This is a genomic window from Streptomyces sp. NPDC043861, assembly GCF_056435905.1.
This window is the reverse complement of sequence record NZ_JBWKDP010000013.1, coordinates 113,971-171,523: the sequence shown is the minus strand read 5'-3', so window position 1 is coordinate 171,523 and position 57,553 is coordinate 113,971. Positions and strand designations below refer to the sequence as shown.

Sequence of the window (57,553 nt, the reverse complement as noted above, 5' to 3'; positions counted from 1 at the left end):
CGCACCGGGCTCCGGCGAACGCCCGGAGCAGTGTGTGCGTCACCGCCGTCGAGTCGGGCGCGACCTGTGCGGTGGGCCGTGCGGACGGCAACGCACTGCATGTGCCCTCGTATCCGTCGGCCGCGAGCCGGTTCAACTGCTCCCGGTCGATGTCCGAGCCGAAGCCGAGTGGCCAGATCTGCACCTTGTCCGCTCTGGCACGCTCGACGGCCTTGTCCAGCGCCTTGACCGCATTGGCGTTGCGTGCCGCCGGATCGGCGCCGTACCCCGGGCTGTCCGACACGTCCAGGCGACCGTCCGTGAGGAGAAAGATCAGCCGAGGGGTGGTCGTGGGGGTGTCGTCGAGCATGTTCAGCGCCTGGGCGAGGGCGGCCGGATAGTCCGTGCCGTCGCCCTCGGCCGGGGTCCGGCGTTTGAGCCGCTGGACACACGTGCTCAGGTTCTCGCGGCCGGCGTCGTCGACCCGGGTCAGCGGACAGACCGTGTCGACCGGCTGCTGGCCGGGTCCTGTGACGCTGCCGAACCCGACCACACCGGCACGCGACCGCGTCGAGAACTCGCCGAGGGCGAGCACGGACGCTGCCGCGCGCTCTGCGGCAATGTCCTTGTCGGTCAGGCTGCCGGACTCGTCCACCAGCACGACGAAGTCGACGGGGGCCGGATCCATGCCGGTGGCCCGCGCCGCGTGGGACGTCTCCCGTAAGGCAGAGGGGCCGACCGGCTGGGACAACAGCCCGACTCCGCCGGCCAGCAAGGCGATCAGAACCAGCAGCCGCGTCGGTCCCCATGCCTGCAGACCTCTGCCGTTCCGGCGTAACGGGCATCCCGCCACGTCCGTGTCCATCGGACATCCCCCCACTCGCCCAGCCCGATGCGCCGGGACGCAGCCGTGCGTGCGCCCCGCTGCGGGCGGACTCGCCGCGTCCGCAGCGTGCTCTGGACGGCATTTGTAGCATTGGGCCGTGACACCCCGTAAGGAATTGGGGAAATAGCGATCGATGGTGTTACAGGGCAGCCGTATGTGCCTGTTGAGACACCGCCGCCGTCGCGCCGGAACCGGCGGAACCGGGCTGGAACGGCTGTGCTGCCTCGGCGATGTACGCCTTCACCACCGGTGCTCCCGACCGGAGGTCACCCGTCCGGGTGGCTCCCCGACGCCCCCGCCCGAGCGGGTCCGTGCGCACCTCCCGGGCCATGGGTGACCGGCGCCGGGATCCGGATCCGGGGTGGCCGGGCCCATACGTCGGCGGCTGCCGTCCCGCAATACTCCGGGCGCGGCGGGGACACGTCGAAAGACGCCGGTTCGGTCACTCGGACACGGCCACGACTTGCTTGCCCATCACACCGCCTCGTTCGAACGCCTGGTGCGCCGAGGCGATGTCCGCCAGCGGATACACGCTGTCGATCACGGGCCGCAGTTCGCCGGAGGTCACGTAGTCGGCCAGGGCACGCAGCACGACGGTGTCGGGGTTGGCGCTCAACGTGCGGATGCGGCGGCCGCCGTACACACTCGACGCGGCGATCGCGGCCAGGGAGGACGCCGACAGTGCGATGGTGGCCATCCTGCCTTCGCGGGTCAGTCGACGCCGGTAGCCGTTCAGTTCCGAGCCGACGGTGTCCAGGACGACATCGAACGGCCCGACCCGGTCCGGCGTGGTGGTGCCGTAGTCGAAGACCTCGTCGGCTCCCAGGTCACGCAGTGCTGCGGCATGGCGACCGCGGGACAGCGCGGTGACGTGCCCACCCATCGCGTGGGCGAGTTGCACGGCAGCCGTGCCGACGCCACCGGCGGCGCCGCGCACCAGGACGCGTTCACCCTTTGTGAGATGCAGCGTGTCCCGCAGCGCCATCAGCGCTGTCGTGCCTGCGACGACCAGGGAAGCTGCCTCCACCGGCGAGATGTCCGCCGGTGCGGGCGCGATACGGTCTGCGGGAACCACGACGTGTTCCGCAGCTCCACCGACGGTGTGCCGCTTGAGCGGCTGCACGGTGCCCCACACACGGTCCCCGACCTGGTAGTGAGGGACGTCGGCGCCGGTCGCGGCGACGACACCGGCGAAATCCAGTCCCACACCGATCGGGACCCGGCGGCCGGTGACGATCCGCAGTCCTCCTGCGCGAACGATCGTGTCGAGTCCGTTCACGCTTGACGCCTCGACCGATATCAGGACCTCACCCGCACCGGGGTCGGGGCGGTCGACGTCGTTGATGTGCAGGACATCCGGTGCGCCGAAACCGGTGATCTGAGCGGCCTTCATGTCATGTTCCTTTCGGTGGTTTGCCAGTCAGGGCAGTGGAGGTTGCGGGAGTGCCTCAGGCAACTGCTTTGATCAGCGCCTGCAGCCGTGGAGCGCACCCGTAAGGAAGCTCCGCGATGGCTGCCGCACCGTCCGAGGCCCCCGCCGGACGACCCGTGGAGGCCGGAGGCGGGACCGCCCGGCACAGCACGGGGCTGCTTTTCGGGGGCGCCGGATTGCCGACCGGGTCGGAGTCGCCCGCGAGGGTGTGGTGGACGCGGCGCCGCGTACGCCTGCCCGATGGACCTGGGCGCGGTGGACCAGGTCGGGGAAGGGGGACGCCCTGCCCTCGTTGCGGCGGAGTTCGTGGCCGGCGTGGGCCCGGGCGGCCCGCGCTCGCGGGTTGACGGTGGTCGTTTGCGCGTGGATGCGGACCCGACCCGGGCCCGGTTGGGGGGTGGCGACCCGGGCCGGGTGAGGCCCTCGGCCCGCCGTACTCGGAGAGGTCGATTGCAGTGGACATCAGGCACTTCCTGGAGGGGGAACCGCACACACCATGAATCATCCAGAGTGTGTGATTTCTTTGTATCACACACAGCGTATGATTCGCGGTTGTGGTTTCAATCACACGACCCGTATGATTGATGGGTAGGGTGGGTCCATGCAGCAGCCCCTCCATCGCCGTCGGCCGAGTCCTGGCAACCCGCGCGTCCAGCGCACCCGCAGCCGCGTCCTGACCGTCGCGCGCGAACTGCTGCCCCAGGTCGGACCGACCGGGCTGACGTACGCACTGCTGGCCGAGCACGCCGACGTCACCCGTCAGACCCTCTACCGCCACTGGCCCAACCGGGCCGCGCTGCTCTTCGACCTGATCCTGGAAGGACCCGACCTCGGCAACTACCCCGAGCCGGGCAGCGATGTACGCACCGTTGCCACCGATTGGCTGAAGAGCCTGCGCGCCGGCATCGGCGAACCGGCCATCCGCACCGCAGTACTGGCCGTCACCGCCCAGGCCGACCACGACCCCGAAAGCGCCCAGGCTCTGCTGCGCATCGGCCAGGACCGGCGCGCGGCCCTGAACAAACTGCTGGAACCCTCGGGCGTCCAGATCGACGAAGCCGAGTACACCCTGCTCTACGGTCCGGTCCTCGCCCGGCTCTTCCTCGACCGCAGCCAGGTGTCCGACGAGTTCATCGACGCCGCCGTCACGCAGTGGCTCACCACACTCGACAACCCGCGGCGGCCGGGAACTCGACGAGCACGAAAGGCACCGGGACCAACGGCGTGAGCGGAATCGGCGGCGGAGGCGGAGACGGCTCCGCGAACCGGGCAGGAGTCCGCCGTCCGGCCCGGTGCCGGCAGCGGTGGTCCGCCGCAGGGACCGCGCGGTGCAGGGCGTGCGCAGCCGGTTCAGCCGGGAGTCCTGCATACGTGGGTCGAGGTGGAGCTGCAGGTGCAGGCAGACGTCGTTGACGTCCCGCAGGTCCGGCCGGAAGTCCTCCCGGTAGGCTCGGTCGCTCCGGTACGGCCGGTACGGCCGGTGGTTGGTACGGCCGGTGGTTGGTACGGCCGGTGGTTGGTACGGCCGGTGGTTGGTACGGCCGGTGGTTGGTACGGCCGGCGTGGACCGCGCTCCAGAAGTCGCCGTCGTGGTCGAGCAGTTCGAGCCCGGTCTCGTGCATGCCGACCGCCTCGGTGAGCGCCTTCCCGCCGTGGACTCGGCGGTGGAGCGGCAGGCGCTCCCGAAGGCGACCAGTCGCCGCACCGGGTCCTTGACGAACGCGGCGACGACCGTGACGTCGAACGCCGACGGGATGCGCAGGAAGGCCACCTGGAGACCGGCGGTCCGGGCCTCGGCCACGGCAGCACGACGGGGCCGCCCGGTTCGGGGGCGAGGGCACTCGCCGGTGCACCGCTCAGCCACCACAGAGAGACGGCGTCACGCTCCAGCACCTCTGCCAGAGCAGCGCGTTGTGCCTGCTCGGGACTTGAGCCGGCGGCAGTGCCCGCAAGGATCGGGTAGTTGGTGGGCGGCTCGTCGCGGTGCGCACCGCGGAAGTAGTTGACGTAGGCCAACGACGCGGGAACGAGGACGTCCTCCCCGTCGACGAGATCCGTGCCCGGCACCCAGGCGATCTCCAGGTTGCCGCACCGCGCATGACGAGAAAAGCTCACCCGCCTCACCGCAGGCGGGATCCATGGCGTCGCGGCCGGATCGCCGCCGCATACGGATGGTCCTGGATCACCTCATTCCGAGAGGATCGCCGGGGATCACGGTGATGTGCGGTACCCCGGTACGGGGATGCGGTACGACTTCCGCATCGACGCGGTAGACCTCGGCGAGGAGCTCTGACGTGAGGACCTCCCCGGGGGACCCGGTGGCCACCACACGACCGCCGTCCATCACGCAGATGCGGTCGCAGAACGCCGCGGCCAGGTTGAGGTCGTGCAGGGCGACGACCGCCGTCACGCCGAGCCGGCGGACGAGGCGCAGCGTGTCGAGCTGGTGCCGCAGGTCCAGGTGGTTGGTCGGCTCGTCCAGCACCATCGTCCCGGCGCGCTGGGCCAGCGCACGGGCAATGAGCACCCGCTGCTTCTCGCCGCCCGAAAGCCGGCTGAAAGGGGCGTGCGCCAGCCCGGCGGCGTCGAGTTCGCCCAGCGCGCCCATGACGATGGCGCGGTCGTCGGCGTCGTCGCCCTCGAAGGCACGTTTGTGCGGAGTGCGGCCCATGGCCACGACGTCGTACACCGAGAGCTCGAAGTCCCCGGCCGACTCCTGCAGGACTGCCGCCAGCCGGCGTGCGAGGTTCTTCCCGGACATCCGCCGGACGTCCTCGCCGTCCAGCACCACCCGCCCCGAAGTGGGGCGCAGCGCCCGGTACACCGTGCGCAACAGGGTCGACTTGCCTGCGCCGTTGGGGCCGACGAGCCCCACCATCTCGGTGGGAGCCACCTGAAGTGTCACCCGGTCCACCAGCGTCCGCCCGTCCACGACGACCGAAACGCTCTCTGCGGCCAGCATGCCCGGCGCCGTGGTGGCCGTGGTCGTCCGCGTCATGCGGACCTCCGTCGCATCAGCCACAGGAAGAAGGGCCCGCCGACCAAGGCGGTGAGGATGCCCACGGGTATCTCCTCCGGGCTCACGACGGTGCGCGCCGCCAGATCCGCGGCGATGAGGAACGCGGCACCGAGCAGTGCTGCGGCGGGCAGCGCACGGCGGTGGTCGGCCCCGACGACCAGCCGCACCACGTGCGGCATGATCAGGCCGACGAAACCGATCTGGCCGCTGACGGCGACGATCGTGCCGATCATGACGGCGACCAGGGTGAACAGTGCGGCACGGAAGCGGTGCACGTCCAGGCCGAGGGCCACGGCGGCCTCCTCCCCCGCGAGCAGGAGGTTGAGCGGGCGGCAGACCCCGAGCAGGACGGCCGTACCGAGGAGGACGGCACCGGCGGGAATCCACACCACCGTCCAGGTAGTGCCGGCCAGTCCGCCGAGCATCCAGCGCAGCGCCGACTGCGTCTTGTGCGGGTCGTTGGACGTGACGACCAGGAGGCTGGCGAGCGCGGACAGCACCTCGGCCGTCGCCACGCCTGCCAGGACAAGCCGCACGGTCGTCATCCGCCCGCCGGACCGGGCCAGGAAGTAAACGGCGACCAGAGCTGCGAGAGCGCCGAGGAACGCGGCCACCGGCAGGGAGAACACACCGAACAGGGTGACGTTGAAGACGAGGACCAGCACCGCACCGACCGATGCGCCCGACGAAACGCCGAGCAGCATCGGGTCCGCGAGGGGGTTGCGCACAAGTGCTTGCAGCGCCATTCCCGACACCGCCAGGCCCGCGCCCACCACGCCCGACAGCAGCACCCGGGGCAACCGGACGTCGATGACGATCGTCTCGCGGACCGGTGTCCAGGTCGGTTCGGCGAGCGAAGGGTGCAGCCGGTGCAGCAGGATGCCCCAGACCTGGTCGGCCGGGACACTGATGGACCCGGCCGCGATCCCGAAGGTGGCCGCGACGGCCAGCAGCGCGGCGAGCAGTACGAGGACGAGCGGGTAGGGGATCCCCGGGCGGCGAACGGCGGCGGCACCCGCCGCCGTTCGCCCGCTCGTCGGGCCACGCGCCCCGGTCGTCCCTTGCGTATCCGTCGCCTCCGCCACACCCGTGGCGTCGGTCACTTGAACCGGTCCGGGTGAACCTGGCGGGCCAAGGACTCCACACCGGACGGCACCCGGACGCCCAGCACCGTGGACGAGAGCGGCAGCACCGCGAACCGCCTGTTCTTGACGGCGGGTACGTCCTTCAGCGCCGGGTTCGCGAGGAGGAACTTCTTCTTGTCCTCGACGGGTTGGTCGCCGTAGTCGTAGATGACGATCACCTCGGGCGCGCGCTCGGCCACCTGCTCGAACGACACGTCACCGAACGCCTTGTCCAGGTCGGCGAAGAGGTTCACCCCACCGGCCTGCTTGATCATCTCGTTGCCGATGCCCGCACCGCCCGCGGTGAAGGCGGTCTTGTCACCGCTGTCGTACACGAAGGTCTTCACCGGGGTGACTCCGGCGAGCTTGTCCTCGACCGTGTCCAGCGTGACGTGGAGCTCCTTGAGCTGCCGCTCCGCCCGGTCCGGCACGCCGAAGATCTTCGCCACGTTCCGGATCTCCTGGTCCATCGTGGCCATCGTCACCGGCCCGGACGGGCACTCCTCGATGTTCAGATAGGAGTTGACCCCCGCCTTGGAGAGGGCGTCGCGGCTGCGTCCTTCCTTCTCGTCGAATGTGCTGGCGAAACCGCCGTAGGCCACGTCCGGTTCGGCGGCGAGCAGCGTCTCGAACGAGGGGTACTCCTTCGCCAGGACCTTGATCCCGTCGTAGGCGTCCCGGTACTTCGGGAGGATCTTGTCATCGAGATAGGCGGTGCCCACCATCGAGTCCTGCAGCCCCAGTGCCAGCATGACCTCGGTCGCGTGCTGGTTCAGCGACACCGCGCGCTGCGGGGGACGCTGATAGGTCGTCTTCACACCGCAGTTGGACACGGTGACCGGGAAACCCTTGGCAGCGGAGTCCGCCGACGGGGCGTCGTCCCGGGTCACGGTGCCGCCGCAGCCGGATATCAGTACGGCAGCGGCCATGGCCGACAGCAGGGATGTCGGGCGCTTGCCCATCAAGGATCCTCTCACCGCAGGGTGGTCCTGAACGGTCCGGACGGTGGTCCGGTGGCTGGTCGGAATCGGGACTCGTCGGAGGACGCCCGGTCCGGCGTGGGAATGTGCGGGGCGTGTTCGGGTCAGCCGGCGTCGGGGAGTGCCCTGGACCGGACGCGCCGTGGCGGGGTGAAGGCGTAGAGCTCGAGGATGTCCGGCAGCGCGGCGAGGCCCGGTCCGCCGGCCCGTACCCAGGCGGCGATGTCCTCGGTCGCCGCCGCGTCGTTGACGAGACCGAACCAGGCCGGCCTGCCGCCCGCGGCGCGGCCCTCGGACGAGGGCTGCACGACGATCACGTTCGCCTGGTCGCACACGTCGAGACAGTCGGAGACACGAACCGGCGCGTCCATGGCGAGACGCGCGGTCTGCTCCCGATGATCGACGCCGGTCACCTTGGGGCTGCCGCAGCAGCAGTCCCTGCACACCACGATCCGGCACGGAACGGAACCGGCAGGTGACGGTCTCCTGGGCATTCCGACAAACGCTCCTCTCCGGGGAAATCCGCCCCAGTCACTTCGAGGAGGCGACCGCGTGAGTCTCCTGGCTCTCGGGTCAGTGCTCGTCCCGGCCTTCCCACCCGCATGGGGGCAGTGGTCTGTTCGGGATCCGCTCGCCGATCACAGTGGCGGGACCGCGCCGGATTCACACCGGCTTCCTCGTTCCGCCGTCGCCTATTCGCGGGACATCATGACAGAAAGACTCTCCACGTCATAAGTCCGCGGTCGGACCGCCCGGGGGGAACGGCGGCACGCGGCCCCCGGGAGCGAGCGACGTGCGCCTCCGTGGGGCTCACGCGCGCCCTGTACAAACAGGCCGGTCCGTGGTCACATCGAGCGGCCCGCCCCCTGCTCAGCCTGTCGGCCCGGCCCTGGTCGGTGGACCAACCCCGGCAGCTCCCTCGCCTGGCTGCCGGGCGCGCCCTTCACCGAACCATGGCAGCGCGGCATCGCCTTCGACTTCGCGACGTCACTGGGCCGGGGACACCGGGGCGGGCCATCACCGGCTTCATCCGCGTCACCTTCGCCGGGCCGGCTGTCCTGACGACCTTCCGCCGCACGGTCCGCAAGGCCCGCCTACAAGGAAGCGACCGAGCGCGGGTGGGTGCGCACACGGCCGGGACAACGGAGCGGCCGGGCGCGGGTGATGCGCCGTCGGCGCATCCCTGGCGCGGCGCCCCCTCCTGAGCCGTCGGCAGCGAGAGCCCGGTCCGGTCACCGGCACCTGAGCATGCATCAGTCCAGTCCGCGTCCGATCGGGGGAATGCGGACCCGCACCCGCGCTCCTCCAGCGCAGTAAGGGGAGCAATCCGACCATGACTGTTACCGCGAACATCGACACCACCCGCCGGGTGGCGACACTCATCAACGTCTTCACTGTCGCACCCGACCGCCAGGCCGAGCTCATCGCGCTGCTGGCGCGCGCCACCGAGGAAACGATGAAGCACCAACCCGGCTTCGTCTGTGCCAACTTTCATGCCTCCCAGGACGGCGAGCGCGTCATCAACTACGCCCAATGGGAGTCCGAGGCGCACTACCATGCGATGCTCACCGACCCGGAGGCCCGCGCCCACATGGACCAGGCAGCGACGATCGCGACGGACGCACAGCCGCGGCTGTACCGGGTCGAGTCAGTGCACGCCAAGTGAGGTGCGAGCACGGCATTCAGATCCCGTCCGGGAAGAGCAACCCAGCCGGTCGACGCTCACGCATGACCCTCAACGACCGTGCCACCGCCGAGCGTGGGGCCCGGAACATCACCGCATGACTGCGTGAGCACCGCCGATGGTGCCGCACCGCAGGAACTCGCCGCTGCCACCGGTGCCGGCGTCCCGTGAGTGACGGACCGGATCGTGCCCGCTGAGGCTCGCCTCGGCCCGACGCCGGGCCGATGGGCCGGGAGCCGACGGGGGCCGACGGGGCGGGGCATCGAGCGCGGTCAAGGCATCGACCGGAACTTGGCACGGCACGCCGCGAGCGAAGCAGGCGCAGGAAGGTCCGTGACACACGGGTGCTCCCCTCCCATGGAGTCGGCCACCAGCTGTCCCGAGTTCCCGGAAAGCCGTGACGGGCCGGGGCATTGAGGGCGGTGGAGGGAGCACGCAAGCACACCCGCCATGCCTCGTGCCCCGGTGGGCCGTGCCTGTGCGCATCGCCCCTCCGCGCACGGGGTATCCCGCAAGCAGTCCCTGCGGTCGCCGGCAAGCCGGTGCTCCGCACCCCTGGAGGTGGAAAGCATGACCGACATCAGCGGGCTGGAGCCTGTGGCGACGTTCTGCGGAAAGTGCGACTGCGGCTGTCCGCAGCTGTTCGTGGACCCCCGCGCCCCCATCGAGCGCCGGATCGTCCTGACCGACGATTTCGGACAGCGTGTGCAGATGAGCGCCGACCAGTTCTCCTCGCTGGTCGACGATGCGAAGAACGGCAAACTCGACGGCATCGCCCTGGCCTGACAACGGCGGGACTTACGAGACCGGAGGCCAGGACGTATGGGCCCGCCCTGGCCTCCACGCATGCCCCGGGGCAGGCTCGGTTCGACTCGAGCTCCGTTCGAGGCTCACGGCAGTGGCCCCGAGCAGCCGGCCGACGGTGACGGCGCCTGCTCGAGTACGGCCCCATGAGCACCGCCCCGTCCCGCGTCGGGCCGTCCCTCATGCCGTCGGCAGCCGCCTGCCGACGGTGTGGGCCACAGCCCTGGCGCGGGCCACCGGACGCGCGGTCGCCCCGCCGATCGCACGGCGCGCGGAACGATGTCCCCTGACCGCCGCATGACGCGAACGGTGGGCCAAGGACGGCTTGCCGTGCGTGTCGGCAACGGCGATCAGCAGGCCTCCCAGCATGGACAGGTCCGTGCAGAGGTGGCTCCGCAGCCGCGCACGTTCCTCCGGGTCCTCCGGCGTGCGGTACCGGTCCTCGGCCGACATGGTCGCGGCCAGGGTGAGGGCGAGAGCCGACGCGGACAGACGGGGGAAACGGCCCAGGGCCATCAGCACACCCGCGCCGACCTGCACGGCGCCGTTGATACGTGCCCATTGCCCGGGGTCCTGGGGAAGCGCCGGGATCCGTGCCGCGAGCGGCAGGGCCACCGGCACGAACGCCGGGGCCGCGGAGTCCGGGTGACGCAGCAGCTGAAAACCGCCCGTGATGAAAGCGGATGCCAGCAGCGGACGGGCCAACTTTCGGAGAATCGCCATACGGTGCGGATGCCCGGGAGGACTCTGGGCATGCACGGCCGGCACGTCCGCCCGCGTGTGCGTGCGGAGGGGCAGCCGGACGAAACGCGCCGGACGAGCGACCATGACTCGTGCACTGATCGCATGAACGATGTGGAGGACTGGACGGATGCTGAACGAGCGCGCGGGACAGCCGGCCCGACCGGAGGATCTCATTGATGTGGCTCGGCTGGTGACCGCGTACTACGCCCTGCACCCCGATCCGGCCGAACCCGACCAGCGTGTCGCCTTCGGCACGTCGGGCCACCGGGGGTCCTCCCTCGCCACCGCGTTCAACGAGGATCACATCGCCGCCACCAGCCAGGCGATCTGTGAGTACCGGGCCCAGCAGGGCACCGACGGGCCGCTGTTCCTCGGTGCCGACACCCATGCGCTCTCCGAGCCCGCCCGGGTGACCGCACTGGAGGTCTTCGCGGCGAACGGTGTCTCCGTACTCATCGACACCGAGGACGGCTACACCCCCACCCCCGCGGTGTCCCACGCCGTAATCACGCACAATCGCGAACATGCCTCCGGCCGCGCCGACGGTGTGGTGGTCACGCCCTCGCACAATCCGCCGGCCGACGGGGGCTTCAAGTACAACCCGCCGAACGGCGGCCCCGCCGGTTCGGAGGCGACCGGATGGATCCAGGATCGCGCCAACGAGATCATCGCAGGCGGGCTGAAGGACGTACGCCGGCTGCCGTACACCAGGGCCCTGGCCGCCGAGACCACCGGACGGTACGACTTCCTGGGCACCTACGTCCGGGACCTGCCGTCCGTACTCGACCTGGACGCCGTGCGCGCGGCGGGGGTGCGTATCGGCGCCGACCCCCTGGGAGGCGCATCCGTGGCCTACTGGGGACGTATCGCCGAGGAGCACCGCCTCGATCTGACCGTCGTCAACCCGGGCACCGACCCCACCTGGCGGTTCATGACGCTGGACTGGGACGGCAAGATCCGGATGGACTGCTCGTCCCGGTACGCCATGGCGTCACTGATCGAGGAGCGCGACCGGTTCGGGATCGCCACGGGCAACGATGCCGACGCCGACCGGCACGGCATCGTCACGCCGGACGGCGGGCTGATGAATCCCAACCACTATCTCGCCACGGCCATCGCCTATCTCTACACCCATCGCGACCAGTGGCCGGCCGGTGCCGCCGTGGGCAAGACACTGGTGTCGTCCGGAATGATCGACCGGGTGGCGGCCGACATCGGCCGCGAGCTGATCGAAGTACCCGTCGGCTTCAAGTGGTTCGTGGACGGGCTGGTCGACGGCACCCTCGGCTTCGGAGGTGAGGAGTCCGCAGGGGCCTCCTTCCTCCGTCGGGACGGGTCGGTGTGGACCACCGACAAGGACGGCATCATCCTCGCCCTGCTCGCGTCCGAGATCCTGGCCGTGACGGAGCGGACGCCGAGCGAGCACTACGCGTCGCTCACCTCCCGCTTCGGCGAACCGGCCTACGCCCGTGTCGACGCCCCCGCGACCCGTGAGGAGAAGGCGGTACTGAGCCGTCTGTCTCCCGAGCAGGTGACGGCCGACACCCTGGCCGGGGAACCGATCACCTCCGTGCTCACCCGGGCTCCCGGCAACGGGGCGGCCATCGGCGGCATCAAGGTGACCACTGCCAATGCCTGGTTCGCCGCACGCCCTTCGGGTACCGAGGACGTCTACAAGGTGTACGCCGAGTCGTTCCTCGGCACCGACCACCTGACGCGCGTGCAGGAGGAGGCCCGGTCCGTCGTGTCGGCGGCGCTGGCCGGCTGACCCCCGGCATCAGTGGGGGCGGCGGTCGCCCTGCCGGTCCTCGCAGCGGACCGGCAGGACGGCCGCCCGTCCCGAGCCGCAGGGCACACGCTGCGGTCCGGGACGGGCGGACGATGCCGGCGCGGGGCAGCGGCACCCGGGGGCGGACTCCCCTGCTACGGCGCCATCTCGTAGGCCCCGGACAGTGCCTCGACGCGCTCCCAGACGCGGGCCGAGCGGGCGTCGTCGACCACCGGACGGCGCACCGCGTCCAGCGCCCAGCGCTGTTGCTGCGCGGTGGCGGAGTCCTTGCCGTGCAGCTCGACGGCGTACGCGGAGAAGTCGCGCACGAGGACGGCGAAGAGTTCGTCGAGCACATCCTCCTCGAGCCCGGTCAGGCGTGCCTGCTCCAGGATCAACTGACCGTGCACCACCAGCGCGAACAGCTGACCGACGGCGAGGAGGAGATCGAGATCGCGGCTCTGCTTCTCGTCGGGGGCGGCGGTGGTGACGAACTCGCACAGGGCGTCGGCCTGTTCACGGAAGCGGCCGACGTTGGGCACGTGGGCATATGCGTCGTAGGCGGTGCGCCAGTCGTGGAAGCGTATGGAGCTCAGACCGCGGGCCGGTCCCTGACGGAAGAGGAACGCATCGTCGGCGTCGTCCAGACGCGTCGGTACCGGCGCGTACTCGGCCGGCTGCAGCAGATGGTTGCCCATGAACTTGAGGATCAGCGCCAGGTTGACGTGGACCGTGCCCTCGAGCTTGGGCAGTCCCCGGATCTCCGTGGCGGCCTGGGCGAAGTAGGTGTCCTTCTCGAAGCCCTTGGCGGCGATGACGTCCCACATCAGGTCGATGACCTTCTCGCCCTCCGTGGTCACCTTCATCTTCGTCATCGGGTTGAACAGCAGATACCTGCGGTCGTCGGGGCCTGCAGAGCGGAAGTAGTCGACGGCCCGGTCGCTGAACAGCTTCATCCCGACGAGGCGGACGTATGCGTCGGTCAGCTCCCGGCGCACGTGCGGGAAGGCGGTGACGGGGCGGCCGTAGAGGATCCGGTTGTGCGCATGGGTGACGGCTTCGTACATCGCGTGCTCGCAGATGCCGATGGAGGCGGTGCACAGGTTGAACTTGCCGACGTTCACGGTGTTGAGGGCGGCGTCGAACGCGGCGCGGCCGGTGTGCAGGATGTCGTCAGGACCGACCGGGTAGCCGTCGAGACGGAACTCACTGACGTACTTGGAGGAGTCGACGACGTTCTTCACGAGGTGGTACGCCGGGTGACGGCTGTCGGCGGCGAAGAAGACATAGCCGTCGGGGCCCTCGATGTCGGTGCGGCGGCCGAAGACGGAGACGAGTCCGGCGGCGTTGCCGTTGCCGATGTAGTACTTGGATCCACTGGCCCTGAAGTGACCGTCGCCGTCGGGCTCCAGCAGCATGTCGGTGGAGTAGATGTCGGCGCCGTGGGCCTTCTCGGACAGGCCGAACGCGAACACCTCGCCCTCGGAGAGGAGCCGCGCCGCGCGGGCGCGCGCTTCGGCGTTGTCGCTCTGCCAGACCGGGCCCAGGCCGAGGATGGTGACCTGCCAGGCGTACCAGTAGTCGAGCCCGTAGAACCCGAAGATCTCGTTGAGAGCTGCGATCCGGGCGGTGTCCCACCGCTTGTCCTGGTGCCCGTCGGCCGCGGACTCGGGGGTGAGGAAGGTGGCGAACAGCCCTTCCTTGGCGGAGAACGCGAGGAAGTCCGCCAGCCAGGCCCGGGAGCGGTAGTCCTCGATCAGCCTGCGCTTGCCGCGGTCCTCGAACCAGTCGACGGTGGCACGCAGCAGTCTGCGGGTCTCGGGGTCGAAGTGCGCCGGGTCGTAGGTGCGCGGGTTGAACAGCAGTGGGTCGGCCATGGAGGTTCGCCTTTCCGGATTGGAGTGCACGGTGCGGGATACGGGCCGGTGAGCCTCGACGAGTGGCTCGCCGGGGCGGTTCAGTGCTCGGGAGAGAGCCGGCGCAGAGTGGCGATCACATCGTCGAGCCAGGCCAGCGTCATCCGCTCGTACGCGATGCCACCGCGGAGCACGACGTGCTGAAGCTCCTGCCCGGCGTCGGGCGTTCCGGGTGCTTCGGAGCCGGTGAAGTCACGCTTCTCCCCTGCGAGATAGTGCGCGAGCCGGGCGGTGTGCACCTGATGGTGCCGCTCGACCTCGCGGATCAGCGCGGCCGGATCGTCGAAGGCCGCGCCACGGATCTTGACGGCGAGGTCGTGCCGCACGCTCTCGGGTTCGATCGGCTCGTGCAGCCACTGGGAGAGGGCTGCACGGCCGAGTGCGGCGACGGAGTACTCCTTCTTGTCCGGCCTGGCCTGCTGCGGCACATCGCGGACGTCGATCCAGCCGTCGCTCTCCATGCGCTTGAGGACGCGGTAGATCTGCTGATGCGTGGCGGTCCAGAAATAGCCGATCGACCGGTCGAACCGCCGGGCCAGCTCATAGCCGGAGCCCGGCTTCTCCAGCAGAGAGACGAGGATCGCGTGCTCGAGCGCCATGCCCCCGATCCTTCTATGCAACAAGTTGCATAGACAAGCGGTCGGGCACGGATGAGACGCGGCTCACCCGACGGCCGGGGCGGCTGCACGGGCGCGCCCGGGGCATGGTGCCCCGTGCATCCCGGCGCGGCGGGCCTTGCAGAGGCACGGGACTCCCGTCGTCCTCGGTCCCGACCGGCTGGTGGGCCGTCGTACACAGATGCGCACCGAAGCGGTCGACGTCTCCGGAACCCGGCGTCGACGGCTTTCGGCGACGGGGCCGACCCGACCGCGGCGACTGCCCGGGTCCCGGTGGGCGGCCTCGGCATCTGCCCCGCCTCCTCCGTACCTGCGAACGGGACGTCCCCGTGCGCCAGTGTCCGGTGGTCGTTCGCTGCGGCGAGCGGTGACGACTTCCGGCCGGAGGCGCGACTCGCATGCGAACAGTCACTCGGGAACCGTGCCGGTGAGTCGTCCGACTACTGGACCATGACGGGAATGCATCGTAGGAACCTGCTGGGCGCCACCATCTCGACGGGCGCGGCTGTCGCCGCCGGATGGGCAGCGAGCGGACCGGCGACAGCAGCGGACAGGCAGAGCGCAACCAGCCGGGACCCGGTGCCGGGCGGCGCCCCGGCTTCGCCGCGAGAGTTCCGCGTTCACCTGGTCGCATTCGACGGAGTCGAAGAACTGGATCTCTTCGGTCCGCTGGAGGTCTTCGCCCTGGCGGCAGCCCTCGGCCACCCTGTGACACCCACGGTCGTGAGCACCGGAAGGCCCGGGAGCATCACTGCGTCCTTCGGCACTCGCGTCACCGTGCCGGGCTCGTGGAGCCCGCGTACGGCGGATGCGATCGTGGTCCTCGGCGGCGGCTATCGCAAGCGCGACGGAGCAGGCGTCTGGGCCGAGATCAAGAAGGGGGACCTGGGCCGGGAGCTGCACCGCGCGGTACGGCCCGGCCTCACCATGGTGGGCGTGTGCACGGGCGTGTTCATCCTGCACGCCGCGGGTCTGATCGGGGACCGGCCCTGCACCACGCACCAGCGCGCACGGCAGGATCTGCGCGACCTCGGGGCCGATGTCCGCGATGCCAGGATCGTGGACGACGGCGACCTCGTGTGTGCCGCAGGTGTCAGCTCGGGCATCGACGCGGCGCTGTGGCTGCTGGAGCGGGAGATCGGCTCCAAGGCTGCGGCCGATGTCGAGGCGGTGCTGGAATTCGAGCGGCGGGGCACCGTGCTTCGCACCACCTAGTTGCCGCATCGGGCAAGGTTGGCCCTGTTGCGACGCGCCGTCTGGAGCAATCCGGTGAGGCGGTGGGCCGACCGACGAGAGGTGGAGGCTGTCGGCGAGCGCCGTGGTCGTGCGGTGCACCGCCTCGCGCCTGACCCACAACACCCGGCCCCTACCGCAAGAGCCTCCCCTGGCAACAGTCCCCGGCCGACCTCGGCGCGGCCGCCGAGCTCACCTGCGCCTACCGGTCCCGGACCAACGGCAGGGTCGAACGCTTCACAACGAGTGGGCCCACCTCCGGCCCTGCACCGGCAACACCGAACGCACCCAAGCCCTGCCCAACTCCTGCACGCCTACAACCACCACCGCTGCCGCACGGCCGGCCGGCCGGCCACCGATCAGCCGCGTGAACAACCCTCCAGGTCAATACAGCTAGTGCGCACGGGTGCCGGTGTGGGTGGTGAGGCGGTATTCGACAGTGAACGGGAGAGTGTCGAGGTCAAGTGCCTGACGGAGCCGGGGCAGACCGTGGGTGCTGAGGTGATGGTTGATCGTGGTCAGATCGCCGCGCTGTTCGGTGCTGATCACCATTGCGAGGGTGGGATTCTCGCGGGTTCCGGCGAGCGTGGCGCGGGCGTGGTGGACGCCGGGGTAGGTGGTGACGTCACTGAGGAAGGGGGCGGTGGCAGTGTTCGCGGCGAGTTCGGTGCTGCCCTGCTCGGGGTCCTGCTCGAGATGCCACGTGTGGGTTTTGGGGCGGCGGGCAAGTTGGGCAGCGAGCCAGCGCAGGATGAGCAGTCCCAGAATGATGGCGGTGACGGCAGTGACCCACAGCATCCAGGTGGGCGGGTCGGGGGCGGCAGGAATGAGCGTGGCGCTCGAGTCGACGAGGGTGAGTCGGCCGTAGTGAGCAGCCAGGGCGAAGGAGCCTGAGCCGAGCAGGAGGACGCCGACGAAGGCGAGCAGGACGCGGTTGAGGCGGGCTGGGCGATTGAGGCTGGTCATGACGCGTTCCGAGTGGCATGGAGCTGGATCTTCGTGGCCGGACGGGTGAGCGGGGTGATCTGGTCGAGGCGCTGATCGAGCGCGCCGCGGACGGCCTCGGTGAGTCCCGCGGTGTTGGTCCGGTCGGTACGGATGCGGGCGACGATCGTGCGGCGGCCCAGTTTCAGCTTCGCTCTGGTGACTCCGTCGACGCTCGCGGCGGCGTTCTGCAGGGCGTGGCGCAGGCTGCGCCTGGTGACGCCGGCGTTCACGTCACCCGTCAGCGGCAGGACGGTCGGTTTCCCCGGCAGGAATGCCGCAAGCAGCAGGACCAAGCCGAGGAGGACGGCAGCGACACCTGCGCCCAGGATGACGGTGTCGTTCCAATGGATGCTGTGCAGGGTGTCCGTGACGGATCGGTAGCTGATGAGCGGGCTCTGGCCGATGATCAGCTGGATGGCGACGACGGCGGTCAGGACGCACACGGCGAGGAGGACCAGCGCGGTGAAAGTGGCTGGGATGGTTCGGCGGGGCCGGCGTTTCATCGGACTCTCCTGGTCGGGGAGTCGGACGGGCGCAGCGCGGTGACGGTGATGTTCACGCGGGTCACGGTCAGACCGGTGAGGTCCGCAACGCGGCGGACCAAGCATGCGCGGGCGTCCTGGGTGGTGTGGGCGACGGATTCCGGATAAGCGACGGACAGGCGGACATCGAGCGCCGCGGCTGAGCCGCCACTGACCTTTGCGGTGACCCGGACCGGGTCTTCGGCGTGTTCCCCGGGGACCGTTACGCCGAGCACCCGGCCGGCGGTCCCGCCGATGTGCTCGACTTCCGTCAGCACCCGGGCGGCGATGTGTTCCACGGTGCGGTCGGAGATGGTCGTGCTGCCGCGCTGCGCCGCGCCGGTCTCGGCCTCAACGGACGTGGTGGTCGCGGTGTCCATGGAAGTTGTTCCTGTCACGGCCGGTGAGCTGGTCGAGGTCGAGTTTGCCGTCTAGGTAGCGCCCTACCAGCAGCCCGACCGTCCCCAGGACGAGGAGGATGAGGAAGGCGTCGAAACCTCCGAACGCGGCGGCGAGGCCGAGTACGAGACCTGTCAGCAGCCCCATCTGAGTGGACGTCATGTCATTTTCTCCATTGGTGCCATGTATGGACCGGACGGTGGCGTGCGGCGCTGATTCGGGCGTGCGAGGTCGCGCAGATGGGCCCTTTCGGTGCCTGGGGCCCGTGACGGGCGGCCTGCGCGTTTGTGCCCTTCGGGTGATGCTCCGCGTCGTGGGGAGTGCCGGTGGCTACTGGACGCGGTCGCCTGTGCCTCGGTCGCCGCTGTCACTGTCGTCGCTGGGGATATGGACATCATTGACATTGATGTTGACCTCGACGACCTCCAGGCCTGTCATCTGCTCCACTGCGTCGATGACGTTGTTGCGGACGTCCTGGGCGAGATCGGGTATGGACACGCCGTACTCGACCAGCATCTCCAGGTCTACGGCCGTCTGCTTCTGACCGACCTCGACGGAGACCCCCTGACCGGCGCTGGCGGAGGCTCCGGGGATGCGCCCCTTGACTGCGCCGAACGCACGCGCCGCTCCCCCACCCAGCTCGTATACGCCCGGCACCTCGCGGGCGGCGATCCCTGAGATCTTCTGGACAACGACGTCGGCGATGGCTGTGGTGCCCTGCCCGGACCCTTGTGCGGGGGAAGCTGCCGGCGTGCTGGTGGCGCTCTTGCCCGCGTCGCCGGCAGCGGAAGTGGACTGCTCGGCAGTCCTCGTGGGGGACGGGTTCGTCATGATGCTCTCCTCGGGTTCCTGGCCTGGACGAGCAGCTTCGCGCTCGTCACACCTGAAGGACCCGTGTCAGGAGAGAACGTCATGGCCCTTTGGCATCGGCGTCACGTGCATGATTGAGAGGCGTGAGGGCGGCAGCATCGATGTCGGTGACGACCAGGCGCAGCCGGGCGTCCTTCCACCGGGTTCCCCTGAGGGCCGCACGCACGTCGGCCTCGGCTTCGCGAAGGACCGGAGGCAGTGGGAGGGCGAGGGCGACGACGCGGATCTCGATGAGTTCGTCGTAGATGCCGACGGCCATGTAGTCGAGATTCGGCACGCGTGAGCCGATGTGGGTGGTCGAGGGGGTTGCTGGGCGCAAGCCCTGGATCCTGCCCAGGACGGCCAGGAGTGAGTGGGTGAGCTCTGTTCGCGGCGTCATCACGCGGTCCTGTACATGTCGATATCGATGATCGACACCACGGCGGCCTGCGGGGTGACACCGATGGCATCGGCGACCGCGCGCGTGACCTCACGCTGAACGGCCTGTCCCACCGCCGCCGCCTGGTCCTGCCCGGAGGTGATCAAGTCGACGGACACGCGCAGTATCGCGGGCACGGCTGAGCGATCGGCCGTGACTCTCACACCTTCGGTCGGGGCCGGGGCAAGACCGTTGATCTTCTGGCGTGCTGATCGGGTCACCTGGGAAACGAGCCCGGTCAGGCCGGGTTCGAGGCGCACAACACCAGGGACGCCGACAGCGGCCCGGGCGGAAATGGCCGCGATCACAGGCTCGGTTATAACCCACTGGGAGCGGGGAATCCTGGCTTTGCCGTCCGGCACGACCGTTGTCATGGCGAGCACCGTGTCCTGTGCTGCAGTCTCTCTCAACGGTCTGCTGCCCGATCCGGGGGTTGTCATGCGTCGTAGAGGTCATCCACGGTCAGGTCCACACGCACCAGGGTTATCCCGACCCGCGCTGCAGCTGCGGCATGGACCCGCTCACGCACCTCGTCGACAGCGTTGACGGAGAACCTGCGATAGGCGACCGCGAGGCTCATGGCCACTTCCATCGCGCCGCCTGTCTCCGAGACGGCGATCCTGCAGCGACGCGCGCGCACACCGTCGACGGAATCGGCGGCCCGGCGCAGCACCGCAGCGACCGCTTGCTCGCTGATTTGCACCCCGCCCGGCTCCGCGCTGGGCAGGGCGAGCATGTGGTGACGGCGGACCTCCGCACGTACCGCGGACATGATCCGTCCGGTCAAGCCCAGCGAAGGCCCGGTCTCCTCCGAGGCCAGCTCGCCCGTCACCTCCCGCAGCACCACCAGGCTCTCCCGTGCCGCAGAGCAGTACTCGCAGGTGAGCTCATGGGCGTCTGCCACGCCGGTATCCATCGGATCGAGCCGCTCCCACACCGTCTCGACATCGCGGCCGCACGGCAGCACGTAGCCCTGGGCGTCGCTCATTTCCATGGGGACATCGCCTCCGCCAACTGCGCTCGAGCGCGCGCTATGCGTCCACGCACTGCCGTCTGGGTCGTGCCCATCGCCCTCGCGGTCTCCTCGTAGGAGAGCCCGTGAACCTCCCGCAACAGCCAGCAGGCCCGCTGCTCGGACGTCAGCCGGGTCAGAGCCGCTGCGAGCGCGATCAACTGCTCGCTGACCTGTGCCGCCCGCTCAGGCGACCCCGCTGCATCGGCGGATTCGCGACTGTCCAGGTCGGCTTCCACGACCGGTCTGCGTGCCCGGATGACGTTCAGGCACCTGTTGGTCGTCGCCCGGTAGAGCCAGCCCAGGAACGCTGCGTCGTCCCGCAACTGTCCCAGCCGCCGCCATGCGGTCAGGAATACCTCCTGCACCACGTCCTCGGCGTCGCCACGGCTCGCAAGCATGTGCAGTGCAAAGCGGTACAACGGCCCCTGATAACGACGCACCAGCACCTCGAAGGCACCCATGTCGCCGTCGCGGGCACGGACCACCAAGGTGGCATCATCCAGTGCCACCTCCGGGGCGGGCGAGGCGGGCTGTGAACCAACACCGGCAGGCGATGTCATCGGCACAACCTTCCTGGCGCCCGGCATACTCGCAGGCCCCCTTCCCGGGCCTGCTGGAACGCCGGCCGAACCGCGGCGGGCAGTAGTAAGGACACAACGGCCGCGCCATCGTCACGGCACACATCAAGTATCTGCCGTCCACCGAGCCGCTGCAGCAGTCGGCGTTGTGACGTCCAGCGGCTGGAAGCTCTCTCCGGTCGAAGCGGGCCGCCTCCGCGGCAGGAGGCAAGCTTCTCGAGATGCGACCGACACGATCCGGGCGAGACTGGTGAGTACAGGACCGGCACCGAGTGAGGGGCGCCGAGGCGGTCGCCCGTCGGGGCGGGAATGGCCGGGCTCTGGATGGCCGGCCATTCCCGCCCGAAGTGAGCAGGAGCGGTCTCCACTTCGTTGCGCTCGCGGAATGTGCCGAGGCCACTGGCACCAGCAGTTCGCTGCGGCACAGGCGGGTCCCCGAGGGAACGATGAAGGTGACATACGCATGGACGATCAGACCAAGATGGCGCTCGCCGCGGCCATAGCCGGCGGTTACCTGCTGGGGCGTACGAAGAAGGGCAAGCTGGCGCTGAGCGTGGGGACGTACCTGGCGGGCAGGCGGTTCGGTCTCGAGCCGCGCCAGCTCGCTGTCGAGGGAATGCGCAGGCTGGGCGAGATCCCTCAGGTCGCCGATCTGCAGGACCAGCTGAAAGGGGAGTTCCTCGACGCGGGCCGCAAGGCGGTGACGGCTGCCGCCACTCGCGGTATGGGGACTCTCGCTGACACGCTGCGTGACCGCACGGCCAGCCTCGGCAAGGAGGAAGAGGAAGAGCCGGAGGAGGAGTACGAGGAAGAAGAGGAAGAGCCGGAGGAGGAAGAGGAACCTGAACCCGAGCGCCCGCAGCGTCGGAAAGGATCCCGGAGCCCGGCTCGGCACGGCAGGGGTACCGCGTCCAGGCATCACCGGGCCCCCTCGGCCCGGAGCTCTTCCACGGCATCGGCGAAGGAGCCCTCCCGGAGGAAGAAGGCCTCCGCGTCGAAGTCGGCCGCGAAGAAGACAGCCCCAGCCAAGAAGGCCGCCACGAGAAAGCAGGCTCCCGCAAAGAAGGCGGCGTCCTCAGGGCGGACGGCGAAAAGGACATCCAAGCGCACCGATCGCCGGAGGTAGCCCCCATGGCCCGGAAGGAGACGAAGCAGCCGGAGCAGTCGGGGATGGGCGGGCTGAGTGAGGCACTGTCGGGTTTCGTCGGTTCACAGGTCGAACGGCTTGCGGAGAAAGCCAGTGACAAGCTCACCGATGTCACTGATCAGCTCACCGATGTCGCCGACAACGGCGGGTCGCTGCTCAAGGTCGGCACGCGCATCCTCGGGGGCGAGTCCCCCGTGAAGGCGTTCCTGTCCGAGAAAGCCAAGGGCCTGAAGGACAGCGTCGTGGACAAGGCCAAGGAAGCGTTCGGCGGGGGAAAGGGCAAGTCCGGTAGCAGTAGTAAGAGCATGAACATCATTGAGGTCCTCGACGTCGGGGTGCCCCTTCGCACGGCCTATGACTACTGGACCCAGTACGAGGAGTTCAGCAGCTTCACCAAGGGCGTTCACAGCGTCTCGAAGAGCGACGAGATGACCAGTGACTGGAAGGTCAAGGTCGGCCCCTCCTCGCGCAGCTTCAAGGCGACTGTTCAGGAACAGATCCCGGACGACCGGATCGTCTGGACCTCCGAAGGTGCCAAGGGGTCGACCAAGGGTGCGGTCAGTTTTCACGAACTCGCGCCGACACTGACTCGGATCGTCCTGGTCGTGGAGTACTACCCGTCCGGGTTCTTCGAGAAGACCGGCAATCTGTGGCGGGCTCAGGGCCGCCGGATGCGGCTGGATTTCAAGCACTTCCAGCGGTACGTCACTCTCACCGATGAAGAGCCGGAGGGCTGGCGCGGCGAGATCCGGGACGGCGAAGTCGTCGTGTCACACGAAGAAGCCCTGGAAGAGGAAGAAGCGGAAGAGGCCGAGGGCTCGGAGTACGAAGCCGAGGACGACGAAGAGGGCGAGTACGAAGCCGAGGACGACGAAGACGGCGAGTACGAAGCCGAGGACGACGAAGACGGCGATACCCAGGGCGAAGAAGAGGACGTCGAGGAAGACGAATGGGAGGACGAGGCCGCCGACGAAGACCGGGAGGCTGGAACGACACCCGATACCCGGCGTCGGCGGACCGCCGGGAGTCGGCGGGGACGAGGATCTGCCCGCTGACCAACGGGAGTCCGGCCGCCCGAAGTGGGATGCCCTCGCAGGCACCGGTCTCCGCTGGTCGGAGACGTTTGAGCAAGCCGGCTCAGGGACGGTGGCGCCCGTCGCGAATCGGGGCGGCCGCTTGGCGGAGGCTCCTGAGGGCTTGCTGGTAGGAGGCGATGAGGCGGGTCCTGCTACTCCGTCGGTGACGACCGGATGTGGGGAATCAATCGGCGCCGCAAGGGCATCGACCACACGTGGGCGGCCTTGCGATCGATCCGCGCCGCCCGCCCGGACGGCGCCCCGATCTACGTGATCCTCGACAACCTCTCCGCCCACCTCAACCGGAAGAACCGCAGGTGGGCGACGAAGAGCGAGGTTGAACTGCGCTTCACACCCACCTACGCGTCCTGGGCCAACCCCATCGAGGCCCACTTCGGACCGCTGCGGCAGTTCACCCTGGCCAACTCCAACCATCCGAACCACACGGTCCAGACCCGGGGCCTGCACGCCTACCTGCGCTGGCGCAACCACAACGCCCGCCATCCCGACGTCCTGGCCGCCCAACGACGCGAACGCGCCCGCGTGCGCAGTGAGAAAGGCGTTCGCTGGGGCGGCAGACCCTACAGACCGCGGCCTGACCGACCCGTGCCGTCGAAGCCTGATCGTTGCCGCCGAAGATTGATCACCAGTAGGTTCGTGCCAGCGAAGTCTGAGCTATCTGAGTTAGTGGGGGATGCTGGGGGTGCTTACGCTGACGGAGGTCGCCGACGATCCGTTGACCCTGACACGCCGCCTGGCGCTGAATGACGCTTCGGACGTGGTATTCCGCCCTCTCGTCCGCGCCGACGCGGACCGTCTGGCAGGTTTTCTCGCGGGCTTGTCGCCTGAATCGAGGCGGCTGAGTACGTTCGATGGGTACGATCTCGCAACTGCGCAGGAGCTGTGTGACGCGATCGCGCGGTACGACAAGCTGAGGCTTGTGCTCGAGGAAGTGCCGTCCGGCAGGATCGTCGGCCTACTTGAGTTCAGTCTCGATCTCCACCCTGAGGACATAGCGCGCTATCGCGAGGCCGGCATCCACCTTGCACCGACCGATTGCCGGTTCGGCCCCACCCTGGCTGACGACTACCAGGGGAGAGGGGTGGGAACGCAGGTCTTCCCGCTCGTCACGGACGTCGCACGACGCTTTGGCAGGAAGAGGATCCTCCTCTGGGGCGGCGTTCTCGCCGACAACCCACGCGCCATTCGCTACTACGAGAAGAACGGCTTCCACTCTGCCGGCTCCTTCACCGGGGCGGATGGTGTGCGGTCGCTCGACATGATCCTGGACCTCGATTCGCTGCACGGGTAGTGCCGGTCCGGCAGTGGCCGGCCGACCGCGACGACCAGGCGGGTGTCGGCGTCGATGACGACCTGGTGATTGGTCGAACAGCGGTAGTTCTTCGACTGCTCGGCGACCTGGTGGTCGCGGGTGGGGACCAGAGTGCGGTCCACGATCAGCACGGCGGCGGCTGGACGCTGGTCTTCGGTGACAGCTCCCAGGACGCCCACCGCATCGAAGGCGCGGACGACCGCGACAAGGTCCTGGCGGACGTGGTGCGCGAGAGGTGCACGGACCTCAGCGGCAGGTTCGGAGCTGCTCAGTGGTACGGGATGAGCTGCGGTGACGACTGGACCGCCTGGTGCATCGCGGAGGGCGGCGAGGTGGTGCGCCACTACGACGCGTACGACGACGAGGAGAACGGTCACGAAGGGCCGTCGCACCCGGCCGAGTCCGGCTATCTCCTGCCGCACCAGAACGGTTTCCCCGAGGACGCCTTCGACGGCGTGAACCCTTCGGATCTCGCGGCCTTCGCGGCGCACCATCGCCGTGTGAAGGACGAGCTCGGCATCCCCGACACCTGCTACGCCAACGACATCGCAGCGCGGCTGTCGGTCGATCCCGGGGCGCTGGGGGCGGACACCAGGATGTCGGGGCACGGAGTCATGGCCCTCACCACGTGTGGCCGGGAACACGGTCACCCCGCGGGTGCGCTGCCCGTGTGATGTGCGCCGTCGGCCGGGAGCGGTGGCGGTGGAGCCGATGTTCGGCGGGTCGTGCCCCGGCCAGTTGGCGAACCGCAGAGGGCGCGACGGCCCACGGTGGCCGGCAGCCCGTCGCCGACCGAGGCCCGTGCGGCTATCGCCATGCGGTCGGACGATGCTTCGCCCGCCTCGCGCGGTTCCGTGCACCGCCACTCGGTTCGAGAGGACTGCCGCCGGCCCCCGTGCCCTGCGTGTTCCGGAAGCGGCATGCAAGGCGCCTGACGGGCCGATGCCCGTCAGGCGCCTCGGTCACGACCACACACCGGCTCCGGCCGGAGCCGGTGTCACACCGTCGGACGGTTCGTCGCTCGCCTCTGTGCTACGACGCGTCCCGCACCGTCCCGGTCGCCACGGGGCCCGGCTGCGGTTCCCAGTTCGCGTCATAGGTGTACAGCCGGCCGAGCAGCGATTCCCGCGGTTCCCTCACCCGGTCCGTGATGGTGGGCACGATCACGTCGGTGCTCAGCTTGCCGGCGGGAACGGTGGCCGACAGAGTAGTTCCTTCCGCCATCTTGGACAGGGGCCGGGCAGGGCTCGGAGACTGACCGAAGTTGTCCATGAGCCATCGCCGGTCGACGTCCTTGGTGGACAGCTCCGAGCCGTTGCTGACCGGCAGGAATCTGAACTCGCCCATGATGTCCGAGTCGCTGGCCGCTGAGAGCGACACCCGCCAGCGCAGGCGCTTGCCCTCGGCGACGTCGTTCGCGACCGGTGTGATCCTGACCTTGGGCATCTCGTCGTCGTTCTGCGCGGTCACTCCGCCTCGGTACGAGCCGACCACCGCACCGCGAACGGCCTTGACGAAGAACTCGTGCGAGACGTCGTTGCCGTAGCGGGTGTTGCCCTTCACCACGACGGGCACGTCGATGTCGTTTCCGCCGGGGCGCACGGTCACCGTTCGGTGTGTGAATCCGTCCGCGCCCTGCTTCGGGACGGACACCCGGACCTGCCCGCTGCCCTGCCCGGAGACTTGTACCGGAACACGGTACGTCCGCGCCCCGGAGTCACCCTCCTTGACCGTCAGCTGGCCGATGTCGACGCGCGGAAGCTCAGCCGGGCGTACCGCAGGAGTGCCGGGGCGCCAGCCCCATGCGTCCATCAGCCAGGCCCGTCCGGAGCGGTTGCGCGGGGTCAGTTCCAGAGCGCTCACATGCTTCAGATCCAGCCCGGCCCGCACTGCGGCAGACAGCGGTACGCGGACCTCGCGTCCCCAGTAGGAGGCGGTCCGCTCGCTTCCCGGCAGCCCGTCGACGCGCGCCCGGCCGAGGGTTGCACGGCGGCCCGCCGCGTCGACGAGGGCGACGTCGAGTTGAGTGCCGACGCTGTTCGGCGGGACGATCACGCGCAGCGCCAGTGCGCCGGTGCCCGCCAGGGAGACCGGCCGTTCGGTGCGCACCGTGGCCTTGGTGCCAGGGCTCGACCAGCGCATCGCAACGGCGTCGCGGCCGGGTTCCGGCAACACCTCCCAGGAGGCGAAGTGCGGCGACGCACCGGTCGTGTCCGGCGGAAGGCAGGCACGGGCCGGGTCGTTGCCGACCTGTGCGCACAGCCGGCCGCCGCTGACGGACACCGAGGACCCGGGCAGGAAGGCCGCCGTCCGGTGGGCGCCGACGGCATGGGTGAGCACTCGGGCGGGGTCCGCGGAGGGGGCGCGGCGGCCCGAGCCGTCCAGCAGCGGGCGAACCCGGTCGTCACCCGCGACGAACAACCTGGCCGCCGCGGCGATGTAGGTGGCGCCCGCGGACTGTTGCCGGCTGACGGTCAGGCGGGTGTTCCGGCCCGGCGAGCAGACCGGGTCCGTCGTCTCACCGTCCCCGAAGTCGTCGAAGGCCGGTGCCTTCGCCTGTCCCGGGGTCCACTCGCTGTTGAAGAAGTTGTGGTTGGCGCCGACCATGTACACGGCGCTGTGCAGAGCGGTGCCGCTGCTGACGCCGCGCGTGCCGTCGACGTAGATCTGGCCCTGGAGGTCGGAGACGTCGCCGTCGCAGCCCGGCAGGATGGTCATGGAGGGCACGTCGGGTGCCGGGTTCTGTCCGAACAGAGTAGGACCTATCAGGACGTTGCCGCGAACCTTCCAGCGCACCGGTCCCCCGTACCCGCCCTGGTCGGCGGGCGGCCGGTGGATGCTGTCGAGTGCGGCCAGGTTGACACCCTCACCGCCTCGGGAGTGACCGACCAGCAGTACCTGCGACAGGTCTGCCGCCGATGCGGCGCGCACGGCGGCGGGTGCACCGGTCCGGTCGCCGGCCCAGTCGGCCCAGCGGGCCAGATGCATGCGTACCAGGGACGAACGGGCCTGTGCGCCGCCGTCCGCCGCGAGGTAGTCCTGCGCGTTGATGCCGTTGGCGGAGATGGACACCGTGACATAGCCCTGTGAGGCCAGGAGCTTCTGGGCACGGAGATAGCCCTGGTGGCTGGGCACCGGCTGGGCACCGGGCTTGCAGGGCCAGTCACCGTTCACCTCGTCCCCGGCGCCGAAGCACGTGGAGTGCCGGCCGTGCAGGAACAGTGCCAGGGGGCGCTTTCCCGGCGCGTCGGCCGGCCCCACCACCGTGGCGCGCATCTCCACCTCGGCGGGGAATCCGGGCAGTCGAACCGAGTTCAGCTCGTACTCGCCGCGGACGGTGCGATAGGAGCCGGGAGTTCCGGGGTCGACCTGGTTCGCGGGAGCGGCGGCTCCCTGCTGAGACGGGACGGGACGGGGCCGGGAGCGCGGGGCCGCCCCGGCCGCGGCAGCATCCAGACGGCGGCCGCCGGCAAGCACCTGCAGCTTCGCCGACGGCTCGATGCGAGCGCCGTCGAGCCTCAAGTGGAAGGAGCGTCCGTCCCGGGCGGCCACCGGTCGGCCGAGCAGCCGGTTCCCGGCGTAGAACTCGACACGTGCATCGCCCATGGGCACCGGCTCCTGCGCGGTCCAGACCAGCTGTCTTCCGGCCCCCGTGCCGGTGAACTGCCAACCGGGCGGCAGGCCCCCGTCCACTCTTCCCGGCGGCGCGGCCGCCGGAGAGCCGGCAGGCATCTGCACAGCCTGCGCCGCCTGCGGCGATCCCGCTGCCAGCGCGAGTACCGCCATGGAGGCGGTCACCACGCGTATGACCCGTATCACAGTGGCTTCCTCATCATCGGTTCCGTGGGGCGCCTCAGGAGTCCTGGGAGCCTCCCTCGTTCCCGGAGGACGGCAACTGATCACGGTGGGTTGCCCCTTGCCGTGTCAGGTGTCTCAAACATGTGTCTGGAACGGCGAGTTGTACGGCCATGGCGCTCGGAGGCGGCGAGGGAAGGGAACACCGGGGAGGACTGGGCCCGCAGGCCGGGACACCAGCCCTCGGCCCCGGGGTCACCCGGGGCCGAACGGCGCTGTTTCGCGTGAGGGACGAGGTCAGTGCATCCGGTCCACGTTCCACACCGGCAGGGTCCGGAAGAAGTCGACCGCCTCGGCGCGCCAGTGCCGCGGCCAGTCGGCGGTCTCGGCTGCGGCCTCCTGGGCGAAGCGGCGCATGTCCGCCCGTAGACGCTCGTCCACACCATGCCGACGGGCCATGTCCCTGATCCGCTCGATCGTCCCGTCCGTGCAGCGGCGGTCGCCCAGTGCGCCCTCCAGCAGGGCGGTCTCGGCCTCCGTGGCCACGGTCAGGATCGCGCTGACCGTGTAACTGCGGCGTCCGGCGCGGATGTCGGAGCCGGTGGACTTGTCCAGGGTGCCCTCGTCCCCGAAGAGGTCGAGGTAGTCGTCCCGCAGCTGCCCGCTGATGCCGACCAGGCGTGCGTACCGGTGCAGCCCGGCGTCGTACGGTGCCGGATCCTCGCCGGCGGCGAGCAGCCCGAGGCGCAGGGGCGCCAGGATCGAGTACCGGGCGCTCTTGTACTCGGTCACCGAGTGCAGCAGGTCCTCGCCGGGTACGGCATGGAAGTCACGCTCGAGGTCGACGATCTGTCCGGAGATCGTCTCGGTGGCAGCACGCATCTGCACGTCCATCAGGGACTGGCGCAGTTCGACGGGCAGTTCCGCCTCCAGCAGGACGCGCAGTGACAGAAATGCGGCGAGGTCGCCGGCCAGCACGGCGAGTCCGAGTGCGGTCTGTTCGCGTCCCGGGAATTCCCGCCGGTAGGCGTAGTAGGTCGAAGGGCCGCCGCGCCGGACGGGTGCGTCGTCGATGATGTCGTCGTGGATGAGGCCGTGCGTCTGGAGCAGTTCGACGCTGAGCGCAGCCGCCTCGAGGGCGGGCAGTTCGTCGACGGTGATCAGCCGGGCCGCCTCGTGGAGCAGTGCGACCCTCAGGCGTCCGCCCCCGCGCAGGGACAGGTCCCGCACGAGTTCCAGGCAGCGGGGCGTGAAGCTGCTCAGCGGCGGTGTGTCGAGGCGTCCGGCCAGAGTGTCGAAGTACGCCTCGAAGCGGACGTCGAAATGTCGGCGGTGGCGATCGGCGCGTCGGATCGCGGCGGCTGTGTCGTTCATGAGGAGAGGTCGTTCCCGGGTGTGGTGTGGGAGGGGTCGAGGAGGTCGGCGCGTGGGTTCCGTGCGTTTCGTGCGCGGTCAACCGCTCGGTGGCAGGGAACTCCTCATGCACCTTGCAAGGGTTGAGCTCGCCATTCAACCGCAAGGGAACAACTTCACCCCCATGCGGCCGGGGCCGGAGAGCAGCCGACGCGAGGTCGGCGGGTGACCACGGCCGGCACCCGGGCTCAGCCGCGCATCGCCGACCGGCGCCCCGTTGCTCCGTTGCCCCACTGCTCCGTCGCCCCGTTGCCCCGTTGCCCCGTTGCCCCGTCGCTCCGTCGCTCCGTCGCCCCGTTGCTCCGTTGCCCCGTTGCCCCGTTGCCCCGTTGCCCCGTCGCTCCGTCGCCCCGTTGCTCCGTCGCTCCGTCGCTCCGTTGCCCCGTTGCCCCGTCGCTCCGGCGCTCCGGCGCTCCGGCGCTCCGGCGCTCCGGCGGAGGCCTGACCCGACGAGCGACGGCGAACAACTCACCACTTTTCCGCGCGGGATCGCCGAAATTCGGCCATCACATTCAGCAACTCCCCATGAACGGCGAGTGGTGATCGTCACAGCCTTCCGGCGTGAGACCTCGCTGAACCGTGCGCTAACGTCGTCGAACAGCGCACCCGTGCCCGGGGCTCCCGCAAGCGGAACCGGGCCCTCGGCGGTGAAACACGAATGTATCGAGGACTTCACCGCAAAAGAACGCGACGCAGATAGAAGTTTCCTGACACCTGTTCACTTCGCCTGCGTCAGTGCGCCGCGTGGACGAGAAGCAATCGGGAGAGGTTTGTGCACAGCAGTCGCTTAGAGTCCATCGGGGCCTACCTCCCCTCTGCGGTCATGAGTACCCCGGAACTCCTCGGCCGTATGGAGAAGACACCGGAATTCGACCTCTACAAGATTACGGGAATGGCCGAGCGCCGGGTCGCGGACGACACCGGGGACACCCCCGAGGACTGTCTCACCATGGCGGTCTCGGCAGCCCGCGACTGTCTGGAGCGCTCGCGCTACCTTCCGGACGAGATCGACATCGTGATCTCGTGCTCCATCAGCCGCACCACGGATGGCCGGCGCCACCAGTTCGAGCCGTCGTTCGCCCATCGCATCGCCCAGGAGCTGGGTGCGACCGGCGCCATTCACTTCGACGTCTCCAACGCCTGCGCCGGCATGATGACCGGCGTCTATCTGCTGGACCGGATGATCCGGTCCGGTGAGGTCCGCAATGGCCTGGTGCTCAGCGGGGAGCACATCACCCCGATCGCCTTCACCGCCGCGCGCGAGATGGAGGACAGCCGGGACCCTCAGTTCGCCTCGCTCTCCGTCGGTGACTCGGCGGTGGCAGTGGTCGTCGACCGCGCCACCGACGACGCGGATGTCATCCATGACATCGAGCTGATGACCTGCTCGGAGTATTCGCATCTCTGCCTGGGCATGCCCAGCGACGACACCGGCGACCTCGCCATGTATACGAACAACAAAGAGATGCACGCGGAGGACCGGCTCTCGCTGTGGCCGACATTCCACGGCGACAAACTGGCCGACGACGGCCGTCGATTCGCCGACGAAGGATACGACTTCGTCGTCCAGCACCAGGTCGGCAGCCGATTCGTCGACTACATGAACCATGTGGGTCAGACCATCTTCGGGACGCCGATGCCGCAGTCGCTGTCGGTCGTCGAAAAATTCGCCAACACCGCGACGACCTCGCACTATCTGGTTCTGCACCAGGCACTCGCGGAACGCCGAATACCCAAGGGTTCCAAAATCCTCCTGGTCCCCGCCGCCTCCGGCGTGGTGACCGGCTTCCTGTCCGCGACCGTGTCCTCGCTGGAGGTATGACATGGCAACCGTCATCACTTCCACCGCGCTCAGCCCGGCGGACGACGCCGGCAGTGCCATCGGCTACGCGGCCTCGGCCGGCAGCGCCTGTCTCGAGCAGGCAGGACTGACCCCCACGGACGTCGACGTCCTGATCAACGTCGGTGTCTACCGCGACTCCAACATCTCCGAGCCGTCCGTCGCCGCGCTCGTCCAGAAGCGCATCGGCATCAACCTGGACTATCTACACGCCACCGACAGGCGGGCGGCCTTCTCGTTCGACCTGATGAACGGTGCCTGCGGCATGCTCAACGCCGTACAGGCCGGCAGTGCGCTGCTGGCAGCCGGCAGCGCCCGCCATGTGCTCGTGGTCTCGGCAGACACACATCCGTCGATGGACCCCGCCAGGGCCGGCACCGTCGAGTTCCCGTACGCGAGCACGGGCGCGGCGCTGCTTCTGGAACGCCGGGACGACGCAACCGGCTTCGGTCGGGTACACCACCGTTCGGTGCCCGGCCCCCACGGCGTCAACGGCTATCTCCCCCTGTACGAGGTCGGCTCCGAGGGCCGCAACAGCATCGTCGTCGACCGCGACCCCGATGCAGTGGAGCGGATGCTCGATCTGGCCGTCGACTCGGTGCACGACTGTCTGGTGTCGGAGTACGGCACGGACAACGTCAAGGTGTCAACGGCCCTCGACCGCACGCTCCTGATCACCTCGCAGCCCACGCCCGACTTCCCCTCCCGCCTCGCCAAGAGCCTCGGTCTGGCGTCCGACGCCGCGGTGACCGTCGAAGGGCTGGTGGGCGACCCGCACACCTCGGCGCTCGCCCATGGGTTCCGGCAGGCGCAGGACACGGGCAGGTTCGCCGGCCACGACCGGATCCTCTTCGTCGCCGTCGGCGCGGGGCTGAGCTCGGCAGCCGCCTTCTACAGGCTGGCGGACGACACCGAGGGAGCCGCGCGCTGATGGCGGCCAGCACGACCGGCCTGCGCCAGGACGCGTTCCTGGCCGAACTGCTCGCCTGGCACGCGCAACGTACGCCCGACAGAACGGCCGTCGTCCATCCGGACGACCAGGGGCCGAAGGGCCGGCCCGCCTACACCTCCGTCGGCTACGGCGAGTTGGCCACCAGGGTCGCCGCATGCGCAGCCGGACTCGAGGAGCGCGGCGTCGGACGTGGTACCCGTACGGCTCTTCTGGTCACTCCCGGAGCGGATCTGCTGACACTGGTCTTCGCCTTGATGCACATCGGCGCGGTTCCGGTGGTGGTCGACCCGGGCATGGGGCTGAACCGCATGCTGGACTGCATCCGGCGGGTGGGTGTCCAGGCCTTCATCGGCGTGCCGTCCGCGCACATCCTCCTGCGTCTGCGGCCTCGCGCCTTCGCAGGGGTGCGCAGTGTGATCAAGATGGGCCGCGGGAGCGGCACCGGCCTCGATGAGCTGATCGAGCGCGGTGCGGAACTGCCGCAGTCGCCTCCGTTGGAGTCCGGCGCGGACGACCTCGCACTGATCGGCTACACCACCGGCAGCACCGGCCCGGCCAAACCGGTTGAGATCACGGTGGGGATGCTGCGGGGAATGGCGCACGGAGTGGAAAGCGGCCATTTCACGGCCGACATGACCAGCACCCTGGTCACCCTGCCTCTGATGGGCGTGTTCGACCTGGCAGCGGGCCGCACGGTCGTGGTGCCGAAGATGAACATGGGCCGGGTCGGCGCCGCGGACCCCGCGCTGCTGACCGATGCGATCCGGCGCTTCGATGTGAATGCCATGTTCGCCTCGCCCGCGTTGCTGGGCCCGCTGGCGGCCCATCTCGCAAGGGCCGGATCCGGTGTGCCGTCGCTGCGCCTGATCGTCTCGGGCGGCGCTCCGGTGAGTCCCGGGCTGATGAGTGCGCTTCGGGCCGTGCTGCCCGAGGAGGCACGGGTGTTCAGCACCTACGGGTCGACCGAGGCACTGCCGATGGCACTCGTCGAGAGCAGGGAGGCACTGGCGGGACCTGCCGACGGCCCTGCTGCCGGTCTCGGTGTCTGTGTGGGCCGCCCCGCACCCGGCACTTCGGTCCGCATCATCGGGATCAGCGACGAGCCGGTTCCTCACTGGACACCCGAGCTGGCTTTGCCGGACGGCGAGATCGGGGAGATCGTGGTCAGTGGCGAGGCCGTCAGTCCACGCTACTTCCAGTCGCCCCGGGCCGATGCCGAGCACAAGATCCAGGACGGCGAACGTCGTTGGCACCGCACCGGTGATGCCGGCTGGGTCGACCGCGAAGGACGCATCTGGTTCTGCGGACGCAAGAGCCACCGCGTCCGCACGGTGAACGGCGATTTGCACACGGTCCGATGCGAAGGCGTTTTCAACGCCCATCCGCAGGTGCAGCGCACCGCGCTGGTGGGCTTCGGCCCGGACGGCGAGCAGCGGCCCGTGCTGTGCGTGGAACTCGCTCCGGACGCGGAGCGGACCCAATGGCCCCGGATCGAGGAAGAGTTGCGTGCGCTCGGCGCGGACAACCCGGTGACCAAGACGATCGAGGACTTCCTGCCGCATCCCGCTTTTCCCGTGGACATCCGCCACAACGCCAAGATCCGCAGGGAACTGCTGGCCGGCTGGGCCGAGGACCGGCTGACCGGAAGCCGTCGGCCGACCGTCGGCGACATGGCGCTGCGTGCCGTTCCGCTGGTCGGCTGGGCCTACCTGGCGGCCTGGCCGTTGCTGCCCTGGGACCATGTGGCGCTGACGGCCCTCTGGTGGATCGACGCCTTCCTGAGCGTCGTCGTCCATGCCGCCCAGATACCCTCCGCGCTGCGCGTGGAGCAGGAGCTGGCCACCGGGCGGGCGCCGCGGGCGACCGCGGCGCTCACCATGCTCTACGGAGCCACTTGGTGGCGTCGTCGCAGCGTCAGGGCGAAGGGTGGTGCCGCGTGAAGGTGCTCGTGACCGGTGCGTCCGGCTTTCTGGGCAGCCACATCGTCGACGCCTGTGCACGGTCCGGCGACCAGGTGCGGGTGCTGGTGCGCGAGACGAGCGACCTGAGCCATCTGCGCACTGTTCCCGGAGTCGAGTTCGCCTACGGCGACCTGCGCGACCCCGCATCGGTGCGCCGGGCGATGGACGGGGTGGACGTCGTGCACCACAGCGCGGCCCGGGTCACCGACCGGGGCACCCGCGCACAGTTCCGGGAGGAGAACGTCGCGGGCACCGAGCGGCTCATGTCGGCGGCCCGGGCGGCCGGGGCACGGCGCTTCGTGTTCATCAGCAGTCCCAGCGCGCTGATGGCCGTCCGCGGCGGCGACCGGATCGACATCGACGAGAGCGAACCGTTCCCCGCGCGCCATCTCAATCTCTACTCGGAGACCAAGGCAGCAGCGGAGCGCCTCGTCCTGGCGGCGAACCGCAGCGACTTCACCACGGTGGCGCTGCGCCCGCGTGCGGTGTGGGGGCCGCGTGACCACTCGGGTTTCATGCCCCGGCTGATCGCGAAGATGATGACGGGCAGCCTGCCCGACCTCTCCGGTGGCAGGAAGGTCTACGCCTCGCTGTGTTACTGCGAGAACGCCGCCGATGCCTGTGTGCGTGCGGCGCGCGCCGACGGGGTGGGCGGCCGGTCGTACTTCATCGCCGACCGGCAGCCGGTGGAGATATGGAGCATGCTTGCGCTCCTCGCCGAGCGTTTCGGCGGCAGGCCCCCGACCAAGCAGGTCTCCCACGGTGTGTTGCGTGCGCTGGCCTTCACGGCAGACATGATCTGGAAGCTGCCGCCCCTGGCCAAACACACGTCACCGCCGCTCTCGCGCTACACGCTTGCCCTGCTGACCCGTTCGGCGACGTACGACACATCGGCGGCGTGCCGGGACCTGTCCCCGGCACTGGTGGATCACGACACGGGGATGAGCCGGCTGGAGGCCTGGATCGACAGCATCGGCGGCGTCGACGAGTTCATCAGGAAGGTGAAGTAGGCATGACCGCTCAGCTTGGTGCCACGGGCAGCGGTGCCGCAGACGGCCCTCGCCGCCGGACTCTCTTCCACCGGCCCGTCTCCCCGACCGAGTGGTCCTATCTGGGCGCCACGCGGCTGGGTGAACTTCTGGTGCTCCAGCTGGTGATCGAAGGTGCTGGGGCCGTCGATGCCCTGGCACTGGGCAGGGCCGTGGCTGCTGCATCGGCGTCCTGCCCTGGCTCCCGGCTGGTGCGCCGCGGCAGAATGTGGGTCGACAGCGGACGTCCGGCGAGGATCGTCGTCGCCGACGGAACGGGCTTCGACCGCGCGGCGCTCACCGGAGTGCCGGAACTCATGGGCGCGCTGGCCGAGTCGGAGGGCCGGCCCGCCTGCGAAGTGCTGCTGCTCACCGGCGAACCGGGCAGGGTGGTCTTCCGCGTCTCCCACGCCGTGATGGATCTCAAAGGCGCGACGATGTGGGCGTCCGAGGTCTTCCGCGCGCTGCGCGGCGAACCGCTGCTCGGCGCCGCCGACCCACTGGCCGACCACTCGCTGCTGAACACGGTGGGCCGGGCCGGCCGGCGTCCTCGTCTCGGGCTCGACCAGCGCTCACCACTGGGCGGAAGGGCGGGTAACAGCTCGGTGTGGCTGCGGCGCACGATTCCGGGACGGCACGCCGCACTGGCCGCGAAGGTGGCGGTCGCGGTCGCCGGCGCCGTCGCGGCGCCCGCTGCCCGCATCATGGTCCCGGTGGATCTGCGGCGCCATGCCCCCGCCGTGTCGTCGACGGCCAACCTGGCCCTGCCGTTGTTCCTCGACATCCCGGCCGGCCAGGGCACGGACGCCGTCCATCGGCGGTTGCTCGAAGCACTGGCCGCCCGGCAGGAGCTGGCGGCCGGGGTGGAGGCGTCACTGGCCCGACTGCCGCTGCCTGCGGCCGCGGCCCTGCTCGGCGCCTCGCGGGCGGCGGCTGCGGCACGGCACCGGTATCTGGCGTCGGCCATCGTGTCCAACGCCGGCCGGGTCGAGCCTGCGGACTTCAGTACCGAGCAGTTCACCGCTGCGACCGTGTACGCACTGCCGGTGCACGCGCCGCTGGTTCCGGTGAGCATCGCGCTGATGGAACTGCCCGAGCACACCGAACTGGTGGTCTCCGCCCGCGGGGCGGAGGATGTCGGCGAGCGCTGCGCGACACTGCTGGACCGTGTCGAGTCCGCACTGGGCTCGGCCGTCCCCGTCTCGTACCCGCCGCCCTTCGCACCACCACGGCCCCGAAGCGCCGCCGAACTCCTGCTGGCGCCCGGCCCCGGAGGGCTTCCGTCGCTGGACACGACGGTGGTGCAACTGTTCCGTGCGCAGACCGCGCGCCGTCCGGACGCACCCGCTGTGCTGGGCGACGGTCCACCGTGGTCGTACGCGGAACTGAACCGCCGTTCCGACTCCGTGGCTGCGGCCCTGCTGGCCCATGGAGTGGGGCGGGGCGATGTCGTCGGCGTCCTGGCGGACCGCTCGGCGCTCGGCCTCGCAGGAGTCTGGGGGGTCCTCAAGGCGGGCGCGGCCTTTCTGCCCATCGACGTACGCAATCCCGCCCGCAGGGTCGCGGAGTTGCTGCACGATGCTCGCGCCCGTTTCTGTCTGACCGAGCCGGCCTGGCGCACCGGCGCCGAAGGTGGCGACTGCGGCATTCTCCGCCTCGAGGACATCGCAGGCGACGACACGGGATTCGACGAGGACCAGCGGGCGGCACTCGCCGCTGCCGCCCCGGGGCCCGACGATCTGGCCTACGTCATCTACACATCGGGGTCGACCGGCAAGCCCAAGGGCGTACAGATCGAGCACCGCAGCCTGACGAACGTGGTCGGCTGGATCTCCCCCTTCATGCGGTGCGACGAGGAGACCCGCGTCGCGTACTCGTTCTCCCCCGGCTTCGACCTCTCCGTCATGCAGATCTTCCCGCCCCTGCTGCACGGGGGCGCCGTCGTACCCGTGCCCGGCGAACTGGACCACCTGAAACTGCGCGAGATGTTCTCCGGACGCCTGGCCAACACCCTCGGACTCACGCCGACCCATCTCGACCTCGCGGCGCGGCTCGGCATCCGGCCCACCGGTATCCGGGCCCTGCAGGTCGGTGGTGAGAACCTCACTGCGGCCAGCAGCAGCCGTGCACGCGCATCCTTCGGACCCGACTGCCTGTTCGTGAACGTCTACGGCCCCACCGAGGCCACCGTGGCGTGCACTGTCGCCGTCGTGGACGACGGCGCACACGATCGCGCGTCCGCGCCGATCGGCGTCCCCGTCCACCGCACTTCCGTGGCCGTCCTGGACGACCGCGGGGACGAGGTGGCGGACGGCGAGCCGGGCGAGCTCCATATGACCGGTGTTCAGCTGGCCCGCGGATATCTCGGCCGCCCCGACCTGACTGCCGAGCGCTTCATCCATCTTCCGGACGGCCGACGCGCCTATCGCACCGGTGACCTCGTGCTCCGCCTGCCCGACGGGCAGCTGGAGTACGCGGGCCGGATCGACTCCCAGGTGAAGATCCGCGGTCATCGGGTCGAGCCGGGCGAGGTGGAGGCGGCACTCACCGCCCTGCCCGGCATCGCCCAGGCCGCGGTGGTCGCACGCCGCAGGAACGACACGGGCGCGCAGGCGCTGTGCGCGTTCGTGGTTCCCGCCGAGGGTGGGGGGGCCTTCGACGAAGTGGCCCTGCGATCGGAGTTGGAGCAGTTCCTGCCCTCGCATCTGGTGCCCACCGTGATGCGACCGGTCACCGGGCTTCCGGAGACGGCGAGCGGCAAGACGGACCGCAACGCACTGCCGAATCCCTTCGAGCACGGTACCGCCGAGCCGGAGGTGCCGGAGCCGCACCCGGCGGGAGCGCCGCTTCCGGAGGCCGGCGTCGTTCCGGTGCCCGGCGTCGCAGCTGTGACGGCGGATATCTGGGCCCGTATCCTGCACTGCGAAGCCGGCGACCTGGATGCCTCGTCCGACTTCCATGCACTGGGCGGGGACTCGCTCGCCGTCCTGGAGATGCTGGCGGCACTCGGCGACGAACTGCTGGGACGGTCGGCTGAGCAGCAATTCCTCGACCGGCTTGGCTCCCTGAGCGGGAATCTCACGTTCGGCCGGGTCGTCGAGACCGTCGAGGCCCTGCGGAGCAGGTCGTGATCTTTGTCGGAGAGGGCGCGCTGCTCTGGCGTGCCGTACAGCACACACTCGAGAACGACTGGCCCGTGGACCTCGTCTGCGGCCCTGCCCCCGCCGCGGACACCACCCGGCCCGACGTGCCCTACCGTGTCGTCGCGGACATCAACTCCGTCGCCGGCGAGTTGGTCTCCGCCGGGACGGACGGCATCGTCTGGTCGCTCAACAACCGGATGATCTTCCGGGCTCCTGTGCTGTCGTCCGGGCTGCGCATCCTCAACATCCATCACGGTCCGCTGCCCACCTACCGGGGGCTTCCCGAAGTGGCTCTGGTGTATGCGATGCTGCGCGGCGAGCGGGAGTTCGCTGCGACACTCCACGAGGTGGACGAGGGCATCGACACCGGTGCCACGCTGGCTGCCGACCGCTATCCGATCGGTCCGGACGAGCCGTTCCACGTGGTGTTGCGCCGTGGCCTGCAGGTGTGCCAGCAGCTGTTCGAACGCTGTGTGCCGCTCGTTGCGGCCGATCCGGCCTGGGCCGGCGAGCCCACCGTGCCCACCGATGGCGGGGGCGGCGGCTACTTCGGGGCCGAGGCGCTGGCCCGACTGCCCCGGCACCGCGCTCATCCGCACTTCGGCCGCGCCACCGATCTGGGCTTCCTGGCGGGCTATCTCCCCGAACTCGCGGCGGCCCTGAGATGAAGCGTACGGTCGGCGGATTGCTCCGTGAGCCCGTCGCATGCCGTGCCGCCCATGGCCCCTGCGCATAGGCGGGAGGCACGCACGAGCCGCGCACAGGGCCCACCGGCGCGTGGACGCGCGGCGGGCACCGGGCGGATGCCGGTGGGCGCGGTGGCGTCCCCCGGGTCATCGGGGAGGGTCGTGTCGAGTCGCCCGGCCTGCAGGTGCACGAGGGCACGAGGACACACGGACGGGGCCGGACGCCGCGAAGGCTCCGGCCCCGTTCCGTGGTTCCGGTCCCGGACGATCAGTCCTCGGTCTCAGCCCTCGGTCCAGCCGTGCTTCCTGCCGAGCTGCACCATCGCACGCCGGATCTGCAGAATCTGCTCTCCCGTGAGGGACGGCGCGGCCTCCAGCAGGAGTTCGGTGATCTCTCGCGTGAATTCCGTGACGTCGTGCACATCACCGCCGACCGCGGGCGGCAACTGGGCTCCTTCGGGGAGCCTGACCGAAGACGCCTTCGGTCCGCGGTCGCCGTCCTCGATCTCGAATTCGACGACAAGTCCCGGCCGGATCGAGGCTTCAGGAATCAACAGGTCATTCGCATGCAGAAAGACATCCTCCTGGCCACTGTCAGGAGTGATGAACCCGTAACCCCGAGCAACGTCGAACCGCACCACACGACCAACAACCACGTCAACCCCCACACCACAACGGCTCGGGCCCCTCGCCCGAGAATTCCCCGATGAAACGATCATCTCATACCCCCACGGCCGGACGAGGGGTGGACAGCGCCTACGGGTCCGGTGTCCCGGCCGCATTCAGCCGGATCGCGGCACAGTGCATCGCGGGGTTCACCCGTCCACGGCAATCGCCCCTCGGATGCCGAACCCGCTCCGCGCCCGTACGCGGGGCACCGGCGTTCCGCCCACGGCGTCGACGATCACCGTCCGTCCACGGGACGACGATCGCCAGGGGCGTGGGCCCCTGGCGATCGTGAGTCGATACCGTTCCCCGCTTCGCCGGGTGCGAGACGATCGCTCACGGCGAGAACGCATCGGTGATACGACCCCTCCCTCATGAGGACGCGCCCGGTGGCGACGAAGCCACCGGGTGCGGTGTCCCCTCGAGTCGGAGCTCGCCAAGGGAGTTCGCCCGGTCAGTCGTCGATCATCTCGGCCAGGACCGAGCGGCGGTCCTCTCCCGGCAGTGCACGCAAGGGCGCCGCGAGACGTCCGCAGTCGTAGTGCCAGTGGTGGTCCAGGTCCTGGTGGACCCGGTCCGTCTCGTGGATCACGCCGTCACCCGAGAGCAGTGCGGTCAGGTCGGTGACGAGGTCCCGCCAGGAGACATGACCGCTCACCGCGTTGGCGACCCCGTGCACCGGCGTGTCCAGGCAGGCGGTCACGGCCCGGGCCAGGGCGGCGGCGTGCACCCACGCCGCCCCGTACCAGGCATGCCCGCCGGTGCCGGGCCGGGGCAGCTCGATCGGCCTGCTCTCCCGGACCGCCTGGTAGAGCAGGCCGGTGGCTCCCCAGCGCAGTTGGTCGCGCAGCCGGTCGTGCGGGCCCCACACGATCGGCGAGCGCACAGCGCTGGCACCGCCCCGGCCCCCGGTCCCGGCCGCGCGCAGCAGGAGTGCCTCGCAGTCGAGCTTGGCCCTGCCATAGGAACTGAGGGGTTCCCGGGAAGCCGACTCCTCCGCGACCTGGTCCTGGGCAGGATGCCCGTAGGCATCGACGCTGCTGACGAAGACGAACGGGCCACGGCTCCAGGCGGCGGTCATGGCCTCCATGGCCGCCACGTCCACCTCGGGCCGGGTGAAGGTACAGGCCGCATGGACGACCGCGTCCGCGCCGGCGACGGCATCGCTCAGTCCGGCCAGGTCCACGAGGTCGCCCTCGATGACTTCGACGCCTTCCGCGGCGACCAGATGCGCCGACTCGGGGCGGGCCAGGGCCCGTACCGGACGTCCCTGCGCGGCCAGTTCCCGCAGGATGAACGCTCCGACCCCACCGGTTCCACCGGTGACCAGGACCGTGCCCTGCCGGGTGCGGCGCGGTCGTGCGGGCGTGGCCGCGGCCTCGGCGGTGGCCTTGGCGGCGGCTCGTTCCGCCTCGCGGGCGTCCAGCAGCGCGGTGACGGCCCGGGGGGTACGGGCCTGGAGGATGTCTAGCCCGGTCAGCGGCAGCTTCACCGCCGCCCGCAGCCGCTCGGCGAGTTGGACGGCCACCAGTGAGTGCCCGCCGAGGGCGAAGAAGTCGTCGTCCGGTGCCGGGACCCGCCCCAGGAGCGCCGTGAAGCCGTCGACGACGGCCTCTGCACGGGGTCCTTCGAGGGCGGAGGCGACCGGCATGCCGGGCAGTCGGGCCGGATCGAGTGCGCCGTCGGCGGTGCGTGGCAGTCGGTCGAGGAGGACGACGGCGGCCGGCACCGAGCGGGGCGCCAGGGTTGCCCGCAGTCCGGAGCGGAGTTCGACGGGGGTGGGGCCGACGCTGCTGCGCAGAACCGCATACGCCAGCAGCGGCCCGCCGGGCGGCTGGACCACGGTGGCGTCGGCGACCGAGGGGTGGGTTCGCAGTGCCGCCTCGGCCGGATGCACGCCTGCCGGTTCCCCGTTGCCCCCGGGCTCCGGGGCCACGCGGTGGCCGTCGCCCTGGGCGTCGTCATTGCCCCGGGGCATTCGGCTGCCCTTGCGACCCCGGTCGGGTGCCGTCGTCGTTTCCGGCAGTTGTGGCAGCTGCGACAGCCTCAGGTGCGGATCCGACGCCACGGCTTCGAGCAGTGCCGCGTAGAGCCGGCCGAGTCCGGCAGTGGTGTCGCCGTCCATCGCGGTCGTGCCGCCCTGGACGAGCGCTGCCGGTTCCCCGGTGTCGACCAGGCCGAATGAGAGGTCGAACTTGGCTTCGCCGACGCCGACTTCCACGTACTCCCCCACCAGGCCCGGCAGACGCAGCGTCGTCGGTTCGCCGAGGACGTCGGCGGTCACCCGTACCAGCGCCGTGCCGTCGGTGTCGCGCGCCCCGGCGCCGAGCCGTTCCAGGACGAGGTCGAAGGGCACGTCCCGGTACTGCTGGGCCTCCAGCAGCGCGTCCCGCACCCGCACGAGGAGAGCCGCGAACGAAGGGTCGCCGGAGGTGTCCACCCGTATCGGCAGGGTGTTGACGCACAGCCCGACCAGGTCACGCATGGCCGTGCCCCGGCGGTGGGTACTCGCGACACCGATGACCAGGTCGTCGTCTCCGGTGATACGGCGCAGGGCGGCGAACGCAGCTGCGAGGACGACCGTGAACAGGGTCGCCCTGTGCTCGCCGCCCAGGGCGCGCAGCGCATGCGGCACCTGCCGGCCCAGCGGTCCGGTGTGCACGACGGCGGGTCGGGCGCCGGTGGGGGCGGTGGCGTCCGCGGACCTGTTGACGGTGCCGGGCAGGCGTGGGGGCGCGGCGCCCGCGAGGCGTCCGGTCCAGTGGCGCAGTCCCTCGTCGAGGCGTTCGGCCTCTGCCAGTTCGCGCCGTGCGAAGTCGGCGTACTGCGGCGGTGCGGTCTCCGGCCCGGGTACGGTCCCGGTCCCGTGGGCTGCCGCGGAGTAGAGATCCGCGAGCTCCCGGGCGACCGTTTCCAGCGATCCCCCGTCGATGGCGATGTGGTGGAAGGTCAGCAGAACCGTGTGGTCCTGCTCCCCGTGGCGCAGCACCAGGGCGCGTACCACGTGCCCTGCGGCGAGGTCGAAGGGGCGGCGTGCCTCCTCGGCCAGCAGGGCGGGGGCGCCGAGCTCGTCGGTGTCCACCACGGGCACGGGGATGGTCCCCGGCGCCGGAAGCATCTCCTGGTACGGCTCACCGTCCCGCTGTCCGTACCGGGTGCGGAGGATCTCGTGGCGGCGCACCAGCGTGGTGAGTGCGGTGGCGAGCGCGGTCACATCGAGCGGGCCGCGCAGCCGGGTGGCGAAAGGCACGCTGTAGGTGGCACCACCGTGGCCGAGCCGGTCCATCAGCCACATACGGCGCTGGGCGCGTGAGAGCGGAGCGGGCTCCCCGTGGGCCGTGGCCGGGCCGGGCGCGGGCGCGTCGGTGGGGGATGCCTCGCGTCCGGCGGCGCGGGCACGCGCCCGGCGCAACAGCTCTTCCTGTCGGGCGAGCGCCGTGCGTGCGTCAGTGGACATCGGTGTGCTCCGGGACGTCGGGGTGCAGCTCGTCGTGCGCGTCGAGGAGAGCACGTTCGAGCAGGGCGGCCTGTCCGGCCACCGTGGGGACACGGAAGAAGTCGGCGAGGGCGATCTCCGCACCGAGGTCCTCGCGGAGGTCGTCGGTGACGACGAGGGCGAGCAGGGAGTGGCCGCCGAGGGCGATGAAGTCGGCGTCGGGCCGGGTGACCTCGCTGCCCAGGGCGCGGCTCCAGGTGTCGGCGACGGCCTGCTCGAGCGGTGTCATCGGCTGGGCGGTCGCCCGGGTGCCGGTCATGTCGACGAGGCCCGGCAGTGCGCGGCGGTCCACCTTCCCGGTGGGGGTGAGCGGCAGCCGCTCGACGACGACCACGCTGTCCGGGACCAGATGGGCGGGCAGGACTGCGGCGAGCCGGTCGCGCAGGGTCTCGGAACGGGGCAGTGGCCCGGGTGCGGCCACGACGAGGGCCATCAACCGGGTGTCGTCGTCGGTGGGGCGGTGGACGGTGACGGCCGCGTCGTCGATCTCGGGCTGTTCGCGCAGGGCGTGCTCGATCTCGCCCGGTTCGATGCGGAAGCCGCGGACCTTCACCTGGTCGTCGGTGCGTCCGTGGAAGTCGAGGACACCGTCCGGCCTGCTGGACACCAGGTCGCCGGTGCGGTAGAGCCGCCCCAGCTCGGCGTGGTCGATGAAGCGTTCGGCGGTGAGCTCCGGCTGCCCGGTGTATCCGTGGGCCAGTCGGCTGCCGCCGATCCACAGCTCGCCGCGCTGTCCGGCGTCCACGGGGACGCCGTCGTCGTCGAGTACGTGAACGCTCGCGCCGGCGATCGGCCGGCCGATCGGGACCTGTCCGTCGCAGTCGGTGTCCGTGACGCGGTGGGCGGTGGCGAACGTGGTCGTCTCCGTCGGCCCGTAGCCGTTGACGAGTTCAAGCCAGGGAAATGCGCGCAGGACGTGGCGGGCGTGATGGGCGGCGAGCGCTTCGCCGCCCACGACGACGGTGCGCAGGAGCGAGAAGACGCGGGAGCGGCGCGCTGCCAGCTGGTGGAAGAGCGCGGTGGTGAAGAAGGCGACGGTCGCGCCGTGCCGTTCCACGTGCTGGGCCAGGTCCTCGAACGAGGGCCGTTCGACGCTGCACACGACCACGGCGGCGCCGTTGGCGAGGGGCCCCCACACCTCGAAGGTCGATGCGTCGAAGGTCATGGGTGAGTGGAACAGGACCCGGTCGCGGGGGGTGAGGGTCACATAGTCCGGATCGGAGACCAGCTCGGCGATCGCGCCGTGCGCAACGGCAACGCCCTTGGGGCGGCCGGTGGAGCCGGAGGTGAACATGATGAACGCCGCGGCGTCCGGGTCGGTTGCGGTTACGGCCCCGGTCACCGGGGCGCCGGTGAGCAGCGTTTCCCCCGGCAGCGACAGTGTGGGGCCGCTGAGGGCGGCCGATTCGAGCAGTTTGCGGTCGCCGACGACCAGGGTCACGCCTGCCTGGGCGGCCATGGCCTCCATGCGCGGCCGCGGATGGGCGGCGTCGAGCGGCACACACACGGCGCCCGTCCACCACAGCGCGAGCTGGACGACGACCGTACGGGCCGAGCGGGGCATCAGTACCGCCACCGGGTCGCTGCGGTGTACGCCCTGGTCGCGCAGATGGGCGGCGAGGGCGCGGGCCTCGGAGACGAGCTGTGCATAGGTGAGGGTGGTGTCGCCGTCGGCGACGGCGAGGGCGTTCGGGGTGCGTTCCGCGTGCCGGGCCACGAGCTCGGGCAGCCCGGTACGCAGCGCGGTCGGGATGGGGCCGGCGGGCACGGAGCCGTCCTTCCGGGTGTCGAGCATGTGCGGGTTGAGGAGGGCCATGTCAGGCTCCTGCCGGGCGCGCGGCGGCACGGCGCTCGTCGACGACGACGGCGATGCCTCGCAGGTCGGGCTGGCGAAGCAGTTCGGGAGCGCGCAGCCGGATCCCGGTCTCCTTCTCGAGCAGGGTCAGCAGCCGGGCGGCGTCCACGGAGGTGCCTCCGGCGTGGGTGAAGTTGTCGGTGAGCGCGGTCCCGGGGCGACGAAGGAGGTCGCGTACCGCATGGAGTACGAGCAGCTCGGTCGGTGTGGCGTCGGCAGGACGCTCCTCAGCAGGGGGGTGCTCGAGGTCGGTCGCCCGGCGGGTGAGTTCGGCGCGGTCCACCTTGCCGTTGGCGTCAAGGGGGTAGGCGTCGACGATCCGGACGGCCGAGGGAACGGCCTGCTCCGGGAGCCAGGCCCGTACTGCCGCCAGGACGGCGTCGACATCCGGCGCAGCGCCGTTGGCCGGCCGTATGTGTGCGACGAGGCGGGCATGGCCGTCGGGGTCGCGGGGCGCGGTGACCACCGCGCTGCGCACTGCGGGGTCCTGTTCGAACGCGGCTTCCACTTCGGCCGGTTCGATGCGGACGCCGCTGATCTTCACCTGGTCGTCGAGGCGGCCGAGGAATTCCAGTTGTCCGTCGGCCGTCATCCGTACCCGGTCACCGGTGCGGTAGAGCCGGTCGATGCCGGGGAGGGAAAGACCCTCGGGCGGGGCCGTGAAGCGACGGGCGGTGAGTTCGGGATCGAGGTAGCCGAGCGCCAGACAGGTCCCGCCGATCCGGAGCTCGCCTTCGTCGCCGCGGGGAACGGGGCGGCCGTCGTCGCCGGTGACGACGACGGTGGCGCCCGGTACGGGGACACCGATCGGCGGCGCGGTCCGCTCGTCCGCGGGCCGGTCCGGGCCGTGCATCGCATGGGTGGTGGTGATGACGGTGGCCTCGGCCGGACCGTAGGCGTTGTGGACGGTGGTGGTGACGTCGCCACCGGGCCTGCGGCGCATCCGGTCACCGCCGACGACCAGATGACGCAGTTTCAGGTCCTGCGGCCAGGGCCGGTCCAGCATCGGCTCGATCATCGGGGTGGCGGCCACTGAGACCGTCACCGCCGCATCCCGCCACCAGTCGGTGAGCACGGCGGGGTCCCAGCGGACCTCGTCGGGGGCGGGGGCGAGCGCGGCGCCCGAGGAGAGTCCGGCCCACAGCTCCAGCAGGTGCGGGTCGAATGCGACACCGATGAGCAGGGACTGCCGGTCGCCTGGGGCGAGTCCGGTCTCGGCGCGGTACCAGTCGAGCAGTGCACCGAGGGAGGACTCGGCAACGGCGAGCGCCTTGGGGCGGCCGGTGGATCCGGACGTCAGCACGGCGTAGAACGCATCGGCGGGTGCGCGGCGGGCATCGGGGCCCGAAGCGGCGAAAGCCGCCACCACCGTGCCGGTGGCGTTGGCGCCCTCACCGGGCAACGTCAGGGGGATCCGTTCGGACGTCCGGTGCCGGGGCGGCAGGACCTCCGGGTCGCCGATGAGGCAGACGACGTCCAGGTCCTCGGTGACGGCATCGGTGCGACGCTCCCCGGGGCGGGGACCGAGCGGCAGATACACGGCGCCGATGCGGGCGAGTGCCACGGCGGTCACCACGAGGGCGGTGGAGCGGTCGAGGCAGACCCCGACGAGGTCCCCGGGGTGCACCCGGTCGCCCAGTTCGGCGGCGAGCCGGGTGGCGGCGGTGTCGAGGTCCCGATAGGTCCAGCTGTGCGTGCCGTCGACGACGGCGGGAGCGAGCGGCGTGCGGCGCACCCATTCCTCGAAGCGGGCGAGCACCGCACCCGGGGCGGCGACCGGCCCGTGCGCGACGCTGAGCGCTGCGTCGGTGGAGAGGTCGGCCCGGGAGGAGGTGGCGGTCCCGGAGGCGTGGGTGGCTGTCAGGGGCTGGGTCATCATGACTCCGTCGAAGTGGTGGCGGTGGCCGCGAGGGCACCGGCCTGGTCTGCGAGTACCGGGTTCCGGAAGAGCAGGCTCAGCGGCGGGCGCTCCCCGAGCCGCGGTTCCAGCCAGGCGGCGAGATGGGCGGCGAGGAGAGAGTGGCCACCGGCCCTGAAGAAGTGGGAGGACTCGTCGAAGCGGTTGTGTCCCAGCACTTCGCGCCATCCCTCCGCGACCAGTGCCGTCATCGGGTCGGCGGAGGTGACCGTCTGACGGTCCGGCTCCGCCACGACGGCGGCCGGCTCCAGCGCAGCGGCCCTGCGGGTGAGCGCACCCCGGTCGGGTTTGCCTCCGGGGAGGACCGGCATCGCGTCGAGCCGTGACCAGCGGGCCGGCACGAGAGCGCCCGGCAGCCGTCGGCTCAGTTCCGTGTGAAGGGCCTGCTCGTCCCACGACCCGTGCTCGTCCATGCCCTCGACGAAGCCGACGAGCCGGGGTCCGCCGGCTGCTTCCCGGTCCAGCACGACGGCGCAGGACCGTCCGCCGAGCGCGGCGGACGCCGCGGCCTCCACCTCCTCCGGCTCGATGCGGTGGCCTCGGAGCTTGATCTGGTTGTCGCGTCGGCCCAGGAAGTACAGCAGCCCGTCGAGGCCCCGGTAGCCGAGGTCCCCGGTGAGATAGACCCGCTCGCCGCCCAGTGCGTCGAGGGAGACGAAGCGGGCGGCCGTGACCTCCGGGTTGCCCGGGTATCCCTCGGCCAGACCGGGTCCGGCGATGGCCAGTTCACCGACCGCGCCGGGCGGCAGCGGCCGGTGGTGTGCGTCCAGGACGTGGACCCGTTCGCCGGGCAGTTCGGTGCCGAGGGGGATCTCGCCGCCGCCGGCGAGTTCGTCGCGGGTGATCTCATGAACGGTGGAGCTGATCGCCGCTTCGGTGACGCCGTACACATTGAGCGCCGTGGCGTCGGTTTCGGACAGGAAGTCCCGCATCACATCGGCGGGCAGGCGCTCGCCGCCGAGCACCAGCAGGCGCGGCGCCCAGCGGCCGTCGCGCAGCAGCGGCCGCATGTCCTCGCGGGTGGCGAGGAAGTAGCTGGTGGGCAGGTTGGCGACACTGACGCGGGCGGCGGCGAGCAGAGCGCTCAGCTCGGCACCGGTGGGCACCTCGTGCTCGGGGACGACGAGACAGGCCCCGGCGTGCAGCGATGGCAGCACCTCTTCGAGGGCCACGTCGAACGACGGCTGGGCGAAAAGCAGGACCCGGTCGCCCGGGGCCAGGCCGAAGCGGTCGGCGGCTGCGGTCATGTGGTGCTCCAGCGCCGCGCGGCCGACGGCGACCGGCTTGGGGACTCCCGTGGAGCCGGAGGTGTGGATGATGTACGCGGTTGCGGGCACCACGTCGGCCGCACGCGCCCGGGGCAGCACCGGGGTGTCGACCGTTGCGGCGGGCAGGCCGTCGGGGACGGTCACTGAGCCGCCTGCGGAGGTGAGGACCAGTGCCGGGCTCAGCCGGTTCAGCAGCAGTTCCAGCCGGGCCGGCGGGTCGGAGGGCGAGAGCGGGCAGTAGACCGCACCGGTCCGCAGACAGGCCAGCAGCGTGACGACCGAGTCGACGCCGCGCGGCAGTACCGCGGCGACGGGCTGTCCGGCCGTCACTCCGGCGGCGGCCAGGCGCTCGGCGAGCGAGTCGGCCTGGGCGTCCAGATCGCCGTAGGTGATGCGCCGTGCGCCGGACAGCAGGGCGGGAAGCGTCGGGTCGTGGGCGGCAACCGGATCGAGTGGCCGGTGCTCCGGCCTCTCCGGCGCGGCCTGGTGGTCGGCACGCTCCTGCGCGGCCGCACCTCCCGGGAGGTCGTCGGTGCGCGCGGCGGCCAGGTCGGCCAGGGCCGCCGACGGGGTGTCCAGATAGGCACGCAGCAGTTCCAGGAACCGCCCGGCGAGCAGCTCGGCCACATCTTCGCCGAACAGGTCCGCGTCGTAGTCCCAGACGAGCGTCATGCCGGCGGCGCCGTGGCGCGGGGTGACGCCGCGCCGGTCGTCCGGCAGCAGCACCACGTCGAGGTCGAAGCGGGTCGTGCCGGTGTTGAAGCCCTCGAAGAGCGTGATGTCCAGACCCGGCACGTCGATCTCGGGCAGCTGTGCGTCGTGCGCGCTGAACATGACGCTGAACAGCGGGTTGTCGGCACCCGAGGTGTGCATGCCGAGCGCACGGGTCAGTTCCTGGACCGGCACCTCCTGGTGCGGGAGGGCGCGGATGAGGGTGTCGGTCACCTCGTCCATGGCGTCCTCGGCCGGGGTGGTGGCGTCCAGCCGGAGCGGGATCGGGATGGTGTTCACGAACATGCCGACGGCGTCCTCGAAACCACGGGGCCGGTTGCCGACGGCGGTGCCGATGACCATCTGCGGCCGCCCGCTGTGCCGGCGCAGCAATTCGGCGAAGAGTCCGAGGAGAGTCGCGAAGGGCGTGAGTCCGCGTGAGCGCGCGTGCTCGCGCAGACGCCCGGCGAGGTCGGCGCCGATCGACTGGCGCAGCTGCCCGCCGTGGTGCCTGCGCCGTGCGCCGGGCCGGGTCAGTCCGGGCAGGGGCATGTCGTGGGCGACGTCCCGCAGTTGGGCCGTCCAGAAGTCCAGGCTCTCCGACGGGACCGGGGACCCGGCCCTGGCGCGCACGTGGTCGGCGTACGAGGAGGCGGGAGGCAACACCGCCGGTTCGCCCAGGACATGGCCGCGGTAGACGCTGAACACGTCGTTCAGCAGGATCGCGAACGAGTGCCCGTCGTGGATGAGGTGGTGCTCGACATGGATGAGTCGGTGGCGGTCGTTCCCGAGCCGGACCAGTGTCCAGCGCAGCAGCGGCGCATCGAACGTGTCGAGCGGTGTCTCCGCCTCGGCGCGCAGCAGTTCCTGGAAGGCGGCGTCGGGATCCTCCCGGTCGGAGAGGTCGACCGTACGCAGGCGCGGCGCGCAGCCCGCTGCGACCCGCTGTCCGGGTATCGCTCCCTCGACGGGGACGAGTTCGAGGCGCAGACCGGGGTGCCGGTCGAGGGCGGCCGCGAGCCCGTGGCGCAGGGCGTCGGTGTCGAGGGTGCCCCACAGGTCGAGTGCGGCGGTGAAGTTGTAGGCGCGGCTGCCCGGTTGCACCTGTTCGTGCAGCCAGACGATCTCCTGCGAGGAGGAGAGGGGAAGCATGGGCGATCCCTGAGGTTGTCGGGTCGGTGTTTCTGGAACCGGGCACGGTTGTGTCCGGCGGTGGTCGCACGGGCGGCCCACGGATCGCGCGGCGTGGCCCGGCTGTTGGTTCGGTAGGGGCATGTGTCGGCCGGGAGGTGCACGGACGGAACCACCGGCTGCCGGGCGCGGGGCGTCGGTCACCGGTACCGGTTCAGCCCGCTGCGCCGGCCGGTGGTCCGACCGCGTCGGCCAGGGCGGTGAAGGCGTGTTCGGCAGTGTGGTCGTCGAGGACCGCGCGGTCCCACACCATGCGCAGGTGAAGATCGGTGCCTTGGGTGACGGAGACGGCGAAGGGGCCTCGTACCGCCCGGCCGTCGATGTGGACCTCCCGCCCCGTCACACCGCCCAGGTGGAGCGGGGGCCGTCTGCGGGCGTCGTCCACGGTGAGCAGGCCGTCGAGCCGGCCGGTCCAGCCGGATCCGCCGGCCCGGGCGGCATGCACCACCACGTCGAACGGGGTGTCGGCCCGGTCCAGGTCGTCCCACCAGGCGTCGGCCGTCGCCTCCCCTTCGGGGCTGTGCCCGGTGCCGGCCGGGAAGACCACGGTGTTGAGGAAGCATCCGAGGACGGGTGCGGCGCCGGGCGGGCGACCGCCCCACGGGTAACCGAGGGGCACCACATGGCCCGGTCCGTACAGCGCCCGCGCGGCCGCCCGGCAGGCGTCCAGCAGGTCGGGGAACGGCACTCCGGCGGCGGAGGAGGGCAGTCGCAGTTCGGCCGAGCCGCTCGGCAGTGCCCCGGGCGCGGGCAGGCCCGGCCGGGACGCGGGTGACTGTTCCCTCACGGTGCGGAGCCGTTCGCCCCAGTAGGCCAGGGCGTCGGGCGAGCCCGCGCGGTCCTCGGCCTCGAGCTGGAGCAGGACGGCCTCGCGGTATGCGGTCAGCTCGGCGGCGACCTCGTCGGGGGACGGTCCTTCGGCGTCGGTGCCCGCGGCGTAGGCGGCGCCGAGCTCCTCGACGATGCGGGCCAGCGACTGGCCGTCGCAGGCGGTGTGGTCCAGGACGACGGCGAGCACCTCCTCGTCGCTGTGCGGATCGTCCCGGGTGAGGAACATGCGCATCGGCGAGCCCTGCGGGGCCCACTCGCCGAGCTCCCGGCGCAGCGCCGCGGCCGCGTCCTCTCCCGGGGCCACCGGCACCCGGGTGAGCGGGACATCGGGCCGTTCCGGGCGGAGCACCGGCGTACCGCGAACGACGGCCGTCCGGGCGCGCAGGACGGGGTGCCGGGCGGCAAGACGGTTCGCCGCCGCTGTGAGGCGCACCACGTCGACGGTGCCCTGCGGGAAGGCGAAGAACATCGGCACCAGGTCCGGCCGCCCGGCGGCGTCCAGGGAACGCACCAGTACGAAACGGCGCTGGGCACCGGTGACGGGGAGTGGAGCGTCGGGCCCGTTCCCTGTCACGAGTTGCCGGTAACGGGCCAGGTACTGGCTCGTGATGCTGAGCACGTGGTCCTTTCTGTCATGGGCCGGGACGGCGGCAGGGCAGGGGCCCCGCAGCGGTTCCCGCGAACGAGGCGGGTTCGCTGCACCGTCTTGAGGGTGAGGTGATCAGTCACCGCCGATCGCGAGGCGGAGCGCTCGGTCGTGGCGGAGGGCTGGGCATCGGCACGTGGACGAGGGAGAGCGCGGGAGAAGGCGTCAGCCGACGGCCGTGGCCTTGTCCTCGACATCTTCGGCAACGGTGTCCGAATCCTTTTCGGGAACCGGGAGTTCGCGCATCCGGCGCAATGGGGACAGCAGCAGGGGCAGCGGTACGATCAGGAATCCCGCTGCGCACCAGGCCAGCGCCGTGCGCGGTCCGGAGGCGTCGGCCAAGAGACCGCCCAGCAGGGCGCCCAGCGGAAGGGTGCCCCACATGAGGAAACGCAGCGTGGCGTTCATCCGGCCGAGCAGCCGGGGCGGGCACAGGGCCTGTCGGAAGCTCACCTGGGCCACGTTGTAGACGACTGCTCCGAAGAACACGACGCCGGAGCCGGCCGCGAACAGGGCGGCGCCGACCGTCCCCTGCCCGGACAGTGGCCACAGCAGCGCGAACGGGCCGGTGGCCAGCGCGGACAGCCAGATGATGCGTGCCTGGCCGAGCCGTGCGGCAAGGGTGCCCGCACAGAGCGCACCGGCGAGCCCGCCCACGGCCGAGGCGGAGAGCACGAGGCCGACGGCGCCGGGCTCGAGCCCGAGCACCCTGACCAGAAATACGGTCTGAGTAGCCATCAGAACGGCGGCGAAGAGGTTTCCCAGCCCCGTCGAGAGGGCGATGACGCGCAGCAGTGGGTGCCCGAGGACGAAGCGCACGCCCTCGCCGATGTCCTTGCGCAAGGAGGCACCCGGAACCGGCTCGGGGCGGCTCTCCGGCTGCTTGATCCCGATGAGGAACAGAGCGGACAGGGCGTAACCGACGGCGTCGGCCACGATCGCCAGGTGGGCACCGAGCAACTGGACGAGACCGCCGCCGATGCCTGGGCCGGTCACCTGCGCCGAGGAACGAACCGTTTCCAGGGCACCGTTGCCCGCGACGAGCTGCTCCTTGGGCAGAAGCTGGGGCAGGAAGCTCTGGTGGGCCACGTCGAAGAAGACGGTGCAGACGCCGGTGATCAGAGCGACGGCATACAGCTGAATCATCGTCAGGAAGCCGGTGACGGCGGCAATGGGGATGCTCGCCATGGCCACGGCGCGCACGACGTCGGCCCTGATCATCAGGGGCCGCTTGCGCAGACGGTCGGTCCAGGCCCCGGCCGGCAGTCCTATGAGCAGGAACGCAGCGGTCTCGGCAGCCGTCAGCAGTCCCACCTGAAGGGCGGATGCTTCGAGTTCGAGAACGGCCACGAGAGGGAGGGCCACGAGGGTGACGTGGGCCCCGAGCTGTCCGGCGGCTGCTCCGGCGAGCAGAAGACGGAAGTCGGGCATGCGCAGCGGACCGCTTGTGGCGGCTCGGGGTGTTACGGGCATGTGAACGACATTCATGGGCGGCCGTCCAGCAGTCAAAAGCCAATGGACACTTTCGGTCGATTCTTTCTGCGTTCTGACGTCAGATCAGTAAATATTCCGCCAGGATCGCGCTACGGCCGGATGAATGCCATGAGCGCCACCCGCGCCAGGACGGCCCCGCTCGCCAGAACCACGCGACGCAGCCAATCGATTACGCACCGGAAACCACCGGTCGCACTATGGCCGAAAACAGTCACTTCCGTTCACCTATTGTCGGAATCGCTCATTCCGGCAGCTATGGGTGCCGGAGAGGCAACCGTGCGTCACCACCACGGCCGCAGGACGCTCGACCCGGCCGCTTCCTCCGGCGCCGTGCAGTCACTGTGTTCCTCGTCCCGCCTCCGCCGACGGGAAATCCGACCCGGGACTCTGGCTGCGCGCCACGGAGCGGCGGTGTCCTGGACCCCGGATTCCGGCCTCGTGCAACCGCGTTGCAACGTGGGAACAGGTGGGCTGGGGCGCTGCCCCCGGCACGGACGGGCGCCCGGGCCCCAGCAGGTGTCGGGTCTGCTCGCCATCGGCCGGGGAGGGGGCCGTCCCACCTGCCCGATCGAGAGAGGAGCGGCACATGAAGCAGCCGGATTCGAGCGCGTCGGTGAGTCGATCGCCGCGGAAGCCGGGCGCGTTCTGATGGGCGCGGCACGGGCCCCGCTCGTCGAGCTCACCGACGCTGCCGCCGAACTGATACGACGACTGCGGTCGGTGCACGGTCCCCTGATGTTCCATCAGTCGGGCGGCTGCTGCGACGGAAGCGCGCCGATGTGCTACCCGGAGGGTGAGTTCCGGACCGGCGGTTCGGACGTACTGCTGGCGGAGCTGTCCGTCGACGGGGTGGCCGAGCCGGTGTCGTTCTGGATGTCGGCGAGCCAGTACGAGGCATGGCGGCACACACGTCTCATCGTCGACGTCGTCGAGGGCCGCGGCAGCGGGTTCTCGCTGGAGGCGCCGGAAGGAGTGCGTTTCCTGATACGTTCCCGGCTGGTCGGTTCCTCGTGCTGTGACCGGCAATGAACCCGTGGCAAGACCTGCGCCCGAGCCTTCCTCCGCCTCGCCCGCCAACGCATCGGCGTCCCGTTCGCATGAGAGACGCAGGAGGCGTCGACGTGTTCAACCCGGACGGCGGCTTTCGTCTCGACGCTGGTCGCGCGGCTGCGGGAGGGAGCACAGTGACCATGCGTAACCGCCCGAGCGCCGGAGCCGAACGTCCGGCTCCCCATGGCATCGACGTGTCCTCCCGCAACCCTCACGACTCCGAGGGCTGATTCGCGGTGTCGTCGCGCGCCTCGGCCGTGCCCTGACTAGCGTGGTTCCCGGGCTCCACCGGTCCGTACCGTCCACGGGCCCGGCGGCCACACCCCGGCAGAGCACACCGGACCGCAGACAGCAGAGAGAGTCAGTCATGGCTGCAGAACCTGAAGGCAAGCCGATCTGGGCCGACGCGATGTTCTCCGATGTGGAGGGCGCGAAGAGCTTCTACGCCGAAGTCCTGGGCTGGACGTTCGGCGAGGAGTCGTCGGAGTACGGCAATTACACACAGGCATACGCGGACGGCAAGGCCGTTGCCGCGGTCGTGCCCCCCATGCCGGGCCAGGAGGGCCAGTCGCAGTGGTGTCTGTATCTGGCGTCGCCGGATGCCGCCGCGACCGCCGAGAAGATCCGCCGGAACGGTGGCACCGTTCTCATGGAGCCGATGCAGGTCGGCGAGTTCGGCACCATGTGCCTGGCCCAGGACCCGGGCGGTGTCACGTTCGGAGTCTGGCAGGGCGGCACTCACACGGGGTTCGAGGCCACGGGTGTGCCGGGAGCCTACTGCTGGGCCGAGGTGTTCACGCGCGAGCCCGGCAAGGCCGACGCGTTCTTCCCCGCCGTCTTCGGCTACACCACGAAGACGATGGAGGACGAGAACATCGACTTCAAGATCTTCGAGCTCGGGGACGGGCCGGTCCTGGGCCGTATGGCGATGCGTTCCGAGGACTTCCCCCCGGAGGTCCCGTCGTACGTCCAGGTGTACTTCACCGTCCCTGACTGCGATGCCGCGGTGGCCACCGCCCAGAAGCTGGGCGGGAAGCTGGTGTTCGGACCGATGAGCAGTCCGTTCGGCCGGTTCGCGGCACTCGTCGACCCGCAGGGTGCGGCGTTCGCCGTCATCGACGTCACGACGACCGAGGGCGAGATGCCCAAGCTCACCTGACGTTACGGACGGATGCCCGGGACCGTCCTGACCGGTCCCGGGCATTCTGTGTCGCGCCGGAGTGTCAGTCCTCGCCGTCGCGGACGGCCACCATGCCGTTGAAGACGCCCGCGTACGCCGTGCCGTCCGGACCGATGGTGACCGGCGCCCAGTTGTTGTCGTAGAGCGGCCCCGTTCCGGTGAGCCGGCTCCAGCGGCGCTCTCCGGTGCGGAAGTCGACGGCGGTGAGGTACCAGGCGTCGATACCGAGCTTGTTGGGCTGCTTCTCGTAGAAGTAGAGCAGACCGTTCGCCGTGGAGAGCTTCGGGACGGTGGAGGGCGAGCGGACGTCGCTGTGCCAGACGGTGTCGCAGCCACTGCCGTCCCTGCGCACGTCGATGCGAGTGGCGCCGCCGACGACGCTGCGGCCGAGGACGAGCGAGGCCGGGTTCTCGTAGCCGTAGTTGTTCTCGACGACCAGACTGTTGCCCCAGCTGATGAGGGAGTTGTCGGTCGTGGAGGCGCCGGAGCCGAAGACGGGTACCCTGCACACGAGGCGCCGGTCCGCCGGAACGCCCGAATCCCGCCGGAAGACGAGGACGTTCATCCGGTCGTCGGCATTGTCGGTGATCGCGACATAGGCGCCGCCCTCTCCGAAGAGATCGGGCGTGGTACCGGAACCCTGGTTGATGGAACCGGGCTTGGTGCCGGTCCCACGGTCGTACGTCTGGCGCCACTCCACCCGCGGTGTTCCGTCGGTATCGGCCCTGAAGCTGTACAGGGCGTGGTCCGACACGATGGACACACCGTCCTCGGCGACGGAGAAGGAGTTCTGGATCTCCTCTCCGGCGAGCTGGACCGACCGGACGGCCGAGGTCTCGGGGTCGATGGTGCCGACCCGGCCGAGCCTGGTCACCCACCAGATCCGGCCCTGCCAGTCGGGCATCACCGAGGTGACGGGGTCACAGGTTCCGCTGGGAAAGAGGTTGGTCCAGCTGATGCAGTCATGGGGAACGTGCGGTGTCAGATCCCAGTCGTTCTCGGGGATGAACCGCCAGGTGCCGTCCGGGGATTGCCTGTGTGCGATGCGCAGGACGTGCTGACGGGAGTCGGCGAGGACGACTCGGTCCCGGTCGTCGAGGTAGAAGTAGGCGCCCCCCGAGGTGTCCTTGAAGATCTTCGAGAAGTCGAGGCGGGTGATGGCCTCGACGGTGGACGAGCGCTGTGGCAGCCGGTACTCGGTGAGCGTGTCCAGTGTCCGCGGGTCGAGGAGCTTGAGCAGAAATCCCGAGAAGGTGCCGCAGACGGTGATGAGTCGGCCCGCTGAGTCGAACGTGGCCGTGGCACATTCACCGCCGAGCGGTGCCATCCGCCGGCTGGTCACCGAAGGACTGCGGCCGAGCGGGCCGGTATAGGGATGGGTGCCGCTTCCGGCCGCGTCCGCGTGCATCCCGCTGCGTCCGCTGGGGGCGAGGTGGGGGTGCTGCGGCACGGGCGCACCGGGAACGGGGACGGCCGAGGCGGGTGCGCCCTCGTACGCGTTCACCAGGCGGTGGCCGGGGGTGCGGGGGATGTCGTCCGCCTGCGCCGGGGCCGGCGAAGCGACCGCGCACGCGGACAGAACGAGCGTCAGGGCGAGTACGCGGGCGAGCGCGGTTCGGGACAATGCGGCTCCTCGTCGGTCATACGTGGGTCGCGCCGCCGCCCGACGCTAGGGCCGCTCCCGTGAAGTGTCCATGCACCTGCGTCCGGTTTCATGGATGCTTCATGATCGCGCAACACCCGCTCGGGGCCGGCCGTGCCCGCTCACGGCTTTCGCACGCGGGTCAGCCGCGTGTGAACGTGCCCAAGCCGTTCTCGTCGAGATACTCGACGCGGAAGGTCCCGGCCTTGCCGTCCTCGCCGACCGTGAAGGTCACTCCGGTCGGTCCCACGGCGTTC

Annotated in this window: 47 protein-coding genes, 3 pseudogenes and 1 riboswitch (2 of these 51 running past the window's edge); of the genes and pseudogenes, 19 read left to right on the top strand and 31 right to left on the bottom strand. The window is 70.4% G+C overall.

From position 1 onward, the window contains the following. Positions 1–844, bottom strand: partial view of a VWA domain-containing protein gene (locus tag AC068D_RS27115; RefSeq protein WP_478825687.1) — the beginning only. 1,574 nt of this gene lie to the left of the window's left edge; 844 of the gene's 2,418 nt are visible here — the first part of the coding sequence; its start codon is at positions 842–844; the stop codon falls past the left edge of the window. Between the two features lie 463 nt (positions 845–1,307). Continuing rightward, a complete protein-coding gene (locus AC068D_RS27110; RefSeq protein ID WP_478825686.1) occupies positions 1,308–2,258 on the bottom strand; it encodes an NAD(P)-dependent alcohol dehydrogenase in 951 nt (316 codons plus the stop codon). Positions 2,259–2,898: 640 nt separating this feature from the next. On the opposite strand from AC068D_RS27110, the gene AC068D_RS27105 reads away from it, so the two are divergent. Beyond that, positions 2,899–3,525, top strand: a complete 627-nt coding sequence (locus AC068D_RS27105; RefSeq protein WP_478825685.1) for a TetR/AcrR family transcriptional regulator — start codon at positions 2,899–2,901, stop codon at positions 3,523–3,525. Between the two features lie 122 nt (positions 3,526–3,647). Here AC068D_RS27105 and AC068D_RS27100 read toward each other — a convergent pair whose 3' ends face one another. The 5 genes from AC068D_RS27100 to AC068D_RS27080 all read right to left on the bottom strand — a co-directional run bounded on the left by AC068D_RS27100 (position 3,648) and on the right by AC068D_RS27080 (position 7,914). Further along, on the bottom strand, positions 3,648–4,412 hold the full coding sequence (locus tag AC068D_RS27100; protein ID WP_478825684.1) for a YcaO-like family protein: 765 nt from the start codon (positions 4,410–4,412) through the stop codon (positions 3,648–3,650). Positions 4,413–4,479: 67 nt separating this feature from the next. Continuing rightward, the gene (locus AC068D_RS27095; RefSeq protein ID WP_478825683.1) at positions 4,480–5,295 is read right to left on the bottom strand and encodes an ABC transporter ATP-binding protein; all 816 of its coding nucleotides are present in this window, start codon (positions 5,293–5,295) and stop codon (positions 4,480–4,482) included. Next, positions 5,292–6,419, bottom strand: a complete 1,128-nt coding sequence (locus AC068D_RS27090) for a FecCD family ABC transporter permease (RefSeq protein WP_478825682.1) — start codon at positions 6,417–6,419, stop codon at positions 5,292–5,294. Before AC068D_RS27090 ends, AC068D_RS27095 begins: the two co-directional genes overlap by 4 nt. After that, a complete protein-coding gene (locus AC068D_RS27085) occupies positions 6,416–7,405 on the bottom strand; it encodes an ABC transporter substrate-binding protein (RefSeq protein WP_478825783.1) in 990 nt (329 codons plus the stop codon). Before AC068D_RS27085 ends, AC068D_RS27090 begins: the two co-directional genes overlap by 4 nt. 119 nt (positions 7,406–7,524) lie before the next feature. Beyond that, complete coding sequence (locus tag AC068D_RS27080; RefSeq protein ID WP_478825681.1) at positions 7,525–7,914, bottom strand: (2Fe-2S) ferredoxin domain-containing protein; 390 nt, start codon at positions 7,912–7,914, stop codon at positions 7,525–7,527. A gap of 40 nt (positions 7,915–7,954) precedes the next feature. Next, positions 7,955–8,144: riboswitch (cobalamin riboswitch) on the bottom strand. 609 nt (positions 8,145–8,753) lie between these two features. Here AC068D_RS27080 and AC068D_RS27075 point away from each other — a divergent pair. Both AC068D_RS27075 and AC068D_RS27070 read left to right on the top strand, forming a co-directional pair. Then, positions 8,754–9,086, top strand: a complete 333-nt coding sequence (locus AC068D_RS27075) for an antibiotic biosynthesis monooxygenase family protein (RefSeq protein ID WP_478825680.1) — start codon at positions 8,754–8,756, stop codon at positions 9,084–9,086. Positions 9,087–9,674: 588 nt separating this feature from the next. Continuing rightward, a complete protein-coding gene (locus AC068D_RS27070; protein WP_478825679.1) occupies positions 9,675–9,890 on the top strand; it encodes a hypothetical protein in 216 nt (71 codons plus the stop codon). 198 nt (positions 9,891–10,088) lie between these two features. Here AC068D_RS27070 and AC068D_RS27065 read toward each other — a convergent pair whose 3' ends face one another. Beyond that, on the bottom strand, positions 10,089–10,631 hold the full coding sequence (locus AC068D_RS27065) for a DoxX family protein (RefSeq protein ID WP_478825678.1): 543 nt from the start codon (positions 10,629–10,631) through the stop codon (positions 10,089–10,091). A gap of 148 nt (positions 10,632–10,779) precedes the next feature. Here AC068D_RS27065 and pgm point away from each other — a divergent pair, with 148 nt between their 5' ends. Next, the gene (gene pgm / locus AC068D_RS27060) at positions 10,780–12,420 is read left to right on the top strand and encodes a phosphoglucomutase (alpha-D-glucose-1,6-bisphosphate-dependent) (protein WP_478825677.1); all 1,641 of its coding nucleotides are present in this window, start codon (positions 10,780–10,782) and stop codon (positions 12,418–12,420) included. A gap of 155 nt (positions 12,421–12,575) precedes the next feature. Here pgm and AC068D_RS27055 read toward each other — a convergent pair whose 3' ends face one another. Further along, positions 12,576–14,297, bottom strand: coding sequence for an acyl-CoA dehydrogenase family protein (locus AC068D_RS27055; RefSeq protein ID WP_478825676.1), 1,722 nt, complete (start codon positions 14,295–14,297; stop codon positions 12,576–12,578). An 80-nt stretch (positions 14,298–14,377) separates the two neighbouring features. Next, positions 14,378–14,935: a PadR family transcriptional regulator gene (locus AC068D_RS27050; RefSeq protein ID WP_478825675.1), complete on the bottom strand. Its 558-nt coding sequence runs from the start codon at positions 14,933–14,935 to the stop codon at positions 14,378–14,380. Between the two features lie 477 nt (positions 14,936–15,412). On the opposite strand from AC068D_RS27050, the gene AC068D_RS27045 reads away from it, so the two are divergent. Further along, entirely contained in the window at positions 15,413–16,168 is a 756-nt protein-coding gene (locus AC068D_RS27045; RefSeq protein ID WP_478825674.1) for a DJ-1/PfpI family protein, read from the top strand. 212 nt (positions 16,169–16,380) lie between these two features. After that, a pseudogene (locus tag AC068D_RS27040) lies at positions 16,381–16,583 on the top strand (IS481 family transposase); the annotation flags it as partial. Here the strand turns inward: AC068D_RS27040 and AC068D_RS27035 are convergent. From AC068D_RS27035 to AC068D_RS26995, 9 genes are all read right to left on the bottom strand, one after another. Next, a complete protein-coding gene (locus tag AC068D_RS27035; protein WP_478825673.1) occupies positions 16,580–17,152 on the bottom strand; it encodes an Asp23/Gls24 family envelope stress response protein in 573 nt (190 codons plus the stop codon). The pseudogene AC068D_RS27040 and the gene AC068D_RS27035 sit on opposite strands and share 4 nt — an antisense overlap. Beyond that, positions 17,149–17,676 carry a DUF6286 domain-containing protein gene (locus AC068D_RS27030; RefSeq protein WP_478825672.1) on the bottom strand — a complete coding sequence of 176 codons (528 nt, stop codon included), beginning with the start codon at positions 17,674–17,676 and terminating at the stop codon, positions 17,149–17,151. Before AC068D_RS27030 ends, AC068D_RS27035 begins: the two co-directional genes overlap by 4 nt. Continuing rightward, positions 17,673–18,074 (bottom strand): Asp23/Gls24 family envelope stress response protein, encoded by a 402-nt coding sequence (locus tag AC068D_RS27025; protein WP_478825671.1) that lies wholly within the window; start codon positions 18,072–18,074, stop codon positions 17,673–17,675. The genes AC068D_RS27030 and AC068D_RS27025 overlap by 4 nt, the downstream gene beginning before the upstream one ends. Beyond that, positions 18,046–18,255 carry a hypothetical protein gene (locus AC068D_RS27020; protein WP_478825670.1) on the bottom strand — a complete coding sequence of 70 codons (210 nt, stop codon included), beginning with the start codon at positions 18,253–18,255 and terminating at the stop codon, positions 18,046–18,048. Before AC068D_RS27020 ends, AC068D_RS27025 begins: the two co-directional genes overlap by 29 nt. A 168-nt stretch (positions 18,256–18,423) precedes the next feature. Then, positions 18,424–18,924, bottom strand: a complete 501-nt coding sequence (locus tag AC068D_RS27015; protein WP_478825669.1) for an Asp23/Gls24 family envelope stress response protein — start codon at positions 18,922–18,924, stop codon at positions 18,424–18,426. A 79-nt stretch (positions 18,925–19,003) separates the two neighbouring features. Beyond that, positions 19,004–19,342 (bottom strand): hypothetical protein, encoded by a 339-nt coding sequence (locus tag AC068D_RS27010; protein ID WP_478825668.1) that lies wholly within the window; start codon positions 19,340–19,342, stop codon positions 19,004–19,006. Further along, positions 19,342–19,755, bottom strand: coding sequence for an Asp23/Gls24 family envelope stress response protein (locus AC068D_RS27005; protein ID WP_478825667.1), 414 nt, complete (start codon positions 19,753–19,755; stop codon positions 19,342–19,344). Before AC068D_RS27005 ends, AC068D_RS27010 begins: the two co-directional genes overlap by 1 nt. A 62-nt stretch (positions 19,756–19,817) precedes the next feature. Continuing rightward, positions 19,818–20,375, bottom strand: a complete 558-nt coding sequence (locus AC068D_RS27000; RefSeq protein WP_478825666.1) for a hypothetical protein — start codon at positions 20,373–20,375, stop codon at positions 19,818–19,820. After that, positions 20,366–20,956, bottom strand: coding sequence for an RNA polymerase sigma factor (locus tag AC068D_RS26995; RefSeq protein ID WP_478825665.1), 591 nt, complete (start codon positions 20,954–20,956; stop codon positions 20,366–20,368). The genes AC068D_RS27000 and AC068D_RS26995 overlap by 10 nt, the downstream gene beginning before the upstream one ends. A gap of 481 nt (positions 20,957–21,437) precedes the next feature. Between AC068D_RS26995 and AC068D_RS26990 the strand changes: the two genes are divergently transcribed. From AC068D_RS26990 to AC068D_RS26975, 4 genes and pseudogenes are all read left to right on the top strand, one after another. Further along, entirely contained in the window at positions 21,438–22,100 is a 663-nt protein-coding gene (locus tag AC068D_RS26990) for a histone protein (RefSeq protein WP_478825664.1), read from the top strand. Between the two features lie 5 nt (positions 22,101–22,105). After that, complete coding sequence (locus AC068D_RS26985; RefSeq protein ID WP_478825663.1) at positions 22,106–23,176, top strand: SRPBCC family protein; 1,071 nt, start codon at positions 22,106–22,108, stop codon at positions 23,174–23,176. A 171-nt stretch (positions 23,177–23,347) separates the two neighbouring features. Next, positions 23,348–23,776, top strand: a pseudogene (locus AC068D_RS26980) (transposase); the annotation flags it as partial. Between the two features lie 124 nt (positions 23,777–23,900). Further along, on the top strand, positions 23,901–24,509 hold the full coding sequence (locus AC068D_RS26975; RefSeq protein WP_478825662.1) for a GNAT family N-acetyltransferase: 609 nt from the start codon (positions 23,901–23,903) through the stop codon (positions 24,507–24,509). A gap of 11 nt (positions 24,510–24,520) precedes the next feature. Here AC068D_RS26975 and AC068D_RS26970 read toward each other — a convergent pair. Then, positions 24,521–24,664, bottom strand: a pseudogene (locus AC068D_RS26970) (IS5/IS1182 family transposase); the annotation flags it as partial. A gap of 87 nt (positions 24,665–24,751) precedes the next feature. Here AC068D_RS26970 and AC068D_RS26965 point away from each other — a divergent pair. Continuing rightward, entirely contained in the window at positions 24,752–25,204 is a 453-nt protein-coding gene (locus AC068D_RS26965) for a hypothetical protein (protein ID WP_478825661.1), read from the top strand. A gap of 358 nt (positions 25,205–25,562) precedes the next feature. Here the strand turns inward: AC068D_RS26965 and AC068D_RS26960 are convergent, their stop codons facing one another. Both AC068D_RS26960 and AC068D_RS26955 read right to left on the bottom strand, forming a co-directional pair. Beyond that, positions 25,563–28,349 (bottom strand): alpha/beta hydrolase, encoded by a 2,787-nt coding sequence (locus AC068D_RS26960; protein WP_478825660.1) that lies wholly within the window; start codon positions 28,347–28,349, stop codon positions 25,563–25,565. A 273-nt stretch (positions 28,350–28,622) separates the two neighbouring features. Then, on the bottom strand, positions 28,623–29,699 hold the full coding sequence (locus tag AC068D_RS26955) for a polyprenyl synthetase family protein (RefSeq protein WP_478825659.1): 1,077 nt from the start codon (positions 29,697–29,699) through the stop codon (positions 28,623–28,625). An 862-nt stretch (positions 29,700–30,561) separates the two neighbouring features. Here AC068D_RS26955 and AC068D_RS26950 point away from each other — a divergent pair. From AC068D_RS26950 to AC068D_RS26925, 6 genes are read left to right on the top strand one after another with little or no spacing between them, the layout of a single operon-like run. Further along, positions 30,562–31,560 carry a 3-oxoacyl-ACP synthase III family protein gene (locus AC068D_RS26950; protein ID WP_478825658.1) on the top strand — a complete coding sequence of 333 codons (999 nt, stop codon included), beginning with the start codon at positions 30,562–30,564 and terminating at the stop codon, positions 31,558–31,560. A gap of 1 nt (position 31,561) precedes the next feature. Then, on the top strand, positions 31,562–32,509 hold the full coding sequence (locus AC068D_RS26945; protein WP_478825657.1) for a hypothetical protein: 948 nt from the start codon (positions 31,562–31,564) through the stop codon (positions 32,507–32,509). Beyond that, positions 32,509–34,470 (top strand): fatty acid CoA ligase family protein, encoded by a 1,962-nt coding sequence (locus AC068D_RS26940; protein ID WP_478825656.1) that lies wholly within the window; start codon positions 32,509–32,511, stop codon positions 34,468–34,470. Before AC068D_RS26945 ends, AC068D_RS26940 begins: the two co-directional genes overlap by 1 nt. Next, complete coding sequence (locus AC068D_RS26935) at positions 34,467–35,501, top strand: NAD-dependent epimerase/dehydratase family protein (RefSeq protein ID WP_478825655.1); 1,035 nt, start codon at positions 34,467–34,469, stop codon at positions 35,499–35,501. The genes AC068D_RS26940 and AC068D_RS26935 overlap by 4 nt, the downstream gene beginning before the upstream one ends. A gap of 2 nt (positions 35,502–35,503) precedes the next feature. Beyond that, the gene (locus AC068D_RS26930; RefSeq protein WP_478825654.1) at positions 35,504–38,650 is read left to right on the top strand and encodes a non-ribosomal peptide synthetase; all 3,147 of its coding nucleotides are present in this window, start codon (positions 35,504–35,506) and stop codon (positions 38,648–38,650) included. After that, positions 38,647–39,330: a formyltransferase family protein gene (locus AC068D_RS26925; RefSeq protein WP_478825653.1), complete on the top strand. Its 684-nt coding sequence runs from the start codon at positions 38,647–38,649 to the stop codon at positions 39,328–39,330. The genes AC068D_RS26930 and AC068D_RS26925 overlap by 4 nt, the downstream gene beginning before the upstream one ends. 299 nt (positions 39,331–39,629) lie before the next feature. Here AC068D_RS26925 and AC068D_RS26920 read toward each other — a convergent pair whose 3' ends face one another. The 7 genes from AC068D_RS26920 to AC068D_RS26890 all read right to left on the bottom strand — a co-directional run bounded on the left by AC068D_RS26920 (position 39,630) and on the right by AC068D_RS26890 (position 53,403). Continuing rightward, positions 39,630–40,004 carry a cold-shock protein gene (locus AC068D_RS26920; RefSeq protein ID WP_478825652.1) on the bottom strand — a complete coding sequence of 125 codons (375 nt, stop codon included), beginning with the start codon at positions 40,002–40,004 and terminating at the stop codon, positions 39,630–39,632. Between the two features lie 464 nt (positions 40,005–40,468). Further along, positions 40,469–43,471 (bottom strand): condensation domain-containing protein, encoded by a 3,003-nt coding sequence (locus AC068D_RS26915; RefSeq protein ID WP_478825651.1) that lies wholly within the window; start codon positions 43,469–43,471, stop codon positions 40,469–40,471. Continuing rightward, complete coding sequence (locus AC068D_RS26910; RefSeq protein WP_478825650.1) at positions 43,461–45,326, bottom strand: amino acid adenylation domain-containing protein; 1,866 nt, start codon at positions 45,324–45,326, stop codon at positions 43,461–43,463. Before AC068D_RS26910 ends, AC068D_RS26915 begins: the two co-directional genes overlap by 11 nt. Before the next feature lies 1 nt (position 45,327). Further along, positions 45,328–47,241 (bottom strand): non-ribosomal peptide synthetase, encoded by a 1,914-nt coding sequence (locus tag AC068D_RS26905; protein ID WP_478825649.1) that lies wholly within the window; start codon positions 47,239–47,241, stop codon positions 45,328–45,330. Beyond that, entirely contained in the window at positions 47,241–50,414 is a 3,174-nt protein-coding gene (locus AC068D_RS26900) for a non-ribosomal peptide synthetase (RefSeq protein ID WP_478825648.1), read from the bottom strand. Before AC068D_RS26900 ends, AC068D_RS26905 begins: the two co-directional genes overlap by 1 nt. 193 nt (positions 50,415–50,607) lie before the next feature. Continuing rightward, positions 50,608–51,903, bottom strand: a complete 1,296-nt coding sequence (locus tag AC068D_RS26895; RefSeq protein WP_478825647.1) for a non-ribosomal peptide synthetase — start codon at positions 51,901–51,903, stop codon at positions 50,608–50,610. Between the two features lie 192 nt (positions 51,904–52,095). Continuing rightward, entirely contained in the window at positions 52,096–53,403 is a 1,308-nt protein-coding gene (locus AC068D_RS26890) for an MFS transporter (RefSeq protein WP_478825646.1), read from the bottom strand. 669 nt (positions 53,404–54,072) lie between these two features. On the opposite strand from AC068D_RS26890, the gene AC068D_RS26885 reads away from it, so the two are divergent. Together AC068D_RS26885 and AC068D_RS26880 are read left to right on the top strand one after the other, a co-directional pair. Beyond that, positions 54,073–54,453 carry a DUF779 domain-containing protein gene (locus AC068D_RS26885; RefSeq protein ID WP_478825782.1) on the top strand — a complete coding sequence of 127 codons (381 nt, stop codon included), beginning with the start codon at positions 54,073–54,075 and terminating at the stop codon, positions 54,451–54,453. Between the two features lie 388 nt (positions 54,454–54,841). Then, complete coding sequence (locus AC068D_RS26880) at positions 54,842–55,633, top strand: VOC family protein (protein ID WP_478825645.1); 792 nt, start codon at positions 54,842–54,844, stop codon at positions 55,631–55,633. A 64-nt stretch (positions 55,634–55,697) separates the two neighbouring features. On the opposite strand, the gene AC068D_RS26875 is transcribed toward AC068D_RS26880, so the two are convergent. Both AC068D_RS26875 and AC068D_RS26870 read right to left on the bottom strand, forming a co-directional pair. Then, positions 55,698–57,278 carry a hypothetical protein gene (locus AC068D_RS26875; protein ID WP_478825644.1) on the bottom strand — a complete coding sequence of 527 codons (1,581 nt, stop codon included), beginning with the start codon at positions 57,276–57,278 and terminating at the stop codon, positions 55,698–55,700. A 160-nt stretch (positions 57,279–57,438) separates the two neighbouring features. Next, on the bottom strand, positions 57,439–57,553 hold the final stretch of the coding sequence (locus AC068D_RS26870) for a serine hydrolase (protein WP_478825643.1). 1,526 nt of this gene lie beyond the right edge of the window; 115 of the gene's 1,641 nt are visible here — the last part of the coding sequence; the start codon falls outside the window, past its right edge — the gene reads right to left on this strand; it ends in the stop codon at positions 57,439–57,441.

Bases quoted from the DNA above. Each gene is read 5' to 3' on its own strand.
- AC068D_RS27110 (WP_478825686.1), bottom strand. From the start codon at position 2,258: ATGAAGGCCGCTCAGATCACCGGTTTCGGCGCACCGGATGTCCTGCAC.
- AC068D_RS27055 (WP_478825676.1), bottom strand. From the start codon at position 14,297: ATGGCCGACCCACTGCTGTTCAACCCGCGCACCTACGACCCGGCGCAC.
- AC068D_RS27005 (WP_478825667.1), bottom strand. From the start codon at position 19,755: ATGACAACGGTCGTGCCGGACGGCAAAGCCAGGATTCCCCGCTCCCAG.
- AC068D_RS27070 (WP_478825679.1), top strand. From the start codon at position 9,675: ATGACCGACATCAGCGGGCTGGAGCCTGTGGCGACGTTCTGCGGAAAG.
- AC068D_RS27065 (WP_478825678.1), bottom strand. From the start codon at position 10,631: ATGGCGATTCTCCGAAAGTTGGCCCGTCCGCTGCTGGCATCCGCTTTC.
- AC068D_RS26885 (WP_478825782.1), top strand. From the start codon at position 54,073: ATGGGCGCGGCACGGGCCCCGCTCGTCGAGCTCACCGACGCTGCCGCC.
- AC068D_RS27015 (WP_478825669.1), bottom strand. From the start codon at position 18,924: ATGACGAACCCGTCCCCCACGAGGACTGCCGAGCAGTCCACTTCCGCT.
- AC068D_RS26915 (WP_478825651.1), bottom strand. From the start codon at position 43,471: ATGTCCACTGACGCACGCACGGCGCTCGCCCGACAGGAAGAGCTGTTG.
- AC068D_RS26900 (WP_478825648.1), bottom strand. From the start codon at position 50,414: ATGCTTCCCCTCTCCTCCTCGCAGGAGATCGTCTGGCTGCACGAACAG.
- AC068D_RS26905 (WP_478825649.1), bottom strand. From the start codon at position 47,241: ATGACCCAGCCCCTGACAGCCACCCACGCCTCCGGGACCGCCACCTCC.
- AC068D_RS26990 (WP_478825664.1), top strand. From the start codon at position 21,438: ATGGACGATCAGACCAAGATGGCGCTCGCCGCGGCCATAGCCGGCGGT.
- AC068D_RS26940 (WP_478825656.1), top strand. From the start codon at position 32,509: ATGGCGGCCAGCACGACCGGCCTGCGCCAGGACGCGTTCCTGGCCGAA.
- AC068D_RS27030 (WP_478825672.1), bottom strand. From the start codon at position 17,676: ATGAAACGCCGGCCCCGCCGAACCATCCCAGCCACTTTCACCGCGCTG.
- pgm (WP_478825677.1), top strand. From the start codon at position 10,780: ATGCTGAACGAGCGCGCGGGACAGCCGGCCCGACCGGAGGATCTCATT.
- AC068D_RS27095 (WP_478825683.1), bottom strand. From the start codon at position 5,295: ATGACGCGGACGACCACGGCCACCACGGCGCCGGGCATGCTGGCCGCA.
- AC068D_RS26985 (WP_478825663.1), top strand. From the start codon at position 22,106: ATGGCCCGGAAGGAGACGAAGCAGCCGGAGCAGTCGGGGATGGGCGGG.
- AC068D_RS26945 (WP_478825657.1), top strand. From the start codon at position 31,562: ATGGCAACCGTCATCACTTCCACCGCGCTCAGCCCGGCGGACGACGCC.
- AC068D_RS26955 (WP_478825659.1), bottom strand. From the start codon at position 29,699: ATGAACGACACAGCCGCCGCGATCCGACGCGCCGATCGCCACCGCCGA.
- AC068D_RS27105 (WP_478825685.1), top strand. From the start codon at position 2,899: ATGCAGCAGCCCCTCCATCGCCGTCGGCCGAGTCCTGGCAACCCGCGC.
- AC068D_RS27075 (WP_478825680.1), top strand. From the start codon at position 8,754: ATGACTGTTACCGCGAACATCGACACCACCCGCCGGGTGGCGACACTC.
- AC068D_RS27020 (WP_478825670.1), bottom strand. From the start codon at position 18,255: ATGACGTCCACTCAGATGGGGCTGCTGACAGGTCTCGTACTCGGCCTC.
- AC068D_RS26890 (WP_478825646.1), bottom strand. From the start codon at position 53,403: ATGCCCGTAACACCCCGAGCCGCCACAAGCGGTCCGCTGCGCATGCCC.
- AC068D_RS27010 (WP_478825668.1), bottom strand. From the start codon at position 19,342: ATGACGCCGCGAACAGAGCTCACCCACTCACTCCTGGCCGTCCTGGGC.
- AC068D_RS27035 (WP_478825673.1), bottom strand. From the start codon at position 17,152: ATGACCAGCCTCAATCGCCCAGCCCGCCTCAACCGCGTCCTGCTCGCC.
- AC068D_RS27000 (WP_478825666.1), bottom strand. From the start codon at position 20,375: ATGGAAATGAGCGACGCCCAGGGCTACGTGCTGCCGTGCGGCCGCGAT.
- AC068D_RS26995 (WP_478825665.1), bottom strand. From the start codon at position 20,956: ATGACATCGCCTGCCGGTGTTGGTTCACAGCCCGCCTCGCCCGCCCCG.
- AC068D_RS26880 (WP_478825645.1), top strand. From the start codon at position 54,842: ATGGCTGCAGAACCTGAAGGCAAGCCGATCTGGGCCGACGCGATGTTC.
- AC068D_RS26930 (WP_478825654.1), top strand. From the start codon at position 35,504: ATGACCGCTCAGCTTGGTGCCACGGGCAGCGGTGCCGCAGACGGCCCT.
- AC068D_RS27080 (WP_478825681.1), bottom strand. From the start codon at position 7,914: ATGCCCAGGAGACCGTCACCTGCCGGTTCCGTTCCGTGCCGGATCGTG.
- AC068D_RS26950 (WP_478825658.1), top strand. From the start codon at position 30,562: ATGAGTACCCCGGAACTCCTCGGCCGTATGGAGAAGACACCGGAATTC.
- AC068D_RS27025 (WP_478825671.1), bottom strand. From the start codon at position 18,074: ATGGACACCGCGACCACCACGTCCGTTGAGGCCGAGACCGGCGCGGCG.
- AC068D_RS27050 (WP_478825675.1), bottom strand. From the start codon at position 14,935: ATGGCGCTCGAGCACGCGATCCTCGTCTCTCTGCTGGAGAAGCCGGGC.
- AC068D_RS26910 (WP_478825650.1), bottom strand. From the start codon at position 45,326: ATGGCCCTCCTCAACCCGCACATGCTCGACACCCGGAAGGACGGCTCC.
- AC068D_RS27045 (WP_478825674.1), top strand. From the start codon at position 15,413: ATGCATCGTAGGAACCTGCTGGGCGCCACCATCTCGACGGGCGCGGCT.